The 57671-nt window shown below is 67.5% G+C and carries 46 protein-coding genes and 6 pseudogenes (1 of these 52 only partly in view); 34 read left to right on the forward strand and 18 right to left on the reverse strand.

Going from position 1 to position 57671, the window contains the following annotated elements; genetic code table 11:
* Positions 1–424: 424 nt before the first annotated feature.
* Positions 425–799 carry a hypothetical protein gene (locus BN4346_RS47715; protein WP_154677598.1) on the reverse strand — a complete coding sequence of 125 codons (375 nt, stop codon included), beginning with the start codon at positions 797–799 and terminating at the stop codon, positions 425–427.
* 40 nt (positions 800–839) lie between these two features.
* Between BN4346_RS47715 and BN4346_RS36295 the strand changes: the two genes are divergently transcribed.
* The gene (locus BN4346_RS36295; protein ID WP_096867527.1) at positions 840–1160 is read left to right on the forward strand and encodes a hypothetical protein; all 321 of its coding nucleotides are present in this window, start codon (positions 840–842) and stop codon (positions 1158–1160) included.
* Between the two features lie 385 nt (positions 1161–1545).
* Here BN4346_RS36295 and BN4346_RS36305 read toward each other — a convergent pair whose 3' ends face one another.
* Positions 1546–2085, reverse strand: coding sequence for a hypothetical protein (locus BN4346_RS36305; RefSeq protein WP_067972888.1), 540 nt, complete (start codon positions 2083–2085; stop codon positions 1546–1548).
* A 138-nt stretch (positions 2086–2223) separates the two neighbouring features.
* Between BN4346_RS36305 and BN4346_RS36310 the strand changes: the two genes are divergently transcribed.
* The 14 genes from BN4346_RS36310 to BN4346_RS36375 all read left to right on the forward strand — a co-directional run bounded on the left by BN4346_RS36310 (position 2224) and on the right by BN4346_RS36375 (position 17081).
* A complete protein-coding gene (locus BN4346_RS36310; RefSeq protein WP_067972891.1) occupies positions 2224–2856 on the forward strand; it encodes a hypothetical protein in 633 nt (210 codons plus the stop codon).
* Positions 2853–3437, forward strand: coding sequence for a 3'-5' exonuclease (locus BN4346_RS36315; RefSeq protein ID WP_078058652.1), 585 nt, complete (start codon positions 2853–2855; stop codon positions 3435–3437). The genes BN4346_RS36310 and BN4346_RS36315 overlap by 4 nt, the downstream gene beginning before the upstream one ends.
* A gap of 546 nt (positions 3438–3983) precedes the next feature.
* A complete protein-coding gene (gene efp / locus BN4346_RS36320) occupies positions 3984–4547 on the forward strand; it encodes an elongation factor P (RefSeq protein WP_067972896.1) in 564 nt (187 codons plus the stop codon).
* 2 nt (positions 4548–4549) lie between these two features.
* Positions 4550–5077 (forward strand): transcription antitermination factor NusB, encoded by a 528-nt coding sequence (gene nusB, locus BN4346_RS36325; protein ID WP_067972899.1) that lies wholly within the window; start codon positions 4550–4552, stop codon positions 5075–5077.
* 39 nt (positions 5078–5116) lie between these two features.
* A complete protein-coding gene (locus BN4346_RS36330; RefSeq protein ID WP_078058653.1) occupies positions 5117–7855 on the forward strand; it encodes an aminotransferase class I/II-fold pyridoxal phosphate-dependent enzyme in 2739 nt (912 codons plus the stop codon).
* 172 nt (positions 7856–8027) lie between these two features.
* Positions 8028–8765 carry a GntR family transcriptional regulator gene (locus BN4346_RS36335; protein WP_067972902.1) on the forward strand — a complete coding sequence of 246 codons (738 nt, stop codon included), beginning with the start codon at positions 8028–8030 and terminating at the stop codon, positions 8763–8765.
* 2 nt (positions 8766–8767) lie between these two features.
* The gene (locus BN4346_RS36340) at positions 8768–8995 is read left to right on the forward strand and encodes a 4Fe-4S dicluster domain-containing protein (RefSeq protein ID WP_046284748.1); all 228 of its coding nucleotides are present in this window, start codon (positions 8768–8770) and stop codon (positions 8993–8995) included.
* A 24-nt stretch (positions 8996–9019) separates the two neighbouring features.
* Entirely contained in the window at positions 9020–10381 is a 1362-nt protein-coding gene (locus tag BN4346_RS36345; RefSeq protein WP_067972906.1) for an ABC transporter substrate-binding protein, read from the forward strand.
* The gene (locus BN4346_RS36350; RefSeq protein ID WP_078058654.1) at positions 10378–11226 is read left to right on the forward strand and encodes an ABC transporter permease; all 849 of its coding nucleotides are present in this window, start codon (positions 10378–10380) and stop codon (positions 11224–11226) included. The genes BN4346_RS36345 and BN4346_RS36350 overlap by 4 nt, the downstream gene beginning before the upstream one ends.
* Complete coding sequence (locus BN4346_RS36355; RefSeq protein WP_067972910.1) at positions 11223–11954, forward strand: ABC transporter ATP-binding protein; 732 nt, start codon at positions 11223–11225, stop codon at positions 11952–11954. The genes BN4346_RS36350 and BN4346_RS36355 overlap by 4 nt, the downstream gene beginning before the upstream one ends.
* Positions 11951–14662: a fumarate reductase/succinate dehydrogenase flavoprotein subunit gene (locus BN4346_RS36360; protein ID WP_067972912.1), complete on the forward strand. Its 2712-nt coding sequence runs from the start codon at positions 11951–11953 to the stop codon at positions 14660–14662. The genes BN4346_RS36355 and BN4346_RS36360 overlap by 4 nt, the downstream gene beginning before the upstream one ends.
* A gap of 6 nt (positions 14663–14668) precedes the next feature.
* A complete protein-coding gene (locus BN4346_RS36365; protein ID WP_067972915.1) occupies positions 14669–15247 on the forward strand; it encodes a TetR/AcrR family transcriptional regulator in 579 nt (192 codons plus the stop codon).
* Positions 15248–15289: 42 nt separating this feature from the next.
* Complete coding sequence (locus tag BN4346_RS36370; RefSeq protein ID WP_067973184.1) at positions 15290–16441, forward strand: acyl-CoA dehydrogenase family protein; 1152 nt, start codon at positions 15290–15292, stop codon at positions 16439–16441.
* A gap of 16 nt (positions 16442–16457) precedes the next feature.
* The gene (locus BN4346_RS36375) at positions 16458–17081 is read left to right on the forward strand and encodes an FMN-dependent NADH-azoreductase (protein WP_067972920.1); all 624 of its coding nucleotides are present in this window, start codon (positions 16458–16460) and stop codon (positions 17079–17081) included.
* A gap of 90 nt (positions 17082–17171) precedes the next feature.
* On the opposite strand, the gene BN4346_RS36380 is transcribed toward BN4346_RS36375, so the two are convergent.
* Positions 17172–18374, reverse strand: coding sequence for a serine hydrolase domain-containing protein (locus BN4346_RS36380; protein ID WP_067972922.1), 1203 nt, complete (start codon positions 18372–18374; stop codon positions 17172–17174).
* Positions 18375–18378: 4 nt separating this feature from the next.
* The gene (locus tag BN4346_RS47720) at positions 18379–19056 is read right to left on the reverse strand and encodes a class I SAM-dependent methyltransferase (protein ID WP_235653747.1); all 678 of its coding nucleotides are present in this window, start codon (positions 19054–19056) and stop codon (positions 18379–18381) included.
* A 128-nt stretch (positions 19057–19184) separates the two neighbouring features.
* On the opposite strand from BN4346_RS47720, the gene pyrR reads away from it, so the two are divergent.
* From pyrR to metK, 14 genes and pseudogenes are all read left to right on the forward strand, one after another.
* Positions 19185–19766, forward strand: a complete 582-nt coding sequence (gene pyrR, locus BN4346_RS36390; protein ID WP_067972925.1) for a bifunctional pyr operon transcriptional regulator/uracil phosphoribosyltransferase PyrR — start codon at positions 19185–19187, stop codon at positions 19764–19766.
* The gene (locus tag BN4346_RS36395) at positions 19763–20725 is read left to right on the forward strand and encodes an aspartate carbamoyltransferase catalytic subunit (RefSeq protein ID WP_067972928.1); all 963 of its coding nucleotides are present in this window, start codon (positions 19763–19765) and stop codon (positions 20723–20725) included. The genes pyrR and BN4346_RS36395 overlap by 4 nt, the downstream gene beginning before the upstream one ends.
* On the forward strand, positions 20722–22014 hold the full coding sequence (locus tag BN4346_RS36400) for a dihydroorotase (protein WP_067972931.1): 1293 nt from the start codon (positions 20722–20724) through the stop codon (positions 22012–22014). The genes BN4346_RS36395 and BN4346_RS36400 overlap by 4 nt, the downstream gene beginning before the upstream one ends.
* Positions 22011–22526 (forward strand): PH-like domain-containing protein, encoded by a 516-nt coding sequence (locus BN4346_RS36405; RefSeq protein ID WP_067972935.1) that lies wholly within the window; start codon positions 22011–22013, stop codon positions 22524–22526. Before BN4346_RS36400 ends, BN4346_RS36405 begins: the two co-directional genes overlap by 4 nt.
* Positions 22527–22586: 60 nt before the next feature.
* Positions 22587–23711: a glutamine-hydrolyzing carbamoyl-phosphate synthase small subunit gene (gene carA, locus BN4346_RS36410; RefSeq protein ID WP_067973190.1), complete on the forward strand. Its 1125-nt coding sequence runs from the start codon at positions 22587–22589 to the stop codon at positions 23709–23711.
* Positions 23711–27052, forward strand: coding sequence for a carbamoyl-phosphate synthase large subunit (carB, locus tag BN4346_RS36415; protein ID WP_067972938.1), 3342 nt, complete (start codon positions 23711–23713; stop codon positions 27050–27052). The genes carA and carB overlap by 1 nt, the downstream gene beginning before the upstream one ends.
* Positions 27053–27054: 2 nt before the next feature.
* Positions 27055–27696, forward strand: a pseudogene (pyrF, locus tag BN4346_RS36420) (orotidine-5'-phosphate decarboxylase); the annotation flags it as partial.
* 181 nt (positions 27697–27877) lie between these two features.
* Positions 27878–28195 carry an integration host factor, actinobacterial type gene (mihF, locus tag BN4346_RS36425; protein ID WP_003932123.1) on the forward strand — a complete coding sequence of 106 codons (318 nt, stop codon included), beginning with the start codon at positions 27878–27880 and terminating at the stop codon, positions 28193–28195.
* Between the two features lie 7 nt (positions 28196–28202).
* Positions 28203–28805 carry a guanylate kinase gene (gene gmk, locus BN4346_RS36430; RefSeq protein ID WP_067972940.1) on the forward strand — a complete coding sequence of 201 codons (603 nt, stop codon included), beginning with the start codon at positions 28203–28205 and terminating at the stop codon, positions 28803–28805.
* A gap of 67 nt (positions 28806–28872) precedes the next feature.
* The gene (gene rpoZ / locus BN4346_RS36435; protein ID WP_067972944.1) at positions 28873–29193 is read left to right on the forward strand and encodes a DNA-directed RNA polymerase subunit omega; all 321 of its coding nucleotides are present in this window, start codon (positions 28873–28875) and stop codon (positions 29191–29193) included.
* 28 nt (positions 29194–29221) lie between these two features.
* On the forward strand, positions 29222–30469 hold the full coding sequence (coaBC, locus tag BN4346_RS36440) for a bifunctional phosphopantothenoylcysteine decarboxylase/phosphopantothenate--cysteine ligase CoaBC (protein WP_067972947.1): 1248 nt from the start codon (positions 29222–29224) through the stop codon (positions 30467–30469).
* A gap of 83 nt (positions 30470–30552) precedes the next feature.
* Positions 30553–31901, forward strand: a pseudogene (hpnE, locus tag BN4346_RS36445) (hydroxysqualene dehydroxylase HpnE).
* Positions 31902–31927: 26 nt separating this feature from the next.
* Positions 31928–32512: a TetR/AcrR family transcriptional regulator gene (locus BN4346_RS36450; RefSeq protein WP_067973193.1), complete on the forward strand. Its 585-nt coding sequence runs from the start codon at positions 31928–31930 to the stop codon at positions 32510–32512.
* A 202-nt stretch (positions 32513–32714) separates the two neighbouring features.
* Positions 32715–33926: a methionine adenosyltransferase gene (gene metK / locus BN4346_RS36455; RefSeq protein WP_067972950.1), complete on the forward strand. Its 1212-nt coding sequence runs from the start codon at positions 32715–32717 to the stop codon at positions 33924–33926.
* A gap of 79 nt (positions 33927–34005) precedes the next feature.
* Here metK and BN4346_RS36460 read toward each other — a convergent pair.
* The 3 genes and pseudogenes from BN4346_RS36460 to BN4346_RS36470 form a co-directional block, all read right to left on the reverse strand.
* Positions 34006–35508, reverse strand: a pseudogene (locus tag BN4346_RS36460) (flavin-containing monooxygenase).
* 30 nt (positions 35509–35538) lie between these two features.
* The gene (locus BN4346_RS36465; RefSeq protein ID WP_067972953.1) at positions 35539–35925 is read right to left on the reverse strand and encodes a VOC family protein; all 387 of its coding nucleotides are present in this window, start codon (positions 35923–35925) and stop codon (positions 35539–35541) included.
* 4 nt (positions 35926–35929) lie between these two features.
* Positions 35930–36859, reverse strand: coding sequence for an alpha/beta hydrolase (locus BN4346_RS36470; protein ID WP_067972956.1), 930 nt, complete (start codon positions 36857–36859; stop codon positions 35930–35932).
* On the opposite strand from BN4346_RS36470, the gene BN4346_RS36475 reads away from it, so the two are divergent.
* Positions 36858–37577: a lysoplasmalogenase gene (locus BN4346_RS36475; protein WP_208863289.1), complete on the forward strand. Its 720-nt coding sequence runs from the start codon at positions 36858–36860 to the stop codon at positions 37575–37577. The two genes, BN4346_RS36470 and BN4346_RS36475, sit on opposite strands and share 2 nt — an antisense overlap.
* A gap of 23 nt (positions 37578–37600) precedes the next feature.
* Here BN4346_RS36475 and BN4346_RS36480 read toward each other — a convergent pair whose 3' ends face one another.
* Positions 37601–38959: a DUF4226 domain-containing protein gene (locus BN4346_RS36480; protein ID WP_067972962.1), complete on the reverse strand. Its 1359-nt coding sequence runs from the start codon at positions 38957–38959 to the stop codon at positions 37601–37603.
* Between the two features lie 170 nt (positions 38960–39129).
* Between BN4346_RS36480 and BN4346_RS36485 the strand changes: the two genes are divergently transcribed.
* Positions 39130–41073 (forward strand): primosomal protein N', encoded by a 1944-nt coding sequence (locus BN4346_RS36485; protein WP_067973196.1) that lies wholly within the window; start codon positions 39130–39132, stop codon positions 41071–41073.
* 13 nt (positions 41074–41086) lie between these two features.
* Here the strand turns inward: BN4346_RS36485 and BN4346_RS36490 are convergent, their stop codons facing one another.
* The 3 genes and pseudogenes from BN4346_RS36490 to BN4346_RS36500 form a co-directional block, all read right to left on the reverse strand.
* The gene (locus tag BN4346_RS36490; protein WP_154677599.1) at positions 41087–41953 is read right to left on the reverse strand and encodes a universal stress protein; all 867 of its coding nucleotides are present in this window, start codon (positions 41951–41953) and stop codon (positions 41087–41089) included.
* Positions 41954–41961: 8 nt separating this feature from the next.
* The gene (locus BN4346_RS36495; RefSeq protein WP_067972968.1) at positions 41962–42945 is read right to left on the reverse strand and encodes an Acg family FMN-binding oxidoreductase; all 984 of its coding nucleotides are present in this window, start codon (positions 42943–42945) and stop codon (positions 41962–41964) included.
* Positions 42946–43055: 110 nt separating this feature from the next.
* Positions 43056–43765, reverse strand: a pseudogene (locus tag BN4346_RS36500) (DUF732 domain-containing protein).
* A gap of 573 nt (positions 43766–44338) precedes the next feature.
* On the opposite strand from BN4346_RS36500, the pseudogene BN4346_RS36505 reads away from it, so the two are divergent.
* The 3 genes and pseudogenes from BN4346_RS36505 to BN4346_RS36515 form a co-directional block, all read left to right on the forward strand.
* Positions 44339–44524, forward strand: a pseudogene (locus tag BN4346_RS36505) (hypothetical protein); the annotation flags it as partial.
* 274 nt (positions 44525–44798) lie between these two features.
* Positions 44799–45680 (forward strand): universal stress protein, encoded by an 882-nt coding sequence (locus tag BN4346_RS36510; RefSeq protein ID WP_067972977.1) that lies wholly within the window; start codon positions 44799–44801, stop codon positions 45678–45680.
* A 58-nt stretch (positions 45681–45738) separates the two neighbouring features.
* Positions 45739–47238 carry a bifunctional aminoglycoside phosphotransferase/ATP-binding protein gene (locus BN4346_RS36515; protein WP_067972979.1) on the forward strand — a complete coding sequence of 500 codons (1500 nt, stop codon included), beginning with the start codon at positions 45739–45741 and terminating at the stop codon, positions 47236–47238.
* Positions 47239–47243: 5 nt separating this feature from the next.
* Here BN4346_RS36515 and BN4346_RS36520 read toward each other — a convergent pair whose 3' ends face one another.
* The 7 genes and pseudogenes from BN4346_RS36520 to uca form a co-directional block, all read right to left on the reverse strand.
* Positions 47244–47729, reverse strand: coding sequence for a MarR family winged helix-turn-helix transcriptional regulator (locus tag BN4346_RS36520; RefSeq protein ID WP_067972983.1), 486 nt, complete (start codon positions 47727–47729; stop codon positions 47244–47246).
* A 112-nt stretch (positions 47730–47841) separates the two neighbouring features.
* Positions 47842–49542: a purine-cytosine permease family protein gene (locus BN4346_RS36525; RefSeq protein WP_067972986.1), complete on the reverse strand. Its 1701-nt coding sequence runs from the start codon at positions 49540–49542 to the stop codon at positions 47842–47844.
* 39 nt (positions 49543–49581) lie between these two features.
* Positions 49582–50757 carry a PPE family protein gene (locus tag BN4346_RS36530; RefSeq protein ID WP_067972989.1) on the reverse strand — a complete coding sequence of 392 codons (1176 nt, stop codon included), beginning with the start codon at positions 50755–50757 and terminating at the stop codon, positions 49582–49584.
* Between the two features lie 160 nt (positions 50758–50917).
* Positions 50918–51613 (reverse strand): PPE family protein, SVP subgroup, encoded by a 696-nt coding sequence (locus tag BN4346_RS36535; RefSeq protein WP_407695139.1) that lies wholly within the window; start codon positions 51611–51613, stop codon positions 50918–50920.
* A 15-nt stretch (positions 51614–51628) separates the two neighbouring features.
* Positions 51629–52130 (reverse strand): annotated as a pseudogene (locus BN4346_RS49930) (PPE family protein); the annotation flags it as partial.
* Positions 52131–52358: 228 nt separating this feature from the next.
* Positions 52359–54089: an allophanate hydrolase gene (atzF, locus tag BN4346_RS36540; protein WP_067972991.1), complete on the reverse strand. Its 1731-nt coding sequence runs from the start codon at positions 54087–54089 to the stop codon at positions 52359–52361.
* Positions 54086–57671, reverse strand: partial view of an urea carboxylase gene (gene uca / locus BN4346_RS36545; RefSeq protein WP_067972996.1) — the 3' portion only. 41 nt of this gene lie beyond the right edge of the window; the window shows 3586 of its 3627 coding nt (coding positions 42–3627); its start codon lies beyond the right edge, outside the window; its stop codon occupies positions 54086–54088. The genes atzF and uca overlap by 4 nt, the downstream gene beginning before the upstream one ends.

Genomic DNA, 57671 nt, shown 5'->3' on the forward strand with positions numbered 1-57671 from the left:
CGCTGGTATAGCGGGCAATGGCGGGCGCGGCGGGGCGGCTGGTGCTGGCAGCAACGGCGGAACAAGCGGAACCGCCGGATCTGCTGGCCACGCAGTAACCAGTGGCGGTAACGGCGGCAGGGGCGGCGACGGCCTCACTGCCACAACGCCGGGCACCTCGGGCGGTAACGGCGGTGCCGGTGGCGACGGCGGCAATATCGGCAACGGCGGTGTTGGTGGAAACGGCGGCAACGGCGTGGCAGGCGGTAACGGCCCGAACGGCCAGAACGCAGGTGATTCCGGCGCCAATGGGAGCAATGGCGGCTTCGGTGGCCGGGGCGGTGCTGGGGGTCAGGGCGGTTCAGTCTCTGGTAACGGCGGCGACGGCGGCACCGGAGGTCAGGGCGGGGCCGGAGGTCACGGCGGTAGCGGCGCGAGCGGTGCTTCAGGAGTCGATGCCGCGAACAACAGCGGGGACGCCGGGGCCGACGGTGGAAACGGTGGTAGCGGCGGTAGCGGTGGCACCGGCGGTAATGGCGGTGACGGTGGAGCGGGCGGTAACGCCGTGCATGGCCAGTCCGGTCAGCACGGTACCGCTGGGGTCGGCGGTGCAGGCGGTAACAGTGGCAACGGTGCTGGCGGCGGCGACGGGGGCCGCGGTGCTGCCAGCACTAACGGTGGTGCTGGCGGTACAGGCGGCGGTGGAGGCTTTGTAACTGGCAGTGGCACCGCAGGCAGCGGCGGCAATGGTGGCGACGGGGGAGCAAGCGGGACGGCCGGTGTGGGAGGCCTCGGCGGAACCACCGCTGACGGCAAGCACGCAGACGACGGGATGACGGGCGCTGCTGGTTTTGGTGGGTATGGCGGTAACGGTGGCGCTGGCGCTACCGGGAACTATGGGCAAGCGGGTGGCGATGGCGGCCATGGCGGCCATGGCGGTAGCGGCTACTTCGGCGGTGTCGGCGGTGTCGGCGGTGCCGGTGGGGGTGGCGGCGGTGACGGGGGCGGTGTTGAAGGCTCTGGTGGCCTGGGCCGCGACCGCGGCATTGGTGGTGACGGTGGTGACGGCGGTGACGGCGGTAATGGCGGTGTGCACTGGGGCAGTGATGGCGGTACTGGAGGTGCCGGTGGTGACGGCAGCAGCGGTGGTGTGGGCGGCGAGGGCGGCGCTGGCGGCCTAGGCGGCACTGGTTACCTAGCCAGTCCTGGCGGTGGGACCGGTGGCGGCGGTGCTGGCTGTGCTGGTTGCGGTACCGGCGACCAGGGCTCGACCATCTATCTCGACGGCCGCGGTGGCAGCGGCGGAGACGGCGGCAACGGTAAGTACGGCGAGACCGGCGGCAACGGAACCGATGGCGGCAACGGTGGCGACGGCACGCAGGGGACGCCCGGCACCCGTGGTCAAGACAACGGCTAGCAGCGGTCGTCGACGTGCTTGCCGCCGAGCGCCACGGTGTACCCCTACCTATCAGAAGAAGCGGTGACCTAGCCGAATGCTTGCAGGCACGTCACTGCGACGGCGCCCAGTTTGAACTGGGGGCCCCTCTCACGGCGGTGGATGCGGGCCTAGTCGGTGCCGTTCGTGCTGGTGTCCCAGCTCATAACGGGCGAAGGGCAAAGTAGCCCCAGGTCGCGACACGGGGCAATGATGTCCATCGCTTTCAGTGACCTGCCGACCGCTCCTTTGTGCGCCAAGACCCAGCGACCTACGCCAGTCATCGACGAACCGGTTGTGGTGACCGCCGGGCCGAGGACGTCGAACGTTTTCTCCCCCTCTAGGAATGTCGCGCGCACGATCGTTCCATGGTCGAGAGTTAACGCAGCCTCACGTGGCCCAATGGCCTGGTAAGACCGCCCGGATGTGTCGAGTCGCAGGACGTCGTTGGACGGGCGTCCATTCGATTCGATCGAGTAGACACTGAGGACGAGGTCGCCGTGACTTGCGCGGGCGACTTCCCCCCGCACGGCGTACACGCCGAAAACGGAATCGGTGAATGTCGCGCCAACGTGGGAGCCGGGTCCGATCTCACTTATCTGAAGCTTCATTTCGTTGACGCCGCGGCGTGCTGGCGGAGTCAGCAGCCGCTTGATCTCATCATCCGTCATGGTGGCCAAGTATGCCGTTTATGGCATCGCAAAGCACGAAAGCATACAAATGTCTCCGATAACAGTACGGCTGGATATCCTCTAGGGGCCGTCATCCAGCCGCAGCAGGAACTCGACGGCCACGTATCTAGGAGGACCATGCTCGGGTTCGCAGTCGTGGACAGGCAACCGTCGGCGGCGACCACGGCTGTGTGGCTCACCAGCCGGGTCGAGGATTCCCGCTTTAAACGCGACGGTGACAGCGACGAACTGAAAAGCGTCCGAGTCAACCACACCAACGCCGTCGTTATCGCACACGACGACGAGCGATATGAAACCAAGATGCGATCGCTGACCGCCGACCGTGCAGTAGTCCTCACCACCGGCACTGTCTCACCGGTTCCGTTCGTGAGACCTCTTACCCCGGACGTTTTCGACGTTCTGATCAAGGCGACTGTCCGCCATCAACAGCGCATCGACGAGGCAGTCGAGGCTGCGCGAACCGCCACGCGGAAACTCGTCGACCCGGACTTCCCCAGGGCGGTGCCCGAGCTGATACCAGGCGAGCGTGATGAGCCCCAGTTTCGTGCTCTGGCGACCGCCGATTACGTCGCCGCTGTCTGGCGGCTCTGGCTCCTCACGGACGCGCAACGTGTTCGCCGCAGCCTCCCCACCAAGACCAAGACGAGAGTATTGCCGCCGATCATGCCCGAGGAATTATGTGACCCGAAGCTGACAGAGCTTCCACCGAAGTTCGCCGAACTGGCCGCACCGGAGCCGGTGACGCGATGATGGACTACACCGCGATTGACTTTGAGACCGCCAATGCACGGCGCGGTTCGGCGTGCTCGGTGGGCCTGGTCCGCATCCGCAACGGTGTCGCCGTCGAGGAGCAGCACTGGCTGATGCGGCCGCCCGAAGGGCTCGACTACTTCGAGCGGATCAACGTCGGAATCCACGGCATCACCGCAGAGATGGTCGCCGACCAGCCGCGCTGGCTGGAGCGGTTGCCAGATATCCTCGACTTCATCAGGGGTGACGTCGTGGTCGCCCACAACGCTGCCTTCGACACCTCGGTCATCCGCGGGGCCTGCGACGCCGACGGCGTGCCATGGCCGGACATCGACTACCTGTGCACCAGGGTGATGGCGAAACGGGCGCTGCAGCTGCCGAAGTACAACCTGCCGTTCGTACTGCAGGCGCTCGGCTCTTCGATTGCAGACCACCACAACGCATTGGCCGATGCGCACGGCGTTGTAGAGGTGATCACCGGACTATCGAACCGCAGCGGTGTCAGCGACCTGCAGGCGCTGGCGCTCGGCGTTTCACCGGGCGCGGTGCGGTGCGATCACCACTGGGGCTGTAGTTCCTAGGGCAGGGTGGCGCGCAGGAACCCTGCAGCGCGTGGCCCCGTACGCGAGGTGCGGCGGTGGCGGACGTCTGGCAAGCTCAGCGTGCGCAGCCTTGCGTAAGTGCGGTAGGAATCGCCGCCGGGCCGGGGTTGTCCTCGGGGATCTCATCCTCGACCAGCCGCCGAGTGAATTGCTTCAGGGCGGCTAGACGGAGGACCACGGTATTGGCGGCCTTTCCGTCTGCGATTAGCTCGCCGGTGTAATGCTGCACCAAGGGCCGCGTAAGCTGCTCGGGTGTTCGTTGTTGTCGCACCACTCCAGCTAGAGTCGTGCCCCGCGCAAGTAGGGCGTGATCGTCGTGGGGGAGCGGATGGCGGACAGCGGTGCCAGCACTCAGGGTTGCATGGGGGTGTGCAGCAAAGGTTTCGGCGAACCCGATACCTTACGTTTGGGCGCTGCGCAAGGCTGAAACTCGGGCGTGGCCTGCCATAGGTGCAGGTCAAAACGCTAAGGGGAGCAATTGGCTTCCCGAACTTACTGACCATTCTCTAGGAGACGTGAACGACCGTGGCTTCAACTGCTGACTTCAAAAACGGGCTGGTGCTGGTGATCGACGGCCAGTTGTGGCAGATCACCGAGTTTCAGCACGTCAAGCCGGGCAAGGGTCCGGCCTTCGTGCGCACCAAGCTCAAGAACGTGGTGTCGGGCAAGGTCGTGGACAAGACCTACAACGCCGGCGTGAAGGTGGAGACCGCCACCGTCGACCGCCGCGACGCCACCTACCTGTACCGCGACGGCAACGACTTCGTGTTCATGGACAGCGAGGACTACGAGCAGCACCCACTGCCCGAATCGCTGGTCGGCGACTCGGCGAACTACCTGCTGGAGAGCATGCTGGTGCAGATCGCCTTCCACAACGGGGTGGCGCTGTACCTGGAGTTGCCGGTCAGCGTCGAGCTGGAGGTCACCCACACCGAGCCCGGCCTGCAGGGCGATCGGTCCAGCGCGGGCACCAAGCCGGCCACCATGGAGACCGGTGCTCAGATCAACGTGCCGCTGTTCATCAACACCGGAGACAAGCTGAAGGTCGACACTCGCGACGGCAGCTACCTGGGACGGGTCAACTCCTGACCATGCCCGCTGGCAAGCCGGTAAAAGGCCGGCACCAGGCCCGTAAGCGTGCCGTCGACGTGCTCTTCGAGGCCGAGGCCCGGGGACTGACCCCGGCCCAGGGCGCGGAGCTGCGAACGGCGCTGGCCAGTGAGCAGCCCGACGTGTCGCCGCTGCACCCGTATACCGTCACGGTGGCCAATGGCGTCACCGAGCACGCGGCCCACATTGACGACCTGATCACGTCCCACCTGCAAGGCTGGAAGCTGGAACGGCTGCCGGCCGTGGACCGGGCGATTCTGCGGGTGGCGATCTGGGAGTTGCTGCATGCCGACGACGTGCCGGAGCCGGTTGCCGTGGACGAAGCGGTCAAGCTGGCCAAGGAGTTGTCCACCGACGAGTCGCCCGGGTTCGTCAACGGCGTGCTGGGCCAGGTAATGCTGGTGACACCGCAGTTGCGGGCCGCCTCGCTGGCGGTCCGGGGGACGACGACGCCCCCCGACACCGACACCGACAGCGCGGGCGAGCCGGACACCGACTCCGCGGACTGAACCGGCCCCGGGCCGCCACGGCACGGGCACACTGGCCCTATGGGCGAGGGCTGGGACGCACCGAATCGGAGACTGCGGGTATCGGCGTTGGCCGCGGTGGCCAACCCGTCGTATTCGCGGCTGGACACCTGGAACCTGCTCGACGACGCCTGCCGGCAGCTGGCCGAGGCCAACCGGGCGGGCCTGGACACCACCCACGAAGCCGCGCGGGTCAAACGCCTCCTCGGCCGGCTCGGCGCCTACGAGCGGTACTGGCTGTTTCCCGGCGCGGTGAACCTGGCGACCTTCCACGGCTACCTGGAGTCGATGGCGACGGTGTCGCTGACCGAGCGGGTGTCGCTGGTGGTCCGGTTGCTGTCGGACTACGGCGACCGGGCGGCGCTGTTCGACCTCGGCTTGCCGCTGTCTGACCAGGAACTGGTGGCCCAGGCCCGCCAGCAGCAGTTCTACACCGTGCTGCTGGCCGACGACTCGCCGCCGGATGTGCCCGAGAGCCTGGTGGAAAGCCTGCGCCGACTGCGCAGCCCCGATGACGATGTGCAGATCGAACTGCTGGTGGTGTCCAGCGTCGAGGATGCGGTCACCGCCGTCGCGCTCAACGGCGAGATCCAGGCCGCGATCGTGCGGCACGACCTGCCGCTGCGGTCACACGACCGAGTCCCGCTGATGACCACCCTGCTGGGCGCCGAGGACGATCCGACGACCGTCGGTTGCGGCCGCGACGCCATCGAATGCGGTGAGTGGATGCGCCTGCTGCGGCCGCATATCGATCTGTACCTGCTCACCGACGAGTCGATCGCCGCCGACACCGAAGACGAGCCGGACGTCTATGACCGAAGCTTCTATCGGCTCAACGATGTCACCGACCTGCACAGCACCGTGCTGGCCGGTATCCGGAAGCGCTACGCCACACCGTTTTTCGATGCGCTGCGGGCCTACGCCTCCGAACCTGTCGGGCAGTTTCATGCGCTGCCGGTGGCGCGCGGCGCCAGCATCTTCAACTCGCGCTCGCTGCAGGACATGGGCGAGTTCTACGGCCGCAACATCTTTATGGCCGAGACCTCTTCCACCTCAGGCGGACTCGACTCGTTGCTGGACCCGCACGGCACCATCCGGGTGGCGATGAACAAGGCGGCCAAGACCTGGAACGCCGACCACACCTATTTCGTCACCAACGGGACCTCCACCGCCAACAAGATTGTCGTACAGGCCCTGACCCGCCCCGGCGACATCGTGTTGATCGACCGGAACTGCCACAAGTCGCACCACTACGGGCTGGTCCTGGCCGGCGCCTACCCGCTGTACCTGGACGCCTACCCGCTGGCGCCGTTCGCGATCTACGGGGCGGTGGCGCTGCGCACCATCAAACGTGCCCTGCTCGACCTGGAGGCCGCCGGGCAGCTGCATCGGGTCCGGATGCTGTTGCTGACCAACTGCACTTTCGACGGCGTCGTCTACAACCCCCGCCGTGTCATGGAGGAAATCCTGGCGATCAAACCCGACATCTGCTTTCTGTGGGATGAGGCGTGGTACGCGTTTGCGACCGCGGTGCCGTGGGCTCGGCAACGCACCGCGATGGTCGCCGCCGAAGGTCTGGAGGCCAAGCTGGGCTCGGCGCACTACGCCAAGGAGTACCAGGCGTGGCACGACAGCATGGAAGGCGTCGATCGCGACCAGTGGAGCGAGCACCGGCTGCTGCCGCACCCGTCGGCGCGGGTGCGGGTGTATGCGACCCACTCGACCCACAAGTCGCTGTCGGCGCTGCGGCAGGCGTCGATGATCCACGTCCGGGATCAGGACTTCAACGCGCTGGCCCGTGAGTCGTTTGCTGAGGCGTTTTTGACCCACACTTCCACCTCGCCGAACCAGCAGCTGCTCGCCTCACTGGACTTGGCCCGCCGGCAGGTGGACATCGAAGGCTTCGACATGGTCCGGCGGGTCTACGACATGGCGTTGGTGTTTCGCCACCGGGTCCGCAAGGACCGGCTGATCAGCAAATGGTTCCACATCCTTGACGAGAGTGACTTGGTGCCCGACCGATTCCGCGAATCGACGGTCAGCTCCTACCGGGAGGTACGCCAAGGGGCGCTGGCGGAGTGGAATGAGGCCTGGCGTTCCGACGAATTCGTGCTTGACCCCACCCGGGTCACCCTCTATGTCGGCAAGACCGGGATGACCGGCTACGACTTCCGCGAGAAGATCTTGATGCAGCGGTTCGGAATTCAGATCAACAAGACGTCGATCAACTCGGTGCTGTTGATCTTCACCATCGGCGTCACCTGGTCCAGCGTGCACTACCTGCTCGACGCGCTGCGCCGGGTCGCCGGCGAACTGGACCGCGCCTGGAACGCGGCCAGCACCGATGATCGCGCGCTGCAGCGCCGCCGGGTCATTGAGATCACCGAGGACCTGCCACCGCTGCCGGACTTCAGCGCCTTCGCGCCGGCTTTTCGTCCCGGCGGCACCAGCCCGATCGGCGACATTCGTGCGGCGTTCTACGGCGGTTATGAAGAGTCCGACCGCGAGCACGTGCTGCTCGGGGACGCTGGCCGCCGTGTCGCCGACGGCAAGACCCTGGTCTCGACGACTTTCGTGGTGCCGTACCCGCCCGGTTTCCCGGTCCTGGTTCCCGGTCAGGTGATCTCCAAGGAGATCCTGTACTTCCTGGCCGACCTCGACGTCAAAGAGATTCACGGCTACAACCCCGGGCTGGGGCTGGCAGTGTTCACTCCCGAGGCGCTGGCCCGCTACGGGCGAGCACCGGACGTGGCCGATTAGCGTCACCGCGATTGTTACCCGGGCCGTCGGCGCCGCAGCGGCGCAATGCGTCTGCGCCAGGAGGTTTTCGCTGGCAGCTCGCAGCGAACGGGTGGCGCAATGCGTTTTACCGCGATGTCAGCGGGTTTCGCCGCTCTGGGGCTGCCGGGGCGGCGCGCCTTAGCGTGTCTGCATGCCTGAAGCCCGCGTCGCATCGCAGCCGATTCGCCGCGCGGATCGGGCACGGCAGGTCGCCGACGTCCTGCGCCATCAGATCCATGCCGGCGCCTACGACGACGGACTGCCCGGTGAGCCCGAACTGGCCACGGAGTTCGTCGTCTCCCGCAACATCGTTCGCGAGGCGCTGGCCGCCCTGAAAGCCGAAGGGCTGATCCATCGCGGGCCGAGAACCGGCACCCATGTGGCGCAGCACAAATACGATCACGGACTGGACGCCTTGCGCGGGCTGAAGGAGACCTTCGACGGCCACGGGGACGTGCGCAACGAGGTCCGGGTGGCGACGATGGTGGATGCTCCACCGTCGGTCGCCCGGCGGCTGGGACTTGGTGCCGGCGCCGAAGTGGTCTTCATCGAACGACTGCGCTACCTGGGTGATGTGCCGCTGAGCCTGGACCAGACCTACCTGGCCCCCGATATCGGCTCCGCCGTGCTGGCCCATCCCTTGGAGTCCACCGACGTGTTTCCACTGATCGAACAGGTCAGCGGCCAACGCCTGGGCGACGCGGCCTTGGCGCTGGAGGCGATTCCGGCCGACCCGCACACCGCGGCAATTCTGCAGCTTCCCGGCGGCGCGGCCCTGCTGATGCTGGAAAGGCTCACCAGCCTGGAGGACGGCCGGCCCGTCGATCTCGAATACATCCGGATGCGCGGTGACCGCGTCACCATGCGCGGCACTCTGACAAGGAGCTAACCATGACGCTGGTCAACGGCCGTACCGATGTCCCCGTGACGATCGATGAATCGCTGTGCATCTCCGGCTGCACGCTGTGCGTCGACATCTGCCCGCTGGATTCCCTGGCGATCAACCCCGACAACGGCAAAGCCTTCATGCACGTCGACGAATGCTGGTACTGCGGACCGTGCGCCGCGCGCTGTCCGACCGGCGCTGTCACCGTCAACATGCCCTATCTCATTCGCTGAATACATTGACCGGCAAGGTGTTTCATGAAGAGATCCCTCATCCTGCTGACCAGCGCCGTCCTCGCCGCGGCCGGATGCTCGCTGGACACCACCACTGCCGGTGACTCCATCGACGTGGTGGTGGGTTACCAGTCCAAGACCATCAACACCGCGACGGCGGGCACGCTGCTGCGAGCTCGCGGCTACCTGGAGCGCCGGCTCGCCGACATCACCACCCGGACCGGAACCCGATACCGGGTCGACTGGCAGGACTATGACACCGGAGCACCGATCACCGCCCAGATGCTTGCCGAGAAGATCGACATCGGGTCGATGGGGGACTACCCCATGCTGGTCAACGGCGTCCGAACCCGGGCCACCGAGCAGGCCCGTACCGAGATCGTCTCGGTGACCGGCTACCACCCGGCCGGTGCGCTGAACATGGTGGTGGTGTCGCCCGGCTCGGATGCGGACACGCTGGCCGACCTGGCCGGGGCCAAGGTGTCGGCCAGCGTGGGCTCGGCGGGTCACGGCACCCTGGTGCGCGCACTGGCCAGCACCGGCGCGCACGTCGAAGTGCTCAATCAGCAGCCTCAGGTCGGGGCATCAGCGCTGGAATCCGGTCAGGTCCAAGGCCTGTCGCAATTCGTGGCCTGGCCCGGACTGCTGGTGTATCAGGATCGGGCCCGCCTGCTCTACGACGGTGCCGAACTCAACTATCCGACCCTGCATGGGGTGGTGGTGCGCCGAAGCTATGCGCGAGCCCACCCAGAAGTGCTTGACGCATTCCTGCAAGCCCAGCTCGAGGCCACCGACTTCCTGAAACGCAAACCGTTGGAGGCGGCCCGCATCGTCGCCGAGGGCAGCGGGCTGCCGCAGGAGGTCGTCTACCTCTACAACGGGCCGCGCGGCACTTCGTTCGACGCCACGCTCAAACCGCAACTGGTCGCCGCGCTGAAGAATGACGTGCCCTATCTCAAGTCGATCGGCGACTTCGCCGAGCTGGACGACTTCGACGTGGACGGGTTCGTCGACGACAGGCCGCTGCGCGCCGCGTTCGCTGCGCGAAAGCTGGACTACGACAAGGCGGTCGCCGCGATCGACCAGCCGACGACGGTTGGCGGTGAACTCTGGCTGGACGGCACCGAAACCACCGTGACCGTGCCGGACTCCGACGCGTTGCTGGACGCGGTGCGGGCCGCGAACGCCCGTGGCGATCAGGTGCGGGCCGCCTATGTCCACGACGCCGAACTGGGGACGCGGTGGTTCGCCGACAAATCGGCGTGGGTTCGCGACGGTGCGCACTACCTGCCCTTCGACACCACCGCTGGGGCGCAACGCTATATCGCCGCGCATCCGGGTGGCGTTGTGCTGGATTACCGTCAGGCCCTGGCGGGTGCGGCGTGACCGCGGTTCTGGCTGGTGCGCCGGCTGTGTCCGCTCCTGTAGGAGCCGTGCCGCGCCGGGCCCGGACACTCCGGCGGTCCTGGCTGCTGCGGCTGGGCTCGGTAGCGGCCGCACTGGGGCTGTGGCAGCTGTTGACCGTCGCCGATGTGCGGTGGTGGCTGCGGTTCGACACCCTGCCGACCGTCGATGAGGTCTTCACCACCTTGGTGCGCCGGTTGGGCACCGAGGCGTACTGGTTGGATCTGGCGCAGTCGCTGATCCGGATCCTCACCGGATTTGGCCTGGCGGCGACGGTCGGTGTGGCAACCGGCATTCTGCTGGGCAGGTCGCGGGTGGCTGCCGACGTGGTCGGCCCGCTCACCGAACTGATCCGGCCTATCCCGGCCATCGCGCTGGTTCCGGTTGCGATCCTGCTCTTTCCGGCCAGCGAACAGGGCATCGTGTTCATCACGTTCCTGGCGGCCTTCTTCCCGATCTTGGTCAGCACCCGCCACGCGGTGCGTGCCCTGCCCACGCTGTGGGAGGACTCGGTGCGCACCCTGGGCGGCGGACGCTGGGACGTGTTGAGCCAGGTGGTGATTCCGGGCATCCTGCCGGGCGTGTTCGGCGGCCTGTCGGTCGGCATGGGTGTGTCGTGGATCTGCGTGATCTCGGCGGAGATGATCTCCGGGCGTCTCGGAATCGGGTATCGCACCTGGCAGGCGTACACCGTGCTGGCCTACCCGGACGTGTTCGTCGGCATCATCACCATCGGCGTCCTGGGGTTCGCCACTTCGGCGGCGGTGGAGACGGTCGGGCGTCGGCTGACCCGCTGGCTGCCGCGAAGTGCGGAGAACGGGCGATGACAGTCGGCATGAGCCTGACGCTGGACCGGGTCCGGCTGTCCTACACCGGCTCTCCGGTGATCGACGAGCTGAGCCTGGCCGTGCGCCCGGGCGAGATCCTGGTGCTGACGGGTCCGTCCGGCTGCGGCAAGTCGACGGTGCTGCGGGCACTGGCCGGATTGCTGCATCCGGATCAGGGGCAGGTACTCGCCGACGACGCCGTGGTGAGGACCACCTCGAGGGACCGTGGCGTGGTGTTTCAGGACAACGCGCTGCTGCCGTGGCGTTCGGTGCGCTCCAACATTGAGCTGGCGCTGCGGCTGCGCGGTGTGCCTCGCACCGGGCGGCGGGCCCAAGCCGATCGGTGGATCGCCGAGCTGGGGCTGACCGGCTTCGGCGACTATCTGCCCAACAGCCTCTCCGGCGGGATGCGACAACGCGTTCAGCTGGCCCGCGGCCTGGCCGGTGCGCCCCGCGCGGTGATGATGGACGAACCGTTCGGCGCGCTGGACAGCGCCACCCGTGCCGCCATGCAGGCGCTGCTGGTCGACACCTGGCGATCGCACCCGACCACGATCGTGTTCGTGACCCACGATGTCGACGAGGCTTTGGCGCTCGGAGACCGAGTGGCGGTGCTGGGGCGCGCCGGAGAGCCGCTGCGGGCGCTGATCGAGGTACCCGAACCGCGCAGTGGCCGAGCCGAACCCGCACTGCGCACCACCATCCTCACCGCATTGGAGCACTCATGACGCAGGACTCCCTGCAGATCCCGGATGTCGCGACACCGCAGCGGCTGGACTGCGATGTGCTGGTGATCGGCGGCGGCACCGCCGGCACCATGGCCGCACTCACCGCCGCCGAACATGGCGCGCAGGTGCTGCTGCTGGAGAAGGCCCACGTGCGGCACTCCGGGGCGTTGGCGATGGGCATGGACGGCGTCAACAACGCCGTGATCCCCGGCAAGGCCGAACCCGAGGACTATGTCGCCGAGATCACCCGCGCCAACGACGGAATCGTCAACCAGCGCACCATCTATCAGACCGCCACCCGGGGCTTTGCGATGGTGCAGCGGCTGGAACGTTACGGGGTGAAGTTCGAAAAGGATGAGCACGGCGAATACGCGGTGCGCCGGGTACACCGGTCCGGCTCCTATGTGCTGCCGATGCCGGAGGGCAAGGACGTCAAGAAGGCGCTCTACCGGGTGCTGCGGCAACGCTCGATGCGGGAGAAGATCCGCATCGAGAACCGGCTGATGCCGGTGCGGGTGCTCACCCGTGACGGCCGAGCAGTGGGCGCTGCCGCATTGCACACCCGCACCGGAGAATTCGTGGCGGTCGGAGCTAAGGCGGTGATCCTGGCCACCGGGCCATGCGGGCGCCTCGGGCTGCCCGCCTCGGGTTATCTGTATGGCACTTACGAGAACCCGACCAATGCCGGCGACGGCTACTCGATGGCCTATCACGCCGGCGCCGAGCTGTCCGGCATCGAATGCTTCCAGGTCAACCCGCTGATCAAGGACTACAACGGACCTGCCTGCGCCTACGTGGCCAATCCGTTCGGCGGCTATCAGGTGAACTCGCTGGGGGAGCGATTCGTCGACTCCGACTACTGGTCCGGCCAGATGATGGCCGAGGTCAAATCCGAGATCGACTCCGCGCGCGGGCCGATCTACCTCAAGGTTTCGCACCTGCCCGACGAGACGCTGTCGGCGCTGGAGAACATCCTGCACACCACCGAGCGGCCCACCCGCGGAACCTTTCACGCCAACCGCGGACATGACTACCGCACCCACGATATTGAGATGCACATCTCCGAGATCGGTTTGTGCTCAGGGCATTCCGCATCGGGAGTGTGGGTCGACGAGCATGCCCGCACCACGGTTCCCGGCCTGTACGCTGCCGGCGACCTGGCCTGCGTGCCGCACAACTACATGATCGGTGCCTTCGTGTTCGGCGACCTCGCCGGCGCGGATGCGGCAACCACCCTGGGTGACATCGCGGCGTCGCAGGAGTTGCCGGCCGACCAGCTCGCCGAGGCCCACGAGCTGATCTATCGCCCGTTGCGCCACCCCGACGGCCCGCCACAGCCGCAGGTAGAATACAAACTGCGCCGGTTCGTCAACGACTATGTGGCGCCGCCGAAATCGGCTGCCAAACTGTCGCTGGCAGTGCAGACCTTCGAGCGGATGCGCGGTGAGATCGCCCAGATGGGAGCCCGCAGCCCGCACGAGCTGATGCGCGCCGTCGAGGTGTCGTTTATCCGTGACTGCGCGGAGTTGGCCGCCCGGTCATCGCTGACCCGTACCGAGTCCCGTTGGGGCCTCTACCACGACCGTGCCGACCTGCCCGGCCGTGATGACACTCAGTGGGGCTACCACCTCAATGTGCGCAAACGTGCCGACGGCGCAATGGAATTCCTCAAGCGTCCCGTCGCCCCCTACTTCGTGGCCGTTCCCGAACTGGACGGGCTGCCGCCGAGCGACCAGTCAGTGCATGCGGTGGCTCAGCCGCCGCTGCTGGGAGGCCAGGCGCCGGCGACCGCGGAGTCACGGGTTGCGGCACGGGCCGCCGCGCACCCGCCGTCGCCGCGTATCGCGGCGGTGGTCGCCCTCGAGGAGCCGACGCTGGCCGACCTGGCCGGCTTCCTCGGTGATCCCGATCCTGCGGTGCGCCGTACCGCGGTCGCTGCGCTGAGCGAGCACACTCCCGACGGCTACGCCGGCGCGCTGTTCGGTGCGCTGGCCGATGCCGACGCCGCGGTGCGCCGGACCGCTGCAGACGGCGCACGTGAGCTCGTGGAAGTGATATCGGATCCAGGGTTGGTCGCTGAGCAGCGCAACTCGCCCGATCCGGTGGTCCGGGCCGCCGTGGTGTACCTGTTGTCCAGCCGGCGGATCGGAGACCCGGCGGACTACCGAGCCGCCCTGGCCGACCCCGACCACCGGGTACGCATCGAAGCGGTGCGCGCACTGGTCTCGGTCGACGACGCGGCGACGGTGGCAATCGCCGCCGGCGACCGCAACCGCGAAGTACGCGTCGCCACGGCCAATGCCTTGGCGACGTTGCGTGCCGGTGCCGACTCCGTGCGAGGCCTGATCGCCGACCCAGACCCACTGGTACGCGCCGCGGCGCTGGCCGCGCTCGGTGAGATCGGCTGCGGGCCGCAGGACCTCGCCGTCGTCACACCGGCACTGCGCGAGTCGGCGTGGCAGGTACGGGTCGGCGCGGCGCGCGCGCTGGTCGGTGCGGACGCCGACGCGGCGGTGCCGCTGCTGACGGTGGCGCTCGAAGACCCGCACCTTGACGTCCGCAAAGCTGCCGTACTGGGGCTGACCCGCTGGGCCGAATCCGACGTCAACGCCCGTGACGCGCTCGGTATCGCGATCAAGGACAACGACGCCGACGTTCGCGCGTACGCGCGTCGGGCCTTGCAGGAAGCGGCCGGGTCAGTACGCTGACTCGTGATGGCCACGTCGGATGCAGTTGGCGGGCCGGGTGGCAATTCCCGGCTGTCCGTACAGGACTGGGTGCAGGCCGGCTTCCGGATTCTGGCCGAAGACGGGCTCAAGGCGCTGACCATCGACCGGCTCTGCAAGCGGCTCGGTGTCACCAAGGGCAGCTTCTACTGGCATTTCGCCGACATGAAGGCCTACCGGCAGGCGTTGGTCGACACCTGGGCCGCCGTGCGCGACGCCGACCGCGGCGATTTCGATGCACTGTCGGAACTACCGCCGCGTCAGCGGTTATCGCGCATGATGACCGCCCTGGTCGGTCCCTCGCATTGGATGCTGGAGCGGGCGATCCGCGAATGGGCGCGGTCAGAGGACGCCGTCGCCGCGGCGGTACGCAGCTCGGATCGGCGGGTGCTCAAGGCGGTTCGCCAGGTATTCCTCGACGACGGTTTCGAGCCCGACGAGGCCGACATGCGTGCCAACGCAACGTTCGCCGCCGGAATCGGGTTTCTGCATCTGTCCGGTTCGGTGCCGAGCTCGCGAGCCGCCGGTCGGCGGGAACAGTTCCTGGACGTTATGCTGCGACACTGATACCCATACCAAAAGGTATGGTACGGTCCGGGCATGGCGACCATGACGGCCCCCGCGGTGACCGAGGAATTCATCTCCCGACTGGCGCAGCGCGCCGCGGCAGCCGAAGAGCTGCGTCGACTTCCGGCGGACACCGTCGAGGACTTCCGCAGCTCCGGGCTGGCCGGCCTGCTCTTGCCGGCCCGCTACGGCGGGCGGCAGGGCGAGTTTCCCGAGATTCTCGACCCGATTCGGCGGATGGCGCACGGCTGCGCGTCGAGTGCCTGGACGCTCGGGTTCTACATGCTGCACAACTGGATGCTGGCCCTCTTCGGCGAGCAGGCCCAGGACGAGGTATTCGCTGCCGGGCCGGTGCTGTGCCCGGCGCCGCTAGCACCCACCGGGCGCGGCGTGCCCGACGGTGACGGCATCCGGCTTTCCGGGCGATGGTCGTGGGCGACCGGAGTGATGGACGCCGACTGGATCATGGTCGGTGCGATCTGCGGACCCAGCGAAGAGCCCTACCCGGCGCTGGCGCTGTTGCCGGTCAGCGAGATCGTCGTCGAGGATGTCTGGCACACCGCCGGGATGCGGGCAACCGGATCCAACGACGTCGTGATCGATAGTGTGTTTGTTCCGTCGCACCGGCTGGTCAAGGTCGTCGACGTCTACTCCGGTACCGCCCCCGGCGCCGAGCTGCATGACGTGTCGGTGTACCGGTGGCCGATGGTCCCGGCGCTGGCGCTGGTGGCCGCGATGCCCGCCCTCGGGTCGGCCGAATGGGTCGCCGACCTGTTCGCCGAGCGCCTGGCCGAACGAGTGCTGGCGTATTCCGGTGCTGCGCAGAAGAACCAGCCGGCGGCCCAGATCCGCCTCGGCGATGCGCGGGTTCGGCTGCGGGCTCTGCGCGGCTTGCTCGACGACACCGCCGGCCGGATTCAAGACGCGGTGGACGCCCGTGAGCGGATCGGGCGGCCCGTTCGGGCCGATGCCCGGGCCGCGGCCGCGTACATCGTGCACGAATCCCGCTCCGTGATCGCCGATCTGCTCGAATCCTCCGGTGCCAGTGCGCAGTTCGTCACCAACCCGCTGCAGCGCGCCAAACGCGACGTCGACGTCATCTGCGGGCACGTAGTCTTCGACTACGACGTGGCCCGCGAGTTGTCTGGCGCACTCGAGGCCGGCGTGAAGATCTCACCGATCTCCATGATCTGACCGACGTAAGGACACCATGAAGACGCTGTGGGTGGAGGCCAGCCCGAAGCAAGAGCACTCGCTGTCCTCGGCGCTGACGCAGGCCTTCTTGGACGCGGCGCCCGCGGCCGCGGTCGGCGACGTCGAACGGTTCTCGGTGTGGTCCGACGAGATGCTGGTGTTCGGACGCGACGCCGCATTCGCCAAGTTCGCACCGCTGTACGGCGAACGGCGAACCCCCGAGCAGCAGCAGATCTGGTCGGACGTGCTGGCGGAAATCGACCGGGTGCGCTCGTTCGATCGGCTGGTGGTGTCGTCGCCGATGTGGAATTGGCATGTGCCGCATGCCCTGAAGGCCTGGATCGATGTCATCGTGCAACCGATGGCCAGCTTCACGCTTAACGAGCGCGGCGAACACGTGGGAACGTTGGGGCAGGGCAAGCCGCTGCAACTCATCTTGACTCGCTCCAGCGCCTACGACGGCGACCGTGCCGACCTGCAAGACTTCCAGCGCCCGTATCTGGAATACGTGTTCACCATGCTGGGCTACAACGTCCAGACCCTGGTCTTCGAGCCGACCACGCGCTGGACCGCCGAAGAGCGGGCCCAGATGCGCGACGCTGCGCTGGCGAAGGCCCGCCGCGCGGGGCAGCAGCTCTAGGAAACATACCGAGTGTGCGGTTTGGGCGGTGAAATCCCTTTGCAACCAACCAAACCGCACACTCGACGAGCGCTTCTGCCTAGGTCCGGCTCACAAACCCAGGGCCGCGTAGGTCCGGCGGACGAACTTCGGCTGCGCGACCCGCAGTTTGGCGATCGAGGTATTGCCGGCAACAGCGGTTGCCATGTCGGTGGATAGCGTCGGGGAGTTCTGCACCAGATAGAGCAGGACCAGGTCCGCGGCAGGATCCGCCTGCCACCAGGTGCCGTAGGCGCCCGGCCAGCCGAACGCTCCCGCACCGCCCGGCCCGAACAGCGGCCGGGACTTCGCCGGGTCGGTCACTACCGACAGATTGAGCCCGAACCCGCGGCCGACCCAGAACGGGGCGCCCAGGAACGGGTGCCGCTTCTGGGCGTCGGTGAGCCGATCGGTGCGCATCGCCCGCGCCGATTCCGCCGAGAGCACCCGGGTGCCGTCGAACATGCCGTCGGCCAGCAACATGCGGGCGAACGCCAGGTAGTCGTCGGCGGTGGACATCAAGCCGCCCCCGGCGTTGGGAAACGCCGGCATCGCGATCGGCACCGGCCCCATTGCATCGTCGCGCAGCGTGTCCCCGTCGACGCGGTACATGGTGGCGCTGCGCCCGCGCGCCTGTGGGGTGACGCAGAACCCGGTATCGATCATCCCCAGCGGGCCCAGGATCCGTTCCTCGATCACCTGCGGCAGCGGCTTGCCCTCGATCCGCGACAGCAGCACGCCCAGCACGTCGGTGCCGTGGCCGTAGGTGACTCGCTCACCGGGCTGGTCCACCAGGGGAAGCGCCGCCAGTGCCGTCAGCCAGGCGTCGGGGCCGCGCCCGAAGGGCAGTCGCTGGTATTCCCGCGCGATCGGGCCGGGGACCGAGAATCCGTAGCCGATGCCGCAGCGATGCGTCATCAGATCGTCAACGGTGAGTGCCCGCCGTGCCGCGGTGGTGGCCTCCAGCGAACCGGCCGGGTCGAGGAGCACCCGCGGTGCGGCTAACTCCGGCAGCCAGTGTGCGATGGGGTCGGTCAGCCGCAGTCGGCCTTCGTCGACCAGGGTCATCGCGGCGGCGATGGTGACCGGCTTGGTCATGGAGGCGATCCGGAAGACGGTGTCGCGGGTCATCGGCAGGCCGGCGCCAACGTCGCGGTGGCCGATCTCGTTGACCTGCAGCACCGTGCCGCGCTGCCAGACGAGCGTCACCACCCCGGCGAGCAGGCCGGTGTCGCAGGCTTCGCGCAGCGGCGCCTGGTTGGGGTCGAGATTCACCCGGTCAGGTTAGCGGCGATCGCGAGCGCGGCGAAGCCGGCCGAAGCGGGCCGCCGATCCCCGCACCGCTGCTGAGCAGCTGCTTCTGTGACGCGCAGCCGGGCGGGGCGCGTCGGCCGCTGCCGGTGGCGGTCTGTCGGCAGACACTGCGCGATGTGCTCACCGGCGGCGGCTGGGACCTGGTGTCACTGCTGCCCCGCACGGTGCACCGCCCGCAGCACGACGGCACCATCGACACCATGGCGTACTGGCTGGTCCCGGCCCGGGTCGCCCGGTGCACCGCGGCGGCGTAGCGGTGTTTGCTCTCGTCGTCGAGGCAGTGGAAGGTGCCGCTGTCGACGACCGTGTCGAACGCATCGGTGTAGCCGTCGAGGCGGGTGGCATCGGCCACGGCGAACCGCACGCTCACCCCGGCGGCGGCCGCCCGCCGCTCAGCGGTGACCAATGCGGTCGGGGAGATATCCAACCCGGTCACGCGCAATCCGTGCTGGGCAAGATAGATGGCGTTGTCGCCGTAGCCGCAGCCGATATCGAGCACGGCGCCGCGCACCAGACCCTGGGTGTGCCAGCCCAGGACGCTCTCCTTGGGTCGCCGGAGATCCCATGGCGGTGTCGGCATCGCCGGAACCCCGGGGGCGGGGCTTTCACCGCGGTACAGCGCCTCGAAATCGAAGTCCGGCAGTCCTGCGCACTCGGCGGATCGCGGGTCGGTCATTTCCGCCAGGGTAACGGCCGGTGCTAGGCTGCCGGACAGTTCGACATCCTTTAACGATCCGTCCTGCGAGGCGGAGAAGGAGGTCCAGCGGTCGCATGGGCGCTGCCGGTAGTTCCAGCACCGATCGAGAATTGATGTCCTCGGCGGATGTGGGTCGCACCATTTCCCGTATCGCGCATCAGATCATCGAGAAGACCGCTCTCGACGATCCCGACAGTGCGGACGCCCCACGCGTCGTGCTGTTGGGTATTCCGACCCGCGGCGTCACCCTGGCCCAGCGGCTGGCCGGCAAGATCAGCGAATTCTGCGGTGGCCAGCCTTCCAGCGTCGCCTGGGGCGCTTTGGACATCACCTTGTACCGCGACGACCTGATGCGTCAGCCCCCGCGGCCCTTGGAACCCACCTCGATCCCGGCGGGCGGCATCGACGACGCCCTGGTGATCCTGGTCGACGACGTGCTCTTCGCCGGCCGATCGGTACGGGCCGCGCTGGACGCACTGCGCGACGTGGGCCGGCCCCGGATCGTGCAGCTCGCGGTGTTGGTGGACCGCGGCCACCGCGAACTGCCGGTGCGCGCCGACTACGTCGGCAAGAACGTGCCGACCGCCCGCGGCGAAAGCGTGCACGTCTTACTGGCAGAACACGACGGTCGCGACCAGGTGGTGATTACCCGATGAGCACCAGGCATCTGCTGGCAGCGGGCGACTTGAGCCGCGATGAGGCCACCGCGATCCTCGACGACGCGGACCGCTTCGCCCAGGCGCTGGTGGGGCGCGAGGTCAAGAAGCTGCCCACCCTGCGCGGGCGCACCGTGATCACCATGTTCTACGAGAACTCCACCCGGACCCGGGTCTCCTTCGAGGTGGCCGGCAAGTGGATGAGCGCCGACGTGATCAACGTGTCCGCGTCGGGATCCTCGGTCAGCAAGGGGGAGTCGCTGCGCGACACCGCGCTGACCCTGCGTGCCGCCGGCGCCGACGCGCTGATCATCCGCCACCCGTCGTCGGGCGCGGCACACCTGCTCTCGGAATGGACCGGAGCCGCCGACGACGGCGGCCCGGCGGTGATCAATGCCGGGGACGGCACCCACGAACACCCCACGCAGGCGTTGCTGGACGCGCTGACGTTGCGCCAGCGCCTCGGCGGCATTGAGGGCCGCCGCGTTGTGATCGTCGGCGACATCGTGCACAGCCGGGTGGCCCGCTCCAATGTCAGCCTGCTGTCGACGCTGGGCGCCGAGGTCGTGCTGGTGGCCCCGCCGACCCTGCTGCCGGTCGGCGTCGCCGACTGGCCGGTGACGGTCTCGCATGACTTCGACGCCGAGCTGCCGGCCGCCGACGCGGTGCTGATGCTGCGGGTGCAGGCCGAACGGATGACCGGCGGGTTCTTTCCGTCGACGCGGGAGTACTCGGTGCGTTACGGATTGAGCGAGAAGCGCCGCGCCATGCTGGCCGAGCACGCGGTGGTGCTGCACCCGGGTCCGATCCTGCGCGGCATGGAGATCTCCTCGTCGGTGGCTGACTCGCCGCAATCGGCGGTGCTGCAACAGGTTTCCAATGGAGTGCATGTGCGCATGGCGGTGCTGTTCCATCTGCTGGTGGGTAGCGAATCCGCGGGTGGGGAGGCAGAGCTGTGAGCGTGCTGATTCGCGGAGTGCGGTGCTACGGCGAAGGCGACCAGGTCGATGTCCTGGTGGAAGGCGGCCAGATCGCGAAGATCGGCACCGGTCTAGCCGTTCCGGACGAGTGCGAGATCATCGACGCGCCCGGACAGGTGTTGCTGCCGGGCTTCGTCGACCTGCACACCCATCTGCGTGAACCGGGCCGCGAATACGCCGAGGACATCGAAACCGGATCCGCGGCGGCGGCCCTGGGTGGCTACACCGCGGTGTTCGCGATGGCCAACACCGATCCCGTCGCCGACTCTCCGGTGGTCACCGACCATGTCTGGCAGCGCGGACAGCAGATCGGCCTCGTCGACGTGCACCCGGTCGGCGCGGTGACGGTCGGACTGGGTGGCACGCAGCTGACCGAGATGGGCATGATGGCCGCCGGTACCGCGGGCGTTCGGATGTTCTCCGACGACGGTGTTTGTGTGGACGACCCCCTGGTGATGCGTCGGGCGCTGGAGTACGCGACCGGACTGGGGGTGTTGATCGCCCAGCACGCCGAGGAGCCGCGGCTGACCGTCGGGTCGGTCGCCCACGAGGGGCCCAACGCCGCCCGGCTGGGCCTGGCCGGCTGGCCGCGCGTCGCCGAAGAGTCGATCGTGGCCCGGGATGTCCTGCTGGCCCGCGACGCCCGCGCCCGCCTGCACATCTGCCACGCGTCCACCGCCGGAACGGTCGAGCTTCTCAAATGGGCTAAGGCTCAAGGTATCTCGGTGACCGCCGAAGTCACCCCGCATCACCTGATGCTCGACGACAGCCGGCTCGCCGACTACGACGGCCGCAACCGGGTCAACCCGCCGCTGCGCGAGGCCAGTGACACAGTCGCCCTGCGCCGCGCCCTGGCCGACGGCGTCATCGACTGCGTGGCCACCGACCACGCTCCGCACGCCGAGCACGAGAAGTGCTGCGAGTTCTCGGTTGCCCGGCCCGGGATGCTGGGTCTGCAGACCGCACTGTCGGTGGTGGTGGCCACCATGGTGCAGACCGGCCTGCTGACCTGGCGCGATGTGGCCCGGGTGATGAGCGAGCGGCCGGCACAGATTGTCGGTCTGCCCGACCAGGGCCGCCCACTGGAGGTGGGTGAGCCGGCCAACCTGACCGTCGTCGATCCCGACACGACCTGGGTGGTCACCGGTGCGCAGCTGGCCAGCCGCTCGGACAACACCCCCTATGAAGAGATGACCCTGCCCGCGACCGTCACCGCGACCCTGTTGCGTGGCCGGATCACCGCTCGGGACGGGAAGAGCCCGGCATGAACACCCCCACGTTGATCGGCTCGCTGGTCTTCGCTTTTCTGCTGGTGGTGCTGATCGGCGTGGTGATCCGGCTGATGATGCGCGGTTGGCGCCGCCGCGGCCAGCTGCAGGACGCGCTGATCGGGACGCTGCCGAGCGTGCCCGACACGGTGGGCTCGCCCACCGTGGCTGCCACTCGCGGGCAGTACCTCGGTTGCACGCTGGCCCCGAAGTGGAACGACCGAGTGGTGGTCGGCGACTTGGGCTATCGCACCAAGGCGGTGCTGACCCGCTATCCCGAGGGAATCATGGTGCAGCGCAGCGGCGCTCGCCCGATCTGGATTCCCCAGGACGCGGTGATCGCGGTCCGCACCGAACGCGGCATCGCCGGGCGCGCTATTCCTTCTCTGCCCACCCGCGCCTACGACGGAGTGCTGGCGATCCGCTGGCGCCTGCCGTCGGGCACCGAGATAGACACCGGCTTCCGCGCGGACGACCGCGCCGAGCACAGCCGCTGGTTAGAAGAAAAATGAAGACGAGTGACGGAAGCGCCGCGACGATGCAGAGCGCAGCGATGAGGAGGAGTGGCGCAATTGAGTAACGCACGAGCGGTGCTGGTTCTCGAGGACGGCCGGACGTTCACCGGAACACCGTTCGGGGCCGTGGGACAGACCCTGGGTGAGGCGGTGTTCTCCACCGGGATGTCCGGCTACCAGGAGACCCTGACCGACCCCAGTTACCACCGGCAGATCGTGGTGGCCACCGCACCACAGATCGGCAACACCGGCTGGAACCACGAGGACGGGGAGAGCCGCGAGGAAAAGATCTGGGTGGCGGGCTATGTGGTGCGCGACCCGTCGCCGCGAGCCTCGAACTGGCGAGCCACGACAACACTGGATGACGAGCTGGTCCGCCAGGGCATCGTCGGGATCGCCGGTGTCGATACCCGAACCATCGTGCGCCACCTGCGCAATCACGGCTCGATGAAGGCCGGGGTGTTCTCCGGTGACGCGCTGGCATCGCCGGAGGAGTTGGTGACCCGGGTTCGCGAGCAGCCGTCGATGCTCGGCGCTGACCTCGCCGGCCAGGTCAGCACCGACGCGGGATACGTAGTGGAACCCGAGGGCGCACACCGATTCACCATCGCGGCGCTGGACCTGGGCATCAAGACCAACACACCGCGTAACTTCTCGCGCCGGGGAATCCGCAGCCACGTGCTGCCGTCGTCGGTGGATTTCGCGCAGATCGCCGAGTTGAAGCCCGACGGGGTGTTCCTGTCCAACGGGCCCGGGGACCCGGCCACCGCCGAGGCGATGGTGGCGTTGACCCGTGAGGTGCTCGGTGCCGGAATCCCGCTGTTCGGAATCTGTTTCGGCAACCAGATCCTGGGCCGGGCGCTGGGCCTGAGCACCTACAAGATGACGTTCGGCCACCGCGGCATCAACATCCCGGTGATCGACCACGCCACCGGCCGGGTCGCGGTGACCGCGCAGAACCACGGCTTCGCCCTGGAAGGCGAAGCGGGCCAGCGCTTTGACACCGACTTCGGCCCGGCCGTGGTCAGCCACACCTGCGCCAATGACGGAGTCGTCGAGGGCGTCAAGCTCGCCGACGGCCGGGCGTTCTCGGTGCAGTACCACCCGGAAGCCGCGGCCGGACCGCACGACGCGGAATACCTGTTCGACCAGTTCGTCGACCTGATGGCAGGGGAGAAGTAATGCCGCGCCGTAGTGACCTGCGCCATGTTCTGGTGATCGGCTCCGGGCCGATCGTGATCGGACAGGCCTGTGAATTCGACTACTCGGGAACCCAGGCCTGCCGGGTGCTCAAGGCCGAGGGCCTGCAGGTGAGCCTGGTCAACTCCAATCCGGCCACCATCATGACCGACCCCGAATACGCCGACAACACCTACGTCGAGCCCATCACCTGGGAGTTCGTCGAAAAGGTGCTCGCGCAGCAGGCCGAGCGCGGCAACAAGGTCGACGCCCTGCTGGCCACCCTGGGCGGGCAGACCGCACTGAACACCGCGGTGGCGCTGCACGAGCACGGGGTGCTCGAGCGGTACGGGGTGGAGCTGATCGGCGCCGACTTCGAGGCGATCCAGCGCGGCGAGGACCGCCAGCAGTTCAAGGACATCGTCGCCAAGGTCGGCGGCGAGTCGGCGCGTTCCCGGGTCTGCTACACCATGGCCGAGGTCACCGAGACCGTCGCCGAACTCGGTCTGCCCGTCGTCGTTCGGCCCTCCTTCACCATGGGCGGCCTGGGATCTGGGCTGGCGGCCAGCCTCGATGAGGTCGAGCGGATGGCCGGTGACGGCCTGGCCGCCTCGCCGACCGCCAACGTCTTGATCGAGGAATCCATCTACGGGTGGAAAGAATTCGAGCTCGAGTTGATGCGCGACGGCAACGACAACGTCGTCGTGGTCTGCTCGATCGAGAACGTCGACCCGATGGGCGTGCACACCGGCGACTCGGTCACGGTCGCCCCGGCGATGACGCTGACCGACCGCGAATACCAGCGGATGCGTGATCTGGGGATCGCGATCCTGCGCGAAGTCGGGGTGGACACCGGCGGCTGCAACATCCAATTCGCGGTCAACCCCCACGACGGCCGACTCATCGTGATCGAGATGAACCCGCGGGTGTCGCGATCCAGTGCGCTGGCGTCGAAGGCGACCGGCTTCCCGATCGCCAAGATCGCCGCCAAGCTGGCCATCGGCTACACCCTCGACGAGATCATCAACGACATCACCAAAGAAACCCCGGCCTGCTTCGAACCCGCGTTGGACTACGTCGTGGTCAAGGCACCGCGCTTCGCGTTCGAGAAGTTCCCCGGCGCCGACCCGCGGCTGACCACCACCATGAAATCGGTGGGCGAAGCGATGTCGTTGGGCCGCAACTTCATCGAATCGCTCGGCAAGGTGATGCGCTCGCTGGAGACCGATCGCGCCGGGTTCTGGACCAAACCCGATCCTGAAGGCACTGCCGACGACGCGCTGGACCGGCTGCGGGTCCCCACCGAGGGTCGGCTCTACGACATCGAGCTGGCGCTGCGGCTCGGTGCGAGTGTGGAGGCGGTCGCCGAGGCCTCCGGGGTAGACCCGTGGTTCGTCGAGCAGATCAACGGCCTGGTGGCACTGCGCACCGAGGTCGTCGACACCCCGGTGCTGGACGCGGATCTGCTGCGCCGGTGCAAGTACAGCGGCCTGTCGGATCATCAGATCGCGGTGTTGCGCCCGGAGCTGGCCGGCGAGGACGGGGTGCGGCTGCTGCGGAACCGGCTGGGCATCCACCCGGTGTTCAAGACCGTCGATACCTGCGCGGCGGAATTCGAATCCAAGACGCCGTACCACTACAGCACGTTCGAGCTTGACCCCGCCGCCGAAACCGAGGTGGCCGCCCAGGACGCCAAGCCCAAGGTGCTCATCCTGGGGTCGGGGCCCAACCGGATCGGCCAGGGTATCGAGTTCGACTACAGCTGCGTGCATGCCGCGATCACCTTGAGCCAGGCCGGGTTCGAGACGGTGATGATCAACTGCAACCCCGAGACGGTGTCCACCGACTACGACACCGCGGACCGGCTTTACTTCGAACCGTTGACGTTCGAGGACGTGCTCGAGGTCTACTACGCCGAGCAGCAGTCCGGGCAGGGCGGGCCCGGGGTGGTCGGTGTGATCGTGCAGTTGGGTGGGCAGACCCCGCTGCGGCTGGCCCAGCGGCTGGCCGACGCCGGGGTGCCGATCGTCGGCACCAGCCCCGAAGCCATCGATCTGGCCGAGGACCGCGGCGCGTTCGGCGACGTGCTGACCACCGCCGGGCTGCCGGCACCGCGGTACGGCACCGCCACGACCTTCGAGCAGGCCAAGCGGATCGCCGCCGACATCGGCTATCCGGTCCTGGTGCGTCCGTCGTATGTGCTGGGCGGGCGCGGCATGGAGATCGTCTACGACGAAGAGACCCTGCACGGCTACATCACCCGGGCCACCCAGCTCTCACCGGAGCATCCGGTGCTGGTCGACCGGTTCCTGGAAGACGCCATCGAGATCGACGTCGACGCGCTCTGCGACGGCACCGAGGTTTACATCGGCGGCATCATGGAGCACATCGAGGAGGCCGGCATCCACTCCGGTGACTCGGCATGCGCACTGCCGCCGGTGACGCTGGGGCGCAGCGACATCGAAAAGGTGCGGCGTGCCACCGAGGCCATCGCCCACGGCGTCGGGGTGGTGGGGCTGCTCAATGTGCAGTTCGCCCTCAAAGACGACGTGCTCTACGTGCTGGAAGCCAATCCGCGAGCCAGCCGCACCGTCCCGTTCGTGTCCAAGGCCACCGCGGTGCCGCTGGCCAAGGCCTGCGCGCGCGTCATGCTGGGCACCACCATCGCCGAGCTGCGGGCGGAGGGCCTGTTGGCCGCCGCGGGGGACGGGGCCACCGTCGGCCCGAACGCCCCGATCGCGGTCAAAGAGGCGGTGCTGCCGTTCCACCGCTTCCGTCGCGCGGACGGCTCCGGCATCGATTCGCTGCTGGGCCCGGAGATGAAGTCCACCGGTGAGGTGATGGGCATTGACCGCGACTTCGGCACCGCGTTCGCCAAGAGCCAGACCGCGGCCTACGGATCGCTGCCGGCTCAAGGCACGGTGTTTGTGTCGGTGGCCAACCACGACAAGCGGTCGCTGGTGTTTCCGGTCAAACGGCTCGCGGACTTGGGTTTCCGGGTCCTGGCCACCGAGGGGACCGCGGAAATGCTGCGCCGCAACGGCATTCCGTGCGATGTGGTGCGCAAGAACTTCGAGGAGCCGAGTCCTGATCGTCCGGCCCTGACCGCGGTGGACGCTATTCGGGCCGGTGAGGTGGACCTGGTGATCAACACCCCGTACGGCAACTCCGGCCCACGGGTGGACGGCTACGAGATCCGTTCCGCGGCGGTCGGTGTGAACATCCCCTGCATCACCACCGTCCAGGGTGCGGCCGCGGCGGTGCAGGGCATCGAGGCCGGCATCCGGGGCGATATCGGGGTGCGTTCCCTGCAGGAACTGCACAGCACCCTCGGCGGGCAGTAGTGATACCGGGGTTCGGCGCGCGCCTGGCCGACGCCATGGCGGCCCGCGGGCCGCTGTGTCTGGGCATCGACCCGCACCCCGAACTGCTGGCGGCATGGGGCCTGCCCGCGACACCGGACGGGCTAGCCGCCTTCAGTGAGACGTGCGCGACGGCGTTCGCCGGGTTCGCCGTCGTCAAGCCTCAGGTGGCGTTCTTCGAGGCGTACGGGTCGGCCGGCTTCGCCGTGCTGGAGCGCACCATCGCGGCGCTGCGGGAGGCCGGGGTGCTGGTGCTGGCCGACGCCAAGCGCGGCGACATCGGCTCCACGATGGCCGCCTACGCGGCCGCCTGGGCCGGTGACTCGCCGCTGGCCGCCGATGCGGTCACCGCCTCGCCCTACCTGGGCTTCGGGTCACTGCAGCCGCTGCTGGAGACCGCCGCCGCGCATCGGCGGGGTGTGTTCGTGCTGGCGGCCACCTCAAACCCGGAGGGCGCGAGCGTGCAGCGCGCCCGGGGCGGGGACGGCCGGACCGTGGCGCAGGCGATCGTCGACGCGGCCGCGCAGGCCAATCGGGCCGAGACGGCGGCGGGCCTGGGCTCGATCGGGGTCGTGGTGGGTGCCACGCTGCGCGAGGTGCCCGATCTGAGCGAGCTGGGCGGGCCGGCGGACTCGGGTTGGACAGCGCCGCGCCCAGACCCCATACGCTGGGCATTTGTAGCCGTAAACGGGGGGGTGGGGTTAGATTTCGTCAGACGGCGTGGGTACGGTCGTCGTCTCTGGCCGAAGTACCTGGCCGGGACAAGGAAAACATCGACGTTGTCGATGATGACGAGACGGAGGAATCGTGGCCCTTCCCCAGTTGACCGACGAGCAGCGCGCCGCCGCGTTGGAGAAGGCGGCGGCCGCGCGTCGGGCCCGAGCCGAGCTCAAGGACCGGCTGAAGCGTGGCGGCACCAATCTCAAGCAGGTGCTCAAGGACGCCGAGACCGACGAGGTTCTTGGCAAGATGAAGGTGTCTGCGCTGCTGGAGGCGTTGCCGAAGGTCGGCAAGGTCAAGGCGCAGGAGATCATGACCGAGCTGGAGATCGCCCCCACCCGCCGGCTGCGCGGCCTGGGCGACCGGCAGCGCAAGGCGCTGCTGGAGAAGTTCGACTTCTCCTGACCCGGCAGTGAATACCGGTGGAGGGCCGGGCAGCGGAAACGCAGGACGCGTTGTGGTGCTGTCCGGCCCATCCGCGGTCGGGAAGTCGAGCGTGGTCCGGTGCCTGCGAGAGCGGGTACCGGACCTGTATTTCAGTGTGTCGGCCACCACCCGGGCGCCCAGGCCCGGGGAGGTGGACGGCGTCGACTACCGATTTGTTTCGCCGGCGGAGTTCGACCGGCTAGTCGAGAAAAATGAGCTGCTGGAGTGGGCCGATATTCACGGCGGCCTGCAGCGTTCAGGTACTCCGGCGGCCCCCGTCGTAGCCGCCACCCGCTCTGGTCGGCCCGTTCTGATCGAGGTCGACCTGGCCGGGGCCCGGGCGATCAAGAAAGCCCTGCCGGAGGCTGTCACGGTGTTTCTGGCCCCGCCGGACTGGGAGACGTTGCAGGCCAGACTGGCCGGTCGCGGCACCGAATCCGCAGAGGTCATGCAACGCCGATTGGCCACCGCACGCACCGAGTTGGCGGCGCAGGGAGACTTCGACGCCGTCGTGGTCAACGGTCGATTGGAAACAGCCTGCTCAGAATTGGTATCCTTGCTGGTGGATACCGCACCGGGCGCGGTCTGATTTACCCGGACGACAACCAACAGGCGTGACCCGCCCCCAGCCAAAGAGCTTCAGGAGATTGTCTTAAGTGAGTACCTCGCAGACCGACTCGGCCGTGGTGACCGACGCCGACGAGTTCGACCCGGCGTCGATCGGTGGTTACGACACGCCCCTCGGCATCACCAACCCACCCATCGACGAGCTGCTGCAGCGGGCGTCGAGCAAGTACGCGCTGGTGATCTACGCGGCCAAGCGGGCGCGCCAGATCAACGACTACTACAACCAGCTCGGTGAGGGCATCCTCGAATACGTCGGGCCGCTGGTCGAGCCCGGCCTGCAGGAGAAGCCGCTGTCGATCGCCTTGCGCGAAATCCACGGCGACCTGCTCGAATACACCGAAGGCGAGTAGCCGGAGCCGGGCAGGACGGGTCATACCGGTGGGCCAGAAGCGGGTCGTCGTCGGTGTCTCCGGGGGCATCGCCGCATACAAGGCGTGCACCGTGGTCCGACAGCTGGCCGAGGCCGGCCATTCGGTTCGTGTCGTCCCGACCGAGTCCGCCCTGCGGTTCGTCGGGGCCGCCACCTTCGAGGCGCTCTCGGGCCAGCCGGTCGACACCGGGGTCTTCGACGACGTACCCCGCGTCCCGCATGTGGCGATCGGCCAGCAGGCCGACTTGGTGGTGGTGGCACCGGCCACCGCCGATCTGTTAGCCCGCGCCGTCGCCGGTCGCGCCGACGATCTGCTGACCGCCACCCTGCTCACCGCCCGCTGTCCGGTGCTGTTCGCCCCGGCCATGCACACCGAGATGTGGCAGCATCCGGCCACCGTCGCCAATGTGGCGACGTTGCGGGAACGCGGCGCGGTCGTCCTCGAGCCCGCATCGGGCCGGTTGACCGGCGCCGACACCGGACCCGGCCGGCTGCCCGAGGCTGAGGAGATCAACACCTTCGCGTCGCTGCTGCTGGAGCGGGCCGACGCGTTGCCGCACGACCTGGCCGGGCAGAAGGTCCTGGTGACCGCGGGCGGCACCCGTGAGCCGATCGACCCGGTCCGCTTCATCGGCAACCGCAGTTCGGGCAAGCAGGGCTACGCGGTGGCCCGGGTGGCGGCGCAGCGCGGCGCCGAGGTCACCCTGATCGCCGCCCACACCGCGGGCCTGATCGATCCGGCTGGCGTCCACGTCGTTCACGTCAGCTCGGCCCAGCAACTGCACGACGCGGTGTCCAAACACGCCCCCGAGGCGCACGTGCTGGTGATGGCTGCGGCCGTCGCCGACTTCCGCCCGGTGCGGGTGGCGCAGGCCAAGATCAAGAAGAGCCCGGGCGATGAACAGGCGCCGACCATCGATCTCATCCGCAACGAGGACGTGCTGGCCGGCGCGGTACGTGCCCGCACCGACGGGCAGCTGCCCAATATGCGGGCCATCGTCGGCTTCGCCGCAGAGACCGGCGACGAGAACGGCGACGTGCTGTTCCATGCCCGGGCGAAACTGCGCCGCAAGGGATGTGACCTGTTGGTGGTCAACGCGGTCGGAGACGGCCGAGCGTTCGAGGTCGACCACAACGACGGGTGGCTGCTGGCCGCCGACGGTACCGAGTCCGCCCTGGAGTCAGGCTCGAAGACGTTGATGGCCAGCCGCATCGTGGACGCGATTGTGGCGTTCCTGGGCACCGACCGCGGATAACGCGGCGCACTCCATCGGATCGTTGACCGCTCGTCCTCCCCGGACTAACTTTCAGTTCGTAAGTTAGCCGGGAGGGGTTGGGCATGGACGATCGTCGCTACGTGGTGATCGGGGGCGGCCTGGCTGGGCTGGCCGCAGCGGTCTGGCTGGCCGAAGCCGGCAAGAAAGTGACGTTGCTGGAGCGGCGCGGGCGGCTCGGCGGACGCACCCAGGCGATGCAGGTGCCTGGGATAGCGGACCTTGCGGACAACGGCCAGCATGTGATCGCCAGCGGCTACGATCACCTATTTCGGTACCTGACCAGTGTCGGAACCCGATCGATGGTCGAATTTCCGACCGGCGGAACGCTGCGCTGGCCCGGCGGGGCCACCACCACCTTTGGCTGTCGGGGCTGGATGCCGTTGCGGCCGCGGTTCCCGACGCGAGCCTGCTCGACCGACTGCGGACCGCGGCGGCGACGGTGCGCCTGACCGCTGAGGCGTTGTTTCAACCCGCCGATCTGTCCGATCTGAGCACCGACCAGTGGCTTCGCCGCGTCGGGATGCCCGCCCGGGCCCGCGAGGCGGTGTGGGACTGGCTGGCGCTGGGCATCGCCGCCGAGCCGGTGGACCGGGGTTCGGCGAAAGTCTTTGCCGACGTCCTGGCCACCGGAATCCGACTCGGGCTGCGTCACCGCAGCGCGGTGACCATCGGTTATCCCACCACCGATCTGGACACGCTCTATATCTCCGGCGCGCTCGCCGTCTTCGACCGGTGTGGTGTGGACGTGCGCTACCGCGCAGTGGCCCGGCGAATCGTGGTGGAAGACAATAGCGTTCGTGCCGTGCAGTTGGCCGATGGCACTGAGCTGGCGGCCGACGCGGTGGTGTGCGCGGTGCCCAACTCGAACATCGCCGGCCTCCTGGACGACCTGCCCGAGCACGCTGAAATTTACGCAGCCGCAGAAAAACTGCACTACACACCGATCGTGAGCACCAACCTCTACCTGGACCGGCCGTTGGGCACCGAGGCGGCGATGGAATCGGTGATCGGCGGCACGGGCGTCATCGACGAGGTGTTCGACCGGCAGCGGATGCAGCGCCGCGATCCGAACGGCGCCTGGCTGTATTGCCTGACCACCAGCGGCGCCTACGAACAGATTCACCGGTCCAACGAGCAGATCGTGGCCGAGCAGCTGGACCTGCTGCGCCGCTACTATCCGGCCGCGGCCGAGGCCAATGTGGTGGCCGTGCAGGTGGTCAAAATGCCCAAAGCCACCTTTTCGCAGGTGGTGGGCACCGATGGGCTGCGCCCGGATCAGCGCACGTCGGTGCCGAGCCTGGTGCTCGCCGGCGACTGGACCCGTACCGACTGGTCGGCGACCATGGAGAGCGCCGCGCAGAGCGCGGCCCGCGCGGTGCAGTTGCTGCTCGAGCTGCCGGCATCCAGGTGAGTGCCCAACCGGAGCCGAAGCGGCGGATGTCGGCACAAGCGCGGCGGATGCAGTTACTCGACCACGCCCGCGACATCGTCGCCGCCGAGGGTTTCGCCGCGGTCACCATCGAACGGGTGGCCCGCGCGGCGCAGGTCACCCGGACGGTGGTGTACCAGAACTTCGGCGACCTGGCCGGCCTGATGACGGCGCTGCTGGACCGCGAATCCGCGATTGCCTTCGCCGGAATGCGCAGCGTCGAGGGTCCGCTCGGCGACGACCCGGATGCGCTGGGCCGCGGCATCCTGGCGTATCTGCATGCGGCGCCCACCAGTTGGCGCATCATCCTCGGCCCGCCCGCCGGCGCTCCGCCGCAGTTGGGGGCCCGCACCGAAGCGGGCCGTCGCTATGCCCGAACCATCGCCGCCAGGCGGCTCTCTCGGTTGGCGGGCCACCCGATCGATGCTGACGGTGTGACGACACGGCTGTTGTTGTCGGCCCTGGAAGAACTGGCCTTGCTCCATCTCACCGACCCGGGAGCCCACCCGGACGAATTGGTGCTGAGCTATCTGCGGTCGTTGGTCGGCTGGGCGGTCCTGGTCGAGACGTCGGCACCGGCGACAGGGCGGTAGAGTGGGCGGTCGCAGGGCCGAGTCGTTCTCAGATTCTCGTCGTGGGGGATGCTGTCGAGAATCTTCTGGACGTGGGGCCAGCACCGCCATAACCCGGCCCATGGCACGGGGGATAGGCACCGGGCTGCCAGGCTCTCCCGAGGACCGCACGGCTATATTAGCCCGAGCTAACTTTTGGATCGATTACCCGGAAGGCGACATTGTGAGCGAAAAGGGACGGCTGTTCACCAGTGAGTCGGTGACCGAGGGCCACCCCGACAAGATCTGTGACGCCATCAGCGATTCGGTGCTCGACGCACTGCTCGCCGATGACCCCCGTTCACGTGTTGCGGTGGAAACCCTGGTCACCACCGGCCAGGTGCACGTGGTCGGTGAGGTGACGACCAATGCCCGCGAAGCGTTCGCCAACATCACCAATACGGTGCGCGAGCGCATCCTGGAGATCGGCTACGACTCCTCGGACAAGGGCTTTGACGGTGCGTCCTGTGGCGTCAATATCGGGATTGGCGCGCAGTCACCCGACATCGCCCAGGGCGTCGACACCGCGCACGAGGCCCGTGTCGAGGGTGCAGCTGACCCGCTGGACTCCCAGGGTGCCGGCGACCAGGGCCTGATGTTCGGCTACGCGATCGCCGACACCCCGGAGCTGATGCCGTTGCCCATCGCGCTGGCCCACCGGCTCTCCCGGCGGCTGACCGAGGTCCGCAAGAACGGCACGCTGGACTACCTGCGCCCGGACGGCAAGACCCAGGTCACCATCGAGTACGAGGATGACGTTCCGACCCGGTTGGACACCGTGGTGATCTCCACCCAGCACGCCGAGGGCATTGACCTGGTCAACACCCTGGACCCCGATCTGCGCGAGCACGTCATCAAAACCGTGCTGGCCGAGCTCGCCCACGAGACCCTGGATTCCTCGTCGACTCGCGTGCTGATCAACCCGACCGGCAACTTCGTCGTCGGCGGCCCGATGGGTGACGCCGGCCTGACCGGTCGCAAGATCATCGTCGACACCTACGGCGGCTGGGCTCGCCACGGCGGCGGCGCCTTCTCCGGCAAGGACCCGTCGAAGGTGGACCGTTCGGCCGCGTACGCGATGCGCTGGGTGGCCAAGAACATCGTCGCCGCAGGTTTGGCGCAGCGCGTCGAGGTCCAGGTGGCCTACGCCATCGGCAAGGCCGCGCCGGTCGGCCTGTTCATCGAGACCTTCGGCACCGCCACCGTTGATCCGGTCAAGATCGAGAAGATCGTGCCTGAGGTCTTCGACCTGCGTCCGGGTGCGATCGTGCGGGACCTGGACCTGCTGCGCCCGATCTACGCACCGACGGCGGCGTACGGTCACTTCGGCCGGACCGACATCGAACTGCCGTGGGAGCAGCTGGACAAGGTTGACGACCTCAAGCGCGCCATCTAACTCCGCCGAGCAGACACGAAAGCCCCCATTTTCTGGCGAAATTGGGGGCTTTCGTGTCTGCTCGCGCCAGGGGTAACGGCTATGCGCTGAACCGGTAGTCGTCGAGGTCGAAGCGCCGGCTGCGCCAGTAGGCCTCCACCGTGGTGGTGGGCCGCAACGGAACATCACCGTTCTTGTCGAAGTAGTAGCTGTTGGCCGACTTGCAGCTGTCCTGCCAGAACACCTGCCGGTGCCGCTTGCTCATCATCTCGTCGAAGTAGCGGGCGTTGGCCGCCTCGGAGATCTCGATCCGGGTCGCCCCACGGCCGCGGGCGCTCGTCAGGCACCGCACGATGTGGTGGGTCTGCGCTTCGACCAGCGCGAAATACGACGACCCGACGTAACCGTAGGGGCCGAAGACGCTGAACAAGTTGGGAAATCCGGGGATGCTCACCCCCTCGTAAGCCTGCAGCCGATGCTCGTCCCAAAACTGGGCCAGGGTCTGGCCCCCGACCCCGGTGACGGCGAACGTGGGAATGTTGTCGCTGTCCATCACCTTGAACCCGGTGGCCAAGATCAGCACGTCGACCTCGTGGGACGTCCCGTCGGCGGTGACGACGCCGGTGGGGGTGATCCGGTCGATGGGGTCGACCACCAGGTGCACGTTGTCGCGGTTGAACGTCGACAGGTAGGTGTTGTGGAACCCGGGCCGCTTACAGCCGACGGCGTAGCTCGGGGTGAGCTGCCTACGCAGTTCCGGATCGTGCACCTGCCGCCGCAGATATGCTCGTCCGGCCGACTCCATCTGCTTGGCCAGCGGAAACACCGTGAAATATTGCGCCGCGATGGGGAACGTCGCCTCGACGTAGGCCTGACTGGCCAGCCGCTGCAGGGACTTGCCGCCCGGAACCCGCATCGCCCAGCGGATCGGAGCGGCCAGCGGCACATCGAATTTCGGGAAACACCAGATCGGCGTTCGCTGAAAAACGGTGAGCGCGGAAACCTTCGGCGCGATCTCCGGGATCACCTGCACCGCCGAGGCTCCGGTGCCGATCACCGCGACTCGCTTGCCGGTCAGGTCCTGTGAGTGGTCCCAGCGGGCGGTATGGATCGTCACCCCGGCGAAGGTGTCGACACCGGCGATGTCAGGCAGGTTCGGGGTGGTCAGCACCCCGCTGGCGTTGATCAGGTATCGAGCCGTGACTTCACCCGAGGAACCAGCGGGACCAGCGGGTTCGATCTGCACCCGCCACCAGCCGCGTTCTTAGTCGAACTCCGCGGCAAGCACCTTGGTGGCGAACCGGATTCGCGAACGCAGACCGTACTTGTCGACGCAATGCTCGGCGTAGGCCTTCAGCTCGCCGCCAGGCGCGTAGGTGCGCGACCAGTGCGGGCTCTGCTCGAACGAGAACTGGTAGGAGAACGACGGGATGTCCACGGCGATACCGGGATAAGTGTTCCAATGCCAGGTGCCGCCAACCCCGTCGCCGGCTTCGATGATCGAAAAATCCGACATCCCGGCACGGTCCAGGTTGATCGCTGCCCCGATGCCGGAAAATCCGGCGCCGACGATCAGAATCTCGTGGTCGGGTTCCTCGCTCACGGTCTGACCGTAGCGCTCCTGACCGCGGAGCTAGGGCAAATCTCGGGGCTCGAGCCGCCACGGTGGATTGCGGCGGGCCTCACCGGCGTGAAACAGGCACAGCCGGTGGCCGTCGGGATCAAGCAGCCGGGCCTCTCGCCACAGCCACGGCATGTCGGTCGGTGGCTGGGTGAACTCAACCGAACCGCACAACCGCTGGTACTGCTCGTCGAGATCGTCGGCTTCGAAATAGATCGTCACCTGCGCACCGGCCGCCACCTCGCTGACGCGCTCCACCGAAAAGGTGCTGCCCCCGTCCGGGCATTCGAATCGCAGATAGTCACCCGTTTTGACGATCAGCCGCAGCCCCAGCAGCAGGTAGAACCGCTCCGCGCGGTCCAGGTCGGTGCTGCCGATGGTGACTTGGTTCAGCCGCATCGCATCACGCCAGGGCAGCCCGCAACGCCGCCAGCCCGCGGTCGGCGGCCTCGGTGGCTGCCGGGATCACCCCGGCGTACCCCAGGTAACCGTGAACCATGGTTTCGGCGTTGTGCACCTGCACCGGCACTCCCGCGGCGGCCAGCCGTTCGCCGTAACGGATGCCGTCGTCGCGCAATGGATCGTGGCCGGCCACCGAGATGTAGGCCGGCGGCAGGCCGGCCAGATTCGCTGCCCGAGCTGGGGCCAGCATCGCGGGCGGGTTGGACAGATCGAAGTCGTCCCCGACGTAGGCCCGCGTCAATGCGGCGATCGCGGCGCTGTCGATGATCGGCGCGTGGGCGTTCTCGGTGAACGACGGCAGGCTGCCGTCATAGGTGGTGGCCGGGTACCACAGCAGCTGGAAGGCGATCGCCGGTCCACCGCCATCACGGGCGAGCTGGCACACCACCGCGGCCAGGTTGCCGCCGGCCGAGTCGCCAGCCACGGCCAGCCGGGCCGGATCCGTACCGAGCTCGGCGGCGTGTGCCGCCACCCACTCAGTGGCCGCCATCGCGTCCTCGACGGCGGCTGGGAACGGATGCTCGGGGGCCAGCCGGTAGTCCACCGACACCACCACCGCGCCCGCGTCGCCGGCATGCATGCGGGCAGTGCCGTCGTGGGTGTCGAGGTCGCCGGCGACGAAGCCACCGCCGTGGAAGTACACCACCACCGGCGCGGCACCCGATTCGCTGCCCGCCGGTCGGTAGATGCGTATCGGCAGGTCGCCACCCGGTCCGTCGATCACCCGATCCTCGCTGGGCAACTCCGGGTGCACAGGTCGATGGGGCAGGTCGCGCATCGCGCGACGCGCTGCCTCGGCGCCGTCGTCCAGTGTGAGTCGGAACGGGATGGCGTCCAGTACCTTCAGCACTATGGGGTCGATTGCTGGCATAGAAACACCGTACGCAACCCGACGAGTCTTCACCGGCTGGGCTGCGGCGGGATGGCTCGGAGTGGCTTACGGCATCTTCCTGACGGTGGTGGCGTTGCGCTCAGCGCCGGGCGAGGCACTGACCGGGCAATGGGTCGGACAGCCGGCTTTCAAGGCGGCGATGGCGGTGCTGCTGGCCTTCGCCGCGGCCGCACACCCGATCCTGCGCGAAGCGCGCTGGCTGATCCCCGCCCTGATCTTCTCGGCGACCGGCGACTGGTTACTGGCCATCCCGTGGTGGGAACCGTCCTTCGTCGCGGGTCTGGCCGCTTTCCTGGTGGCGCATCTGTGCTTTTTGGGCGCGCTGCTGCCGCTGGCGGTGGTGTCGCGTGGCCGACTGGTCGGAGCGGGCCTGGTCGGGGTGAGCTGCCTGGTGCTGTTGGCGTGGTTCTGGCCTGGCATGGCCCGAGAAGGCATGACGGTGCCGGTGACGGTGTACGTCGGGGTACTCGGCGCGATGGTCTGCGTCGCGTTGCTGGCGAAGCTGCCCACGCCCTGGACCGCGGTCGGCGCGGTGTGCTTTGCAGTGTCGGACGCCATGATCGGAGCCAGCCAGTTCGTCTTGGGCAACGAACTGCTGGCGGTGCCGATCTGGTGGGCCTATGCGGCGGCACAGCTGCTGATCACGGCCGGGTTCTTCTTCGGCCGGTCCGCCACCGAAGAGGCGTCCTCGCACTGAGATTCGCCGTCGGGCCAGATCGGTCAATGCCGGTGATTGCCTGTCCCGGGGCGCAGTAGTTCGGGGTCGAAGGCGGGAAGTCGACGACGGTGCGCAGCGGTCATGTGGTGGTTCGCCAACGCGTCGCCGTGACCCGAAGCGATGTCGCCGATGCTGAACAGCGACTCGCCGCCGGGATCGAAGTAGGAACTGTGGTCGCTCATCGGCAACGTCACACCGTGGGTTTCGGCTTTGAATCGGGTGGACCCGTACCCGTCGGCGGCCGGGTCGACACCCAGCCCGACCGTCGCAGACGTTCCGAGCAGCGGTAGTTGCGGCTCGCCACCGAAACCGGTGACCGGATCCGATGATGCCGCCCCCACATACACGTGCCCTCCCGACGGCAGGTGAAAGTCGTTGGCGCCGTGGGCCAGGTCGGTTCCCGGTGAACCCACGAGCACCACGTCGTCGGCGCGCAACCCTGCCGAGGCCGCCGCGTCGGCCACCGCCGTCGAGCCGTAGGAGTGGCCGATCACGGTGACATGTGAGGCGCCGATGTGCGATGCCACCAGGGCATTGACGTCGGCAGCCAACAGCCGGCCCCCGGCCCGGGCGGCGTCCGGCCCGGCCACCGCCCGATCGAACAGGCTGTCCGGTGCGCGATAACCCATCCACACGATCACCGAATTGGTGCGATCCGGATCGGACCGGACCACTTCGCGATAGATATTGCGCCCGTCCGGATGCGACAGGTAGCCGTCGCGGACGCTGCTGTGTGCGCCAGGCACCAGCACGGTGGTGTTGTCAGCGGTGTCGGGATCACCGATCGCGATCACGGCCCGCCCGCGACCGCCGAACGCTGCCGGTTCATAGCTGAGCAGCAGCACTGGGACCGCACCGTCACCGGCGTTGACCGTGAGCCCGTCGCGGACCCGTAGTGCGTTCTGATAGCGCACCATCTCGGCAGCACTGGGCGCCGAGGTCGCGTCGGTCACCCGGTGAATATCGTCGGCCAGCGCCTGCCGGTTGATCCGGTCGCGCAGCCGGGCCGGTGCACCATAACCGGCACCGATCGACCGCAACCGCGCCGCTTGGAATCGATTGTCGGCGAGGGCATCGCCGACCACCCGGCAGATCTCTCGAGCCTTGGCGGCTAGGAAGAGCTGGAACTGGCGGGCGCCGGCCGGGGTCGCCCACACCGGTGCCCACGAATCGGCCAACGCGTCACGGATCTCGCCGTGGATGGCGTCGAGGTGGCGGCGGCCCGCGCGGACGTGCGCGGCGGCGTCGTGCACCGTGCCGGCCAGCACGCGATCGGTCTGCCCGGCAAACTGCACCCGCGCAGCGAGGTCCGCCTCGCGGCCTCGCACCGCGACCGCGTGGGCCCCGCGCTGTTCGGGCATACCGCAGCAACGTAATTCAGCGCAGGTGGGAGTGCGTCCGCCGATACACAGCCCGCCAGGCCTGTGATCCGCCGTGTGCCGCGGTCGGCGGCGTCTGCTAGACCTGCGTGGTGAGTGTCGACGGCGAACCCGACGAATCGCCCCTCGAGCCCATCGCTCGGGTGTTGCCGATGCTCTCGGTGCCGCACCTGGACCGTGAGTTCGATTATCTCGTCACACCGGAGCAGGCCGAGGATGCCCGGCCCGGGGCGCGGGTGCGGGTGCGCTTTCACGGTCGACTGGTCGACGCGTTCGTTTGGGAGCGTCGCGCCGACACCGACCATGTCGGCCGGCTGGGCCGGTTGGAGCGGGTGATCTCGACCGAACCGGTGCTCACCGGCGAGGTACGTCGACTGGTGGCGGCGGTGGCCGCCCGCTACGCCGGTACTCGGGCCGACGTGCTGCGGCTGGCGGTGCCGCCGCGGCACGCCCGGGTGGAACGCGAAGCGGTGACGCCGCCCGAACCGCCCGTCATCGACCCGGTCGATCCCGCGGGCTGGCAGCGGTACCGGGCGGGCGGATCGTTCCTGGCCGCGTTGGGCGAAGGCCGGGCCGCGCGTGCGGTGTGGCAGGTGCTGCCCGGGGACTCGTGGACCGACCGGTTCGTCGACGCCGCCGCCCAGACGATCCGCGCCGGCCGCACCGCCCTGGCGGTCGTGCCCGACCAGCGAGACGTCGACGCGCTGTGTCATGCCGCGACGGCCCGAATCGACGAGTCGGCGGTCGTGGCGCTGTCCGCCGGATTGGGCCCGGCCACCCGGTACCGGCGCTGGCTGTCGGTGTTGCGTGGCGGGGCACGGCTGGTGATCGGCACGCGCAGCGCGGTGTTCGCCCCGCTGGCCGACCTGGGCCTGGTGATGGTCTGGGATGACGGCGACGACTCCCTCGCCGAGCCGCGGGCGCCTTACCCGCATGCCCGCGAGGTGGCGATGCTGCGAGCGCACCTGGCGGGCTGCGCCGCCCTCATCGGCGGGTACGCCCGCACCGCCGAAGCGCACGCCCTGGTGGGCAGTGGGTGGGCGCATGACGTGGTGGCCCCGCGGGCGGAGTTGCGGACCGCCGCGCCACGGGTGGTCGCCCTGGACGACACCGGATATGCCGAAGAACGCGACGCCGCGGCGCGCAGCGCTCGATTGCCCACCGTCGCCCTGCAGAGTGCGCGCAGCGCACTGGCCTCCGGGGCGCCGGTACTGGTGCAGGTGCCCCGGCGTGGTTATGTGCCGTCGCTGGCCTGTGGGCGCTGCCGCGCGATCGCCCGCTGCCGGCACTGCACCGGACCCCTGTCACTGCCGGAGCGCGGCGGTGCCGCACTGTGCCGCTGGTGCGGCCGGGTCGACCCGACTCTGCGGTGTGCACGCTGCGGGTCGGATGCGGTACGGGCGGTGGTCATCGGAGCCCGGCGGACCGCCGAAGAGCTCGGCCGTGCCTTTCCGGGCACCCCGGTCGTCACCTCCGCCGGTGACACCATCGTCGACCGCATTGAGGACGGCGCAACCCTGGTGATCGCCACTCCCGGCGCCGAACCCCGCGCCCCGCACGGCTACGGGGCAGCGTTGCTGCTGGACAGCTGGGCGCTGCTGGGCCGCCAGGATCTGCGCGCCGCCGAGGACACCCTGCGGCGCTGGATGGGCGCGGCGGCTTTGGTGCGTGACCATGCGTCCGGCGGGCTGGTGACGGTGGTGGCCGAATCGTCGATCCCGACGGTGCAGGCCCTGATCCGCTGGGATCCGGTCGGCCACGCCGACGCCGAGTTGGCCACCCGAGCCGAGGTGGGACTGCCGCCCGCGGTGCACATCGCGGCCCTCGACGGTGATCCGGAGTCGGTGACAACGCTGCTGGAGCAGGCCCGGCTGCCCGACGGCGCTGACCTGCTGGGGCCGGTGCCGCTGCCGCCGGGGGTGCGGCGTCCGGCCGGTGTCCCAGACGAGCTGACCGTTATCCGGATGCTGGTTCGGGTGGGCCGCGATCACGGCTTGCCGCTGGCCATGGCGCTGCGCCACGGCATCGGGGTGCTCAGTGCGCGCGGGTCGAGCCACCCGGTGCGGGTGCAGATCGATCCGCTGCACGTCGGCTAGCGGTGCCGCACCCTCACAACCACCCGGTCCGGCCGCAGGTCAGCACGGTGCAGCCGGCGGCCTCCAGGGGCGCGCGAGCAGCGGCTCCCAGCAGAACATCCAACGGGCCGGGGCGTCGCGGGTCGACGGCGATCAGTTGAATCGGCGTGGCGTTGCGCTGCAGGTGCTCCAGGTAATTCAGCAGTCCGTCGTGGGCGGTGCACAACTCGATATCCAGGTCGGGCTGTTCGCTTCGCCAGCGCGCCACTCGGCGTTCGACGTCCGCGGCGATGCGCTGTTCCAGCGGCGCCGGGGCATCGATCGGCCGGCTGCTGTGGGGGCGGCTCAGGGTGAACACGCGCAGCGGCGCATGACGCAGGCGTGCCTCGGCGACGGCGAGCTCAAGGACACTGGCGCTGGCCGACGAGCCGTCGACGACAGCGAGCGCCAGCCCGGTTCCGCGAGACGCGAGGTGGCGGGTTCGCGGCACGACCGCGACCGGACACTGTGCCGAACCCGCCAGTGCCGCCCCGGTGGAGCCGATGCGGCCGCGTGCCGCGTGTTCGAAGCCGATGGAGCCGACGCAGACCAGGGCCGCAGACCGCGAGGCCTCCAGGAGGGCCGGCACTGGGCGACGATGCACGATCTCGGCTTCGGTTTTGACAGGCTTACCCAGCCGTTCGATCGCTGAAATCGCGCTGCGAACCGTCCTTTCGGCGGTGGCGACTTTAGCCGCCGCATCCGGAGGACTACCGCCGGTCTCGTCGATTGCGTAGAGCAGGGACAACGGGATATCGCGATCGACGGCATCGTCGACGGCCCACATGGCGGCCTGCATCGCGGCGCGTGAACCGTCGAGACCAACGACGACGCGGGGAGATGAGCAGCGTGATCCGTACACAGCGCGTCCTATCCGCCGCGGATGAGCAGCACGTCGTCGAGCGGACGCCGCCGGGTGGGCGGTGGCGGCTCTTCGTTGGCGGGAGCCTGGCCGATCCGGATGAGGATTTGCGGAACGGTGTTGCCGCCCAACAGGGTTTCGACAATGTCCCGCGCGACCTGAACTTCGGTGAGATGGGTCAAAGGGCAGGTAGCCAAGCCCGTCATCGTGCATTCCAGCAGTACCGCGGAGAGCGCCTCGCCAGCCGCCAAAGCGTCGGCGCGGGTATCGGCCCGGGTGGACAGCACCGCAATCGTGGATAGGTCCGCACGGATCTGGGTCCGCCGTTCGGGGTGGTGCGGTGTGGGAAACCGACGGCCGACATCGACTCGCTCGCCTTCGGCGGCCGAAGCTAAGGCGCTGGATGGGATTCCCGCAGACGACTCGAATGGCACTGTCCACCGGTGCAATTCGGCATGGTATGCGGAGTCGTAGAGGCGTAGCGACTCGGTGAATCGTGCGGCCTCTGCCAATCGGGAGCGCGTGCTGTCGGGCAGCACATCCAAGTGCGCATCGTAGTGATCGATGCGGTTGCGCAACACCGGCTCGAATGACTCCCAGTTCGGGGGAGGATTCAACGGCAACCGGTCACTGCGGCGTGCCCAGATGGCCTCCGCACGACGGCGGTGCCCGTCGGTGATGTAGCTCATCGGCGAGAACCGAACCGACGCAAGATGATCAAGATCGTTGGGATTGGGAAACCGATCGACACTGGAGTCGAGGCCGGCTGCGGACATGGCCACTCGTAGGTGATCCAGCGCCGCGCCGCACCCTATGACCGCCTCACGCCCTGCGCTGTCGGACGGCAGCACCCGGCTTGGGTCGAGATACAACTGAAGTTCGTCGGTCTCGAGGACCCATCGCCACGGCTCGATGTTGTGTATCGACGGGGCGCGGCAGGCGGCCCATACCGCATCCTGGATCGTCTTGGCTGCTACGAACGAGGCAGACACCTTCGCCTCCGATCTCTACCTACCTTCCATGGTGGCGCGGCCCCGACGCCGGCGTTAGGGCCGTTAGTACTCACCGGAGGCGGCTTTGGGCCCCGGCCTGGTGGGATGGCTCACCACGGCACGAGCTGGATCATCCCCGGCGGCCGGGGCTGATCTTGCGGGGGCGCTGCCGGGCCGCCGCCGCCCCGGTTCCCGCTGCCGCCACCATCGCCGGCCCCGCCGCCGTCGGTGGCACGGCCCGGCTGCGGGGCTTCGGCAGGAGGTTCGCTGGCGGCGGAAGCGGCGGCTTGGGTTGGGACATGTCGCCCTCGGCCACTGCGCCCACCGGCGAGCCAAGTGACGCCCCGCGCGTTCCGGCTGTGTTGCTGCCCGACATGGTCGTCGTGCGGTAGCTGGCCACGGTGAACCGCGGCGCGGGACTGCTTGATGGTCCAGCGCGGCTGACCATCAGCGAAGCGATCTTGCTTTGATCGCCCGGACAGTAGACCTCGACGGCGGCGGCGATGAATCGGCTCATGGTGGCGGAGAGTCGCGCCGACTGGGCATGCAGGAGCGGGTCCATTTGGAACGCGTCGTTGGTCAACCCGTCCAATATGTTGGTCGCCGGCATGCCGTCATCGAGCTTGCGGCACACCTTATGGCCAGCGGCAACCACCGTCGGAGCGTTCTCGATCGCGGGAATCTGTCTGCTTTGGAGGACGGCGAGAAATTGATCGTCTTGATTCGGATCTGCTGCGGCTGTGCTGATCTGCTGCATTGCAGCGATAGCTAAAGCGGCGGTGATCATGATGCTGGGGTAGGTCGCGCCGCGGATGAACATGAACGGATCTCCGTTCTCTACGGGCCGTGCCCGCCGCCGACCCAGGATGGGGAGGACGCCGCCACCGTTGCCTGCATTGACAATTGACCCCAGATAGACGAAAGCGGGTTGTGGGGCGGTGAGGGTGTCTCTGCCGGGACTGTCTGTGACTCACGTGCATGGTTGCCGGTGCGCACCGGAGAGCAGCATGACTATTACCGATGGCCCAGAATGGCTCCGGTTCTCACGAGGACCTACGCGTCGTTATTTGTGTTTGCTGCAATAGGACATTTGTTGTGCCTCCATTGAAGGGGCGGTGGCTGTCGACTCGGCAGCTGCCGTATTCGAAAGTGATATGTCTATTCCATCACCGGATTTGGCACTGCCGCAAGGGGTCGAAAGTCCGCAACTTGTGGGCCAGCCCTCCAGGCCCGGCGGGCAGGCCGGGGCCGCGGCTTGGGAAGCACGCTGGGCGAGGCGACGAACGTCCCCGGGCAGCGGGGACTTCTGCCCCTTTCGCGATGCGGCATTTGGGCGTGAAGTGACCGGTATCGGTCGTCCAGTAAGAGGAGACGACGCCATGAAGGAACTGCGATGACCGGCGCAGCCGAGGTCAGAAATCGGCAGCCGCGACGGATATTTCTTGATCGCACTGAGGCAGGGCGGGTCTTGGCCGGCCTGCTCGACGCTTATCGGGACCGCGACGACGTCATCGTGCTTGGTCTGGCGCGCGGTGGAATCCCGGTCGCCTGGCAAGTCGCCGCGGCGCCGTCACCGCCGCCGGCGAGTGGGGCGGACCAGCTCAACGGAAGGCATCCCGCGGTCCGCTGGATGCGGTGCGGCTGGGACGGGCCATCGGCGTGATCTATCAACCGGCGACCGGCCGATCAGTTACCCGACCGGTCTCTAGCCGTCGGGGATCGGCCATCGCGCGAAGGGCCAATGGCACCCTGGTTGAGGTCCAACGACTTCTGCGAAACACCCCAGCCCGCAGTAACTTTAACGGTAGCGCCGGCTAGTCGGCCGGCCGATCATTGAGTTGGAGGGCCGAGCGATGTCACAAGTCAGAACGACACCCGGAATCGTGGTGGCTGTAGACGGATCGCCTGAATCCGACGCGGCAGTGGCCTGGGCGACGCACGAGGCGATCATGCGCCAACTACTGCTCACGTTGCTGCATGTAGTGACGCCGTTGGAGAGCGGCTGGCCCCCTGGGCCGGTGGTCGAGGGCATACCCAGCTGGCAGGCCGATGAGGCGAACAAGATCCTGACGCGGGCCCGCAACGTCGTCGACGCCAGCCGGGGCGACGCCTCGCTCGAGGTGCACGCCGAAATGGCCTATGCCCAGGTGGTCTCGACGTTGATCGGCGTCACCAAGGGCAGCTGGCTGACGGTGGTCGGCTCAACCGGTTTGGGGGCGCTCGGCCGCCTGCTACTGGGCTCGGTCAGCACCAGTCTGATCCACCACGGGCACGGCCCGATCGCGGTCATTCGTACCGATCGCGATTGCGCAACAGATGCACCCGTGGTGGTCGGGATCGACGGATCGCCGGTATCAGAGAAAGCAACGGCGCTGGCGTTTGACGAAGCCTCCCGCCGCGGTGTGCCGCTGGTGGCATTGCACGCCTGGAGTGACGTCGGAGTCATGCCGATCCTCACCATGGACCCGCGCGACTACGAAGTCCAGGGACACGAGATTCTCGCCGAACGCCTTGCGGGCTACCAAGAGCAGTATCCGGATGTGGCCGTCGAGCGGCGGGTGGTCTGTGACCAGCCGGCCCGTTGGTTGGTCAAGGCAGCCGAACACGCGCAACTGGTGGTCGTCGGCAGTCACGGCCGCGGCGGATTCACCAGTCAGCTCTTGGGGTCGGTCAGTTCCGCGGTTGTCCAGGCTGCCGGGATTCCGGTGATCGTGGTGCGCCCGGACGCGAAGTGACGGTGGGCCACGGGTTGCGGTCGGTGGCACGTCCCCGGCCCTGGTAACACTGGATGCCATGGAGTTCGCGACACACGGCGACACGGGTGCGCCACCAGCGACGCCCTACGTCGCGGCCTACGAAACGCACTCCGGGGTGGTGATCCTGGCCGGCGATCGGGCTTACAAGGCCAAGAAGCCGGTGCAGACCGACTTCCTGGACTTTCGGACGGTCGAGCAGCGCGCAGCGGCGTGCGCCCGGGAAGTGCAACTCAACAGCCGCATCGCCCCCGACAGCTATTTCGGAGTTGCCCATCTCAGTGGTCCGTCCGAAGGGCCACCCGAACCGATCATCGTGATGCGGCGCTATCACGACGACGACCGGCTGGCTTCGATGGTCAAGCGCGGCGCACCCGTCGACGGCGTGCTCGACAGCATCGCCCGGCTACTGGCCGACTTCCACAACCGAGCCGAGCGCAGTGGGCGAATCAGCCGGCAAGGCAAGCCCGAGGCGATCTACCAGCGGTGGTTTGACAATTTCCCCACACTGCACCGCCACGCCGATACGGTGGTCGCCGCCGATACGGTGCGCCGCGTCGAGGACCTCGCTGCGGCATACCTCACCGGCCGGGCGGATCTGTTCGCTCGGCGGATCGACGAGGGTTGCATCGTCGACGGCCATGCCGACCTGCTCGCCGACGACATCTTCTGGACGGACAACCGGCCGGTGCTGCTGGACTGCCTGGAGTTCAGTGACGACTTGCGTTTCGTCGACCGCATCGACGACGCCGCCTTCCTTGCCATGGATCTGGAATTCCTCGGCCGCCAGGATCTCGGCGACTACTTCCTGGACCGCTACGCGACCTATTCGGGTGACACTGCGCCGCCGTCGCTGCGGGACTTCTACCTTGCTTATCGCGCCACGGTGCGGGCCAAGGTCGACTGCGTGCAGCTGACCCAGGGGAAGTCCGGGGCCGACGCCGCCGCGGCGCGCCATCTGGCCATCGCCGTGCGTCACCTCGAGCGCGGCGCCATTCGGCTGGCGCTGGTCGGTGGCGGTCCGGGCACCGGTAAGTCGACGCTGGCCCGAAAGCTCGCCGAACAGACCGGGGCCGTGGTGCTGTCCACCGACGACGTGCGCAAGGAACTGCACGAGTCCGGGCAGCTGAGCGGAGAGGCCGGCTCCCTGGGCGCCGGCCTGTACGCACCGGCCAATGTCGCTGCCGTCTACCAGGCGATCCTGCATCGGGCGGGCCGGTATCTGACCGGCGGTCAGTCAGTGATCCTCGACGGAACCTGGCGCGATGCGCAGGCACGCGCCGAGGCCCGCCGCCTGGCTGCGGACAAATACGCGGCATGCACCGAGATCCAGTGTGTGGTGCCGGTTGATGTCGCCGCCGATCGAATCAGAAGCAGGGCACCGGGCAACTCCGATGCGACACCACAGATCGCGGCCGCGCTGAGCGCTCAAAGCTTCGCGTGGGACACCGCGCATCGCGTCGACACGTCGCAACCGCTGGAAGATTGCGTGCGCGAGGCTCAGGAGCTGTGGCGTTCCGCGAGTCGACCGCAGGGGTAACGCAGTCAGATATCCATGTCGTCCATGTCCGCGGCGGGTTCACCGCCGGCAGCGGTGAACGCGGTGAGAGCACTTACCAGTCCGCGACGTTCCTTGGCCGGCAACGTCTCAACGATGCGGGCGATCGCGGCCCGCCGCTCGGCGGTGACTTGGCGTACGACGTCGCGCCCGCGCGGTGTCAGTTCGGCCACCAGTTCGCGCCGCGACGTGGGGTGTGGCAGGCGATCGATCAACCCGGCGCCGACGAGTCGGTCGACCATGCGCCCGGTCGTTGAGGGCTGTACACCGAGCAGACCCGCCAGCGTCGCCAGATTCATCGCACCACGGTTGGAGAGGATCACCAGCGTCCGGAATTGCGGGATCGTGATGGTCTCGTCCACCTGGGCGATCGAGTGCGCCGAGATGGCTACCAAGAGCCGCGAGGCGGTCAGGAGCGCGTCGGTGATCGCGTCGACGGACTCATCGTTCTCCGTCACGTCGGTGCTGGCCATCGGCGCTTCCTTGGTTCAGGCCCGTCAGCGCGACGAGCTCGATCAGTAGAAGCTATTGTTACATGGCGGTATTGTTGCTATCGGCATTACTTGCGCTCATGTGACGGGGCGGTCATTCGCGAACTGACACCGCAGCTCCGTCAGTACTCAAGGTCACCGGCACCGTGGCTCGGTGCCCCGGGGGTTGCATACGACTGAGCACATGGTCAGACCTCCTGTCGGTGGACACGCACAGCGAGCAGACGTGCGCATCGTGCGTCTGGCACGCGAGCATGTCGGGTCGCTCGTAGTCATGGCGGCAGACGTGACAGGTGATCAGCACGGCGCTGGGATTACCGTGTCCGTCGTACATCGGTTGGTCGATACCGTCGTGCGTGCGTCGCAGGTAGTACTTCCCGTTGGTGGCCAGCGCCAAAATGGGAGGCATCACCAGCGCTATCGCGACCGCGACCAGAGGCGAGTAGGGCCGCAGTGTTTCCCCCAAACCGCCGAAGAACGCGATGATCGACGTGGTCGCGGCCAACATCATCGATCCGAACCCCACGGGGTTGATGGCATACAACATTCCGCGCCGGAACTCGGGAGCTTTCGGCGACAGTTTCAACAGGTATTTGTTGATCACGATGTCGGACGCCACCGACACGATCCATGCCATCCCGCAGTTGGCATAGAAGCCCAGGATCGTATTGAGGACGTCAAACATGTTGGCTTCCATCAGAGCCAACGCGATTGCCAAGTTCACCGCGAGGAACACCACCCTTCCGGGATAATGCTTGGTGACGCGCGTGTAGGAATTCGTCCAGGCCAGCGAGCCTGAGTAGGCATTCGTCACATTGATCTTGACTTGGCTCAGGACCACCAGGAGGACGGCCAGCGTCAAGGCCAGCCAGCCCGGCATGAAATTCCGATAGATCTTCTCGAACTGGTGCACCGGTTGGTTGGCGATCGTCGTGGCGCCGGGCACGTTCGAGATCAGATAAACCGCGAGGAACAATCCGATCACCTGCTTGAGTGCGCCGAAGACAACCCAGCCGGGCCCGGCAAGGACTGTCCATGTCCACCATGTGCGAGCGTTCGACGGCGTCCGCGGCGGCATGAAGCGCAGGTAGTCGATTTGCTCGGCGATCTGGGCGATCAGCGACAGGCAGACCCCGGCGGCCAATAGAACCGAGCCGATGTTCACCGCACCGTTGCCGTCTTGGCCGGCGTACGCCAGGAATTCGCCGATCGACTCCGGATGGCTGACAAGGAGATAACCGAACGGGGCCACCATGAGAATCAGCCAGATCGGGGTTGTCCACAGTTGCAACTGCGACAAAACCTTCATGCCGTAGATGACCAGCGGGAAGATGATGAGGGTCGAGGCGGCGTAGCCAAGCCACAGCGGGATGCCAAGTCCGAGATTGAGGCCCTGCGCCATGATGGAGCCCTCCAGCGCAAAGAAGATAAACGTGAACGTTGCAAAGATCACGTTGCTCACCACCGACCCGTAATAGCCGAATCCGCTGCCGCGGGTGATCAGATCCAGATCGATGTTGTAGCGGGCCGCGTAGTAGGCCAGGGGAAATCCCGTTGTGAAGACGACCAACGTGAAGACGAAAATCCCCCACAGGGCGTTCGCAGTGCCCCAGGAGATACCGATGTTCGCGCCGATGGCGAAGTCGGCCAGGTAGGCGATTCCGCCCAGGGCCGAGATGCCCACGACCGGCGCGGACCATTTGCGGTAGCTGCGCGGTGCAAAACGCAGGGTGTAGTCCTCGAGTGTCTCCTTGCCGGCATCGAGTCTGTCGAGGCCGGCCTTGTCGCTTGTCACCTGTGGAACCTCTCTGGCTGGTAGTTGGCGTGCGGGCTGCTAGCCGGCCGACGGTGGACGGGCCACCACGGTCGGTCGCATCCCGTATCGGGGACTGGATCCGGCGAAGTTCCGGCCCGAACCGGCGGTCGGCGGAATTCCGCCGATGACGTTCCCGGACGGAGTCATTTCCTCGTGTTCAATGACATCGCTGACGAACTCCGGCAAATGGGAGGGCGTTGTCATCGGAGTCGACCCCGCCCAGCTGGGCGGAACGGCCAATTTCCCGACGGTTGTCGCACTGGCCAGCCGCGCCGATACGGGCCCGACACCGGAAGCAGCTGCCGCTGCCGGAGCAGCCGGGGCGGACGTCAGCGCAGCCGCGGGCAATGCTGCTGCTGCGGGTGCCTCGGCGCCGATCAGACCTGCGGCTTTCGCGGTCCCGGTGAAGAAGCTGGTGATGCCCGCGCCGAAGAATGGCAGGCCCGCGGTGTCGTAGAAGAAGTTTCCGAACGGGCCGTACCAGTTCATGAACTGTTCCACCGGGTCCACCGGGGTGCCGGCGGTAGCTGATGCAGACATCGGCGAGCCCAGGTTGTGCAGCGCGGTCGTCAGCTGGGACAGCAGCTGGGAGATCTGCGATTGCCCATTGCCGGCCGCGTTCGCAGTCGCCTGATTTACCGCCTGGCTTTGGGTAGCCGCCCCGGCGGCACTGGTGGTCGTCGGCGGTGACGCATAGGGCGCCAGCTCCGATGCCACCGCAGCTGCCCCCGCGTACTGGTACATCGCCGCAGCGTCTTGGGCCCACATCTGGCTGTATTGGGCTTCGGCGGCTGCGATCGCCGCGGTGTTCTGCCCCACGACATTGCCGGCGACCAATGTCGCCAGCAGCGCCCGATTCTCGGCGATCTGCGGAGGCGGGACCGTCGCGGTGAATGCGGCTTCGTAGGCTGCGGCCGCTTCGCGGGCTTTGGCGGCGGACCGCTCGGCCTGAGCAGCGGTCGATTGCATCCACGCCACATATGGTTTGAATGACTGGGCCATGGTCACTGAGGACGGACCGATCCATTGTTCGGACTGCAATCCGTCGACAACCGCCTGGTAGCCGTTGACCGCCGACGTCAGCTCACCGGCCAGGGTGCTCCAGGCGGACGCGGCCACCGTCAACGATCCCGCTCCCGGACCGGTGTATATGCGCAGCGAATTGACTTCCGGTGGTAGCGCTCCGTAGTCCATCGTCGTCACCTCTCCTGTCGAGTACCGCGCTGTGGCGCGGTCGGCGATCCCGCCGCGGAAAATGGATGGGGCCGTTGGAGTTCTCTGGTCATCTGTTCGTCTCGTCTTTCGCTGGAAGATCGGGTGATCTCGGGTAGTGGTCGGCCGACGGGGTCACGCGCTATCCGACCCCCTTTGGTCGCGGAACCACCTTGTGGCGGATCCCGTATCGCCGCCGAGTGAAGTTCGCCGCCCGCGCGGCCCCGCGGAGCGGGGGCGCAGCCATCGGACCGCTGCCGGGGTGCGTCGGGCCGCCGGACGCAGCGGTTACGGTGACTCCCATTTCCGCGGCGGCGGGTTCGGTGGCATTGGCAGCCCAACTCGTCGGCGCCGACAGCAGCCCGATCTTCTGGGAATGCCCGACGAGCGCGCTGACCGGCGCCGGACCGGCACCCGCCGCCACAGCTGCATTGGCACCGATTAGATCCACCGCGGGCGGCAGTCCGGCGGCGGCAAGCGATTCTGGCATCACGGTCTGCGCGAACAACATTCCCAACTGAACAACGCCGGCGCCGAAATAGCTGAGCCCCCAGGTGTTGACGATCATGTTGAGGTTGCCGGTGGAGGTCAGGCTGGAAAGGTCGGTTGCCAGCGTCGACAAGAGTGACGAGGCATCCCCGGTCGTCGTGGGTGCGGTGGCCACGCCCGGCAGCTGCAGCGAGCTGAGCGCTTGTTGCACGGAACCGGTCGCGGTGGCCTCGGCCTTGCCGACCGCCGCCTGTTGTTGCAGCAATCCGCTTTGGTCGGTGGTGCGAGGTGGTGGCGCGAAGGCCGTCAACGTGGACGCAACCGCCGACGAGGCGGCATAGGTGTACATCGCGGTCGCATCCTGGGCCCAGAATTCCGCGTACTCGACCTCGGTCGCTGCGATGGCCGGAAGATTCTGCCCAAAGAAATTGGTCGCGATGAGTGTCAGCAGCCTGACCCGGTTGGCGGCGACGGCGGGCGGAGGCACGGTGACGGCAAATGCCTCTTCGTAGGCCGCTGCGGCCGCCCTGGCCTGCATGGCTGCTTGTTCCGCTCGAACGGTCCACGTACGGCTCCAACGCGCTGGACATTGCAACCGAGGACGGGCCTGACCATTCCAGGCTGGTGAGGGCAGTAATGATCGATCCGTAGCCACTGCCCGCAACGGCGAGTTCTCCGGCGAGCGCGTCCCATGCTCCCGCGGCTGCAAGTAACGGAGCGGGACCCGGACCGGAATACATCCGGCCCGAATTCACTTCAGGCGGAAGAACGCCGTAGTCGACGGCCATCCAGGTCTGCATGGGTACGACGGCACCAGCGGGGACACCATTTTCGGATGTCTTCATTGCCGCCGCCGTGATGTACATATTTCACATACGTTCAGTGGCAACATGAATTCTGACGGTTCGCGGGCGACGCTGTCCGAAAACGCTGTAAAGCTCTGTGGCGCAGTATGTTTCATTCCACCACCTATTTCGATCGCACCGGTTCGGAGGCGGCCGGCCTCCGACGCCGTCATGTGAATAGTGGTCAGCTCTCTTGTCCGCCCATATTCAGCAAATGGACGGTTAACCCGAGTTTTTCTCGGCCGGACGCTAGGGTTCGGCCGCTGTGTCTGGAGAACGCACTGCCAAATAGCGCTTCCAGGAACGCAGTTCGGTAATGTCGGTGGCGGTTGAAACAGCGTCATGTGTCGCGGTGAAACCGACTACATTGCTGCCGCATTCGAGTTCAATGCTGGTCAGTGCCATCGGAGCGGGCAGCGCAGCCAGGAAGCGTCCCAGGCCCGCCTCGGATATGCGGTACAGCTCGCCGTCGATGCACGCGCCCTGGCCGGGGGAAGTGGGGATTAGTCCGGGCTTGGGGGGAGTGGTGTTCAGTGCGGTGAGGCGATAGGCATCGCTGGTGCGGATGTCGCCGCGATAGCGCGCACCGAGCTGCTCCAATTGCCAGTGCAGTGGCTGTCCGCGTAGGTGCGCGCCGAACACCGCGAGATCCACTCCGCCCTGGACCAGCAGCGGCGACGGCTGGTTGAGGTACTTCGCGGCGATGTCGATGGCGACCTGGTCGGCGAAGGCCTGGACCACGAACATGATTCCGAATGGGCCACCGGAACTCAGTGGTTCGCCGGGGACGGCGACCGCGGCGAGGTCGAGCAGATTGCAGAAGTTGGTAAAGGTGCCCATGCGGCGGTTGATCGCGATTCGATCGGCGTCGACCGCGGAAATGCTCGGGTGCTCGGTGGTGGTGGGCAACAGCAGCGCGTCATAATCTTTGAGCAGTTCGGCGGCCGCGGCGCGGGCGTGCGCAAGCGCGTCCAGATCGGCGGCGAATGCGGGCCCGCTGGTTTCGCGGGCAGCCATGATGATCGCCCGAACGGTGGGATCGGCGTTTGCCGGAGCGGTGGAAAGGAATTCGCCCACCGCCGCGTAACGTTCGGCGACAATAGCTCCGTCGTAGAGCAGCCGGGCCGCGTCCAGCAGTATCGAAATATCGAGAGTTTCGACCTTGATACCCGCATCGGTCACGGCGCTGACGCTTCTCTCGAAGGCATCCCGGTATGCATCGGACAGGTTGGCAAGGTTCCCCGGCTCCGGGATCGCGACCGTGGGCGCCTGCAGCGCCGACAAGGCGACGTCGGCCGGCCAGCTGCGACTGCGCGGATCGGCTGGATGGGGGCCTGCCATGACTGCGGTGGCGGCGGTCGCGAGATCGAGATCCGCGGCGAACACGGTGACGGTGTCATAGTCGACGCATGCCGGTACCACCCCGTGGATAGGGACGATGCCGCAGGTGGCCTTGATCCCGACGATGCCGTTGAGGGCCGCCGGAACTCGTCCCGAGCCTGCCGTGTCCGTGCCGATGCCGATATCCGCGATGCCCAGCGCGACAGCGACTGCCGAACCCGAGCTCGACCCACCCGACACCAATTCCGGGAAGTGTGCGTTGCGGACGGCACCGTAGGGACTGCGGGTACCGACCAGCCCGGTGGCGAACTGGTCAAGGTTGGTCTTGCCCAAGATGATCGCCCCGGCATCGACGAGGCGTTGCACCGCCGGTGCGGTGGTATCGGGTGTGTAGGCGTATTCCGGACATGCAGCGGTGGTGGGCAGCCCGGCCACATCGATGTTGTCCTTGACGGCGACCAGCAACCCGGCCAGCGGCAGGTCATCGCCAGCAGCGAGACGCTTTTCGGCCTGTTGAGCATCGATCAGCACATCGGCCTCGGCGCGCAACGAGATCCATACCTCGGGCCGATCCGTTTCGGCGATACGCCGGTAGGCGGCGGTCACCCGGCTGGTGGGGGTATGCGGGACCGATGTCATGCGCCGGCCCCAATTAGTGCGAGCGGCGTTCCAGGCTCGACCTGACTGCCTGGCGAGGCCAGTACCCGCAGCACAGTTCCCGATATCGGACTGGGTACGGGAAGTTCTAACTTCATGGCTTCCAACACTGCGACCGTGTCACCTTCCCCAACGTTCTGCCCCTCTTCGATGTTGATCCTCCATACGTTGCCAACCATCGGTGCGCTGACGACTGACGCGCCAGGCGGCACATCGGCCATCGTGGCACTGCTGGGTTCGTTCGTCGCGATCTCCTCGATGATCGCTCGATCGAATTCTCCCGATTCGTGCCAGGACGTGCGTTCGGCGGCGAACGCGGCCGCTTGGCGGGTCTCGAAAGCCGATATGGATTCGGCGTTGCGGGCCAAGAACTCTCGGTGTTCAGCCAGAGCAAAGGTACCGTCGGAGATCTCGACATCCAGCCGGCCCGCCTGGGCGGCAGCCCGGCAGTCCTGAAGCTGGTCCGGGGTCACCGGCTCCCAGACGATGCGATCGAAGAATCGGAATAGCCAAGGCGTTCCATGCTCGAACGGGGCGGTCTGACGGTAGCTCGACCAGATCGGCACGGTGCGACCCACCAACTGGTAGCCCCCAGGGGACTCCATGCCGTAGACGCACAGGTACTTTCCTCCGATCCCGACCGCATCCGAGGGTGTCCACGTGCGTGCGGGGTTGTACTTCGTCGTGACCAATCGATGCCGGGGATCGATCGGGACCGCCAGTGGCGCGCCCAGATACACGTCGCCCAGGCCCAGTACCAGGTATTCGGCACCGAAGACCGTCTGGCGCACATCGTCGATGCTGTTCAGTCCATTGATCCGGCGGATGAACTCGAGGTTGGACGGCAGCCACGGCGCGGTGTCCCGAATTCCGCTGCGGTAGCGCTCGATTGCCTCGACAATCGAGGGATCGTCGAATGACATGGGGAGGCGGATGGTTCGACTGGGCACCTGCAGGTCCGCGGTCTCGGGAAGCTGTTCCTCCAGTTCCATGAGCAGGCCGACCAGTCGGTACTGGGGCAAGACCGCGGGGTCGGTGTGAATGTGCAGCGATCGGACGCCTGGCGTGACATCGATGATCCCCGGAATCTTGGCCGCGGCGAGTGCTTCGGTCAGCGCGTGGACACGCATCCGCAAGCCCAGATCCAAGACCATGTCGCCGTATTCGACGAGTACGTTGTCGTCGCCGCCGCGCAGGTAAAGTGCACGCGGCCGATCGGTGTCGCCCTCGACTACGCCGAGGATTCCCCGATCATCCCGCAGTGCCGGGCTGTCGACAACGGTGCCGGTGGCCCGGATCGAGTTGGAGGTCCGCAGCTCGGTGGCCGTCGCCTCATCGACAGGGGTGAATCCGACTGTGTCACCCGGCCTGAGCTGACCAAGTTGCCAGCGATGCCCCTGTACCACGGTCAGTGGACACGCGAAGCCTCCCAGACTCGGGCCGTCGGGGCCGAGCAGCACCGGAGTATCGCCAGTCACATTGATGGCGCCGACACTGTAGGGATTGTCGTGCAGGTTGGAGGGATGCAGGCCGGCATCGCCGCCGTCTTCACGAGACCAGTCCGGCTTGGGTCCTTCCAAGCGGATCCCTGTGCGGTTGGCATGGCTGCTGACGCGCCACGCAGCAGAGTAGAACTGCGCCATATCGGCGTCGGTGAAGTAGGCGGGTGCGGTCTGTGGACCGGCCTGGACTGCCAGCTGCCAGTGGTGGCAGATCCGTGGCCGCTGCTCCTGCGGAACTGAGCGGGCCGGACCAAGGGAGTCGGGATCGGCGGCGGCGGTGTCCAGGACGTCGCCTTCGGTGAGTGCCTTGCCGGTGATGCCGCCGAAACCGCCGAGCGTGAAGGTCGACGCGCTGCCCTGATAGAGCGGAACATCGATACCGCCTCGAATGGCGAGGTAGGTACGCAGTCCAGCGTCTGCCGGCGCTCCGATGTCGAGAACCGAACCTGCCGCCACGACGACAGGCTCCCACATCGGGATCGGTTCACCGTCGACGGTGACCTGGGCGGGGGCTCCCGTTACGCACACCACCTCGGCTTCGGCGAAGCGAAGCTGGGGCCCCACCAGGGTGCATTCCAGAGCCGGCGCGCCCGGGGGATTCCCCACAGCGGTGTTGGCCAGTGTGAAGGACAGGTCGTCCATCGGACCCGACGGTGGAATACCGACATGCCACCAGCCCGTCCGCCCGGGATGGTCCTGAATGGTTGTCATGGTGCCGGCTCGCAGGACGTCGATGCGACCCCGCGACGCGCAGACCGCTCCCAGCGTTGCGGTGGTGTGCGTGGCAGAGCGAAAATCCGCGTTTTGCAATGCATCCTGCAGCTGTGACAGGTTCGTGCGGACACCGTAGATCCGGGTTCCGGCCAAGGCGACGGCCAGATTGGCGAGGGCTTCGTCGCGGGTGCTCCCAGCGGCAACGACTTTGGCCAGCAGTGAGTCGTAGAACGGGCTGACGTCACTACCGGTGTCGATCCAGGTGTCGACGCGGGCGTCGGAGGGGAACCGCACTGCGGTGATCTGGCCGGCGCTTGGTCGATAGTCGTGTGCCGGATCTTCGGCGCAGACGCGCGCTTCCACCGCACAACCGGTTGCGACCGGACCGGTATCGGGAAGGCCGTCGAACACGGTGGTATCACCGCCGGCCACCCGCAACATCCAGGCCACCAGATCGACTCCGGTGATGGACTCGGTGACGGGATGCTCAACCTGCAGGCGGGTATTCATCTCCAGGAACGAGGCGGTCTCTCGTTCGGCGTCGTAGACGAACTCCACCGTTCCTGCCGAGCGGTAGTTCACCGAGCCGGCCAGGGCGCGTGCGGACGACAGAAGTTCGTCCGCCAGTTCCGCAGGCAACCCCGGAGCCGGCGCCTCTTCGATCACTTTCTGATTGCGTCGTTGCAATGAGCAGTCCCGGGTTCCGAGGCTGATGACGCGGCCATGGCCGTCACCGAATACCTGGACCTCGACATGCCGGGCGACGGTGATCAGTTGCTCCAGGAACACACCGTCGGTGGAGAAATGCGAGGCAGCCAGCCGTTGCACGCGATCGTAGGCAGCCCGCAACTCGTCGGCGGTAAAGCAGGCCTGCATACCGATTCCGCCACCCCCGCCGACTGCCTTCAGCATCACCGGGTACCCGATGCGGTCGGCTTCTGCCATTGCGTGATCGGCGGATTCGAGCAGCCCGCTGCCCGCGACGAGCGGCACCCCGCTGGCGAGCGCTGCCTGCCGTGCGGTGTGCTTGTTGCCGAAGATCTTCAGCTGATCGGCGGTCGGCCCCACGAAGGCGATCCCCGCGTCGGCAACGGCAGTCGCGAAATCGGCACTCTCAGCCAAGAATCCGTAACCGGGGTGAATCGCGCCTGCACCGGTGCCCAACGCCGCCTCCATGACCCGCTCGCCGCGCAGGTAGGACTGCGCCGCCGGCGGCGGACCCAACCGGACCGCGGTATCGGCCAGCTGTACATGAGCGGCCGCGGCGTCTGCGTCGGAATAGACCGCGACGGTCTTCAGTCCCAACGTGTGTGCGCTGCGGATGATGCGACAAGCGATTTCGCCACGG

The organism is Mycolicibacter icosiumassiliensis (assembly GCF_900078685.2).
Classification (GTDB): Bacteria; Actinomycetota; Actinomycetes; order Mycobacteriales; family Mycobacteriaceae; genus Mycobacterium; species Mycobacterium icosiumassiliensis.

Excerpts from the sequence above, each read along its gene's own strand:
- BN4346_RS36395 (WP_067972928.1), top strand. The coding sequence starts at position 19,763 with ATGAGCACCAGGCATCTGCTGGCAGCGGGCGACTTGAGCCGCGATGAG.
- BN4346_RS36530 (WP_067972989.1), bottom strand. The coding sequence starts at position 50,757 with ATGGACTACGGAGCGCTACCACCGGAAGTCAATTCGCTGCGCATATAC.
- BN4346_RS36535 (WP_407695139.1), bottom strand. The coding sequence starts at position 51,613 with ATGTACACCTATGCCGCCTCGTCGGCGGTTGCGTCCACGTTGACGGCC.
- BN4346_RS36345 (WP_067972906.1), top strand. The coding sequence starts at position 9,020 with ATGAAGAGATCCCTCATCCTGCTGACCAGCGCCGTCCTCGCCGCGGCC.
- BN4346_RS36375 (WP_067972920.1), top strand. The coding sequence starts at position 16,458 with ATGAAGACGCTGTGGGTGGAGGCCAGCCCGAAGCAAGAGCACTCGCTG.
- BN4346_RS36450 (WP_067973193.1), top strand. The coding sequence starts at position 31,928 with ATGTCGGCACAAGCGCGGCGGATGCAGTTACTCGACCACGCCCGCGAC.
- BN4346_RS36330 (WP_078058653.1), top strand. The coding sequence starts at position 5,117 with ATGGGCGAGGGCTGGGACGCACCGAATCGGAGACTGCGGGTATCGGCG.
- BN4346_RS36470 (WP_067972956.1), bottom strand. The coding sequence starts at position 36,859 with ATGCCAGCAATCGACCCCATAGTGCTGAAGGTACTGGACGCCATCCCG.
- BN4346_RS36340 (WP_046284748.1), top strand. The coding sequence starts at position 8,768 with ATGACGCTGGTCAACGGCCGTACCGATGTCCCCGTGACGATCGATGAA.
- BN4346_RS36515 (WP_067972979.1), top strand. The coding sequence starts at position 45,739 with ATGGAGTTCGCGACACACGGCGACACGGGTGCGCCACCAGCGACGCCC.
- BN4346_RS36335 (WP_067972902.1), top strand. The coding sequence starts at position 8,028 with ATGCCTGAAGCCCGCGTCGCATCGCAGCCGATTCGCCGCGCGGATCGG.
- nusB (WP_067972899.1), top strand. The coding sequence starts at position 4,550 with ATGCCCGCTGGCAAGCCGGTAAAAGGCCGGCACCAGGCCCGTAAGCGT.
- BN4346_RS36295 (WP_096867527.1), top strand. The coding sequence starts at position 840 with ATGGCGGTAACGGTGGCGCTGGCGCTACCGGGAACTATGGGCAAGCGG.
- pyrR (WP_067972925.1), top strand. The coding sequence starts at position 19,185 with ATGGGCGCTGCCGGTAGTTCCAGCACCGATCGAGAATTGATGTCCTCG.
- BN4346_RS36310 (WP_067972891.1), top strand. The coding sequence starts at position 2,224 with ATGCTCGGGTTCGCAGTCGTGGACAGGCAACCGTCGGCGGCGACCACG.
- BN4346_RS36480 (WP_067972962.1), bottom strand. The coding sequence starts at position 38,959 with ATGCCCGAACAGCGCGGGGCCCACGCGGTCGCGGTGCGAGGCCGCGAG.
- BN4346_RS36355 (WP_067972910.1), top strand. The coding sequence starts at position 11,223 with ATGACAGTCGGCATGAGCCTGACGCTGGACCGGGTCCGGCTGTCCTAC.
- BN4346_RS36370 (WP_067973184.1), top strand. The coding sequence starts at position 15,290 with ATGACGGCCCCCGCGGTGACCGAGGAATTCATCTCCCGACTGGCGCAG.
- BN4346_RS36485 (WP_067973196.1), top strand. The coding sequence starts at position 39,130 with ATGCTCTCGGTGCCGCACCTGGACCGTGAGTTCGATTATCTCGTCACA.
- BN4346_RS36365 (WP_067972915.1), top strand. The coding sequence starts at position 14,669 with ATGGCCACGTCGGATGCAGTTGGCGGGCCGGGTGGCAATTCCCGGCTG.
- BN4346_RS36405 (WP_067972935.1), top strand. The coding sequence starts at position 22,011 with ATGAACACCCCCACGTTGATCGGCTCGCTGGTCTTCGCTTTTCTGCTG.
- carB (WP_067972938.1), top strand. The coding sequence starts at position 23,711 with ATGCCGCGCCGTAGTGACCTGCGCCATGTTCTGGTGATCGGCTCCGGG.
- BN4346_RS36305 (WP_067972888.1), bottom strand. The coding sequence starts at position 2,085 with ATGACGGATGATGAGATCAAGCGGCTGCTGACTCCGCCAGCACGCCGC.
- BN4346_RS36360 (WP_067972912.1), top strand. The coding sequence starts at position 11,951 with ATGACGCAGGACTCCCTGCAGATCCCGGATGTCGCGACACCGCAGCGG.
- BN4346_RS36465 (WP_067972953.1), bottom strand. The coding sequence starts at position 35,925 with ATGCGGCTGAACCAAGTCACCATCGGCAGCACCGACCTGGACCGCGCG.
- BN4346_RS36520 (WP_067972983.1), bottom strand. The coding sequence starts at position 47,729 with ATGGCCAGCACCGACGTGACGGAGAACGATGAGTCCGTCGACGCGATC.
- BN4346_RS36315 (WP_078058652.1), top strand. The coding sequence starts at position 2,853 with ATGATGGACTACACCGCGATTGACTTTGAGACCGCCAATGCACGGCGC.
- atzF (WP_067972991.1), bottom strand. The coding sequence starts at position 54,089 with ATGACATCGGTCCCGCATACCCCCACCAGCCGGGTGACCGCCGCCTAC.
- BN4346_RS36510 (WP_067972977.1), top strand. The coding sequence starts at position 44,799 with ATGTCACAAGTCAGAACGACACCCGGAATCGTGGTGGCTGTAGACGGA.